The following is a 57,671-nucleotide window of genomic DNA, read 5'->3' as shown; positions in this document are numbered from 1 at the left end:
AGCCTTTGCCACCGACAAGCGGGAGCTTTGTTTTGTCAATTTCCTGGAACTCAAGTACATATGAATTCATACAGGCAGGCCTCCCTATCTCAATCATCATCGGGGTCAGGCTGGCAGGATTTATCACAGTTTAGGCCAATACTGCCAGCCTGGCCCCGATGTTGCTTTGTTGCACTGTTATTCGAGCATGTGCTGCGTGATACAATGGCTGCGCCACCATCAGATTAACCCGAATGTATGGGTCCAAAGCTTTCATAATCTCCATGGCCACAGGATAAATCGGCCGGTCGGTGTTGTATATTTCGGGGGGCCACTGCAGCCAGATGGCCTGCTGCTGATCAAATTCACCAGGAAAGGTGTAAGACTTAGAGGCAGCCTGAGGACTGGGTTGAACGCTTTCAGGTTCTTTATTGGCCCGATGGTTTAAGTTACAGCCGTCAATTATCACCAATAGGCAAGTCAAACTTAGCAGAACAATTACGTAGTGTCTTTTCAGTTAAACCTATCTTTGGTTTTTTAGTTAATATAACCATCGGTAATATAATTATTATTCTTGGAAGGAAGTTCTTTGATTCCGATTATAAAAGGATTTTGATAGGGTTTAATGGACAATGGGTCTGGTTCAATTTTTGTACCATGTTACTTTGATAAATCATTTGAGCCACCATTTTATATTACTTGCCAGTTAACCCCCGCTTCCTCATCAATTCTATATCCAATTTCACTGTTTCTTAAATCATAACTTCTTTTTACCATCTGTTGCCAAGAGATGCTTTCAGAAAACAGTGTCAATTGGTTTCTATTCGGAAAGTATCTCTCTACGAGTCTTTTCTCCATACTTTCTTGAGATTCATAGGAACCATCTGATCGTATATTCTTCACATCATATCCTAATTTATAAAACTCCCTCGCCACCATGATATTTCGATGACAAGTACTTGGATCTTTCTCTGCACACATGAACACAAAAGTGTAATTCGATTTCGTACCTGCTTCAATTTTGCGAATACCCTCTAAAAAGTTATTTGATTGGGTATACAAATTAAAATCTAAATAGCCATTCTTATAATATTTTTTGTCTTCTTGTCGTGCTCCAAATTCCTTCCTATAGTTTCTATAAATCATTCCTGTTGAGCTCAATAATTTTTCTAGGTTTTTTTGATTGTACTCTTCATAGAATTTCGAAATTGGGTTACTTCTTACATCAATCAAGCTGTTTATTTTATATTCTTTAAGAACTCTAATAAATTCATTTATCTTGAAACCCGCATAGCCAATTGTAAAAACCTCTTTCATCTAATCACCACCAGAGACTAATTAGAAATTTTTTTACGATACTATACACTAATAAAAATACTTTTTGTAGGCCGAATATGATTGGCGTCTTCCATATTTGGTATCAGGCCCTTGGACTCCTTTGCTCATTTTTTGCCTAATTTAGAAATACTGGGGCTAATTTTTTAGATTTTTTAATTATCCAATATCTCCACAAACCTTTTTGAAGCTGGAGAAAGGGATATATTCTTTGAGAAACAAAGCCCGATACTCCTTTTGGGTATTTCCTCCACCGTTTTAACCTGGTATAAACCCCCGTTTTTTAAATATTCCTGTGAAAACTCTTTAATTACGCAAGCAATACCTAAGTTTATTTTTGCAAATTCTAATAATAGGTCATGGGAGCCAAGCTCAATTTCTGAGGTGATTTCAATATCCTTTGATAAAATATATTTTTCAACATACTGTCTTGAATTTGACTTAGCATCAAGTAATATTAATGGTAATTTTGATAATTCTTCAAAACTTAAAGGTGTAGAAAGTATATTCTTGTATTTATCACCACAAACAAAAATATCTTGCACATCCATACATCTTTTTATTTCTAAAGAAGAGTCTTCAATGGGAAAATTACAGATGGCAATATCAATTGTCCCTGACTTTAACATCGCACAAAGTTCTAAAATTGTTCTGTTCACAATTCTTAGCTTAATATTGGGGCATTCATTGTGAAATTTATCTAAGTAAGGTAGTAAAAAATATCGAAATATAGCATCCTCTACCCCTATTTTTAAATCTCCCAACATTATGTTTTTAGATTCTAATAATTTTTCTTCGCCTGCATTAATTAAATTCATAGCAGAATTTGCATACTCAAAAAGGAGTTTCCCTTCATTCGTAAGAATTACTCCCTTCGATGTTCTTGTAAAAAGCCTTACCTCAAGCTCCCCTTCCAGCTGCATAATTGCTTGACTTACAGCCGGCTGCGTCATATGTAGTGCTTTTGCCCCTTTAGAAAAGCTTTCACATTTAGCGACTTCACAAAAAACTTTATATAAATCTAATTTACTGATCACATAAGCTCTCCTTATATCACCCATTATATATATTTATTTTACTTATATCATAAAGATATTGTATAGTACAAGTATAAGTGTTAAACACGCACTTATCTAAAATTGAAAAGAAATAAGGAGATATAAAATGGAAAGAATGGTCGGAACTGTCATTAGAGGCCTGCGTGCCCCGATTATCAATAAGGGGGACGATATTACAGAAATAGTTGTCAACACTGTATTAAAGGCTTCAGAAACAGAAGGCTATTCCATTAATGATAAGGATATTGTTACTGTAACAGAATCCGTTGTAGCCCGTGCTCAAGGAAATTATGCAACTATTGATAATATTGCAAAGGATATCCGTTTAAAGTTTGGCAAGGATACGATCGGAGTAATCTTTCCTATTTTAAGCCGTAACCGCTTTTCTATTTGCCTTCGCGGTATTGCAAAAGGGGCTAAGAAAATTGTTTTAATGCTTAGCTATCCCTCGGATGAGGTAGGCAATCACTTGGTAGATATCGATATGCTTGACGAAAAAGGTGTTAACCCTTGGACAGATGTTTTAACTGAGGCAGAATTCCGTGGCTATTTCGGATATGAAAAACATATTTTTACTGGTATTGATTATATTGATTATTATAAATCTATAATTGAAGAGTATGGTATTGAATGTGAGATTATCTTCTCAAACACCGCAAAAACCATTTTAAGTTATACAAAAAATGTTCTGACTTGTGATATTCACTCAAGATTTAGAACTAAAAAAATATTAAAAGCAAGTGGCGGAGATAAAATTTATAGCCTCGATGATATTTTATCAACTTCTATTGATGGCAGTGGTTATAATGAAGCCTATGGCCTTTTAGGTTCAAATAAAGCAACCGAAGAAAGTGTTAAGCTTTTCCCACGTAATTGTCAATCTGTTGTGGATAGTATACAAGCTATGCTTAAAGAAAAGACAGGTAAAGCTGTAGAAGTTATGATTTATGGCGATGGCGCCTTTAAAGATCCTGTGGGCAAGATTTGGGAACTGGCTGATCCTGTGGTGTCGCCCGCTTATACAGCAGGACTTAAAGGTACACCTAACGAAGTTAAATTAAAATATCTTGCCGATAATAATTTTGCTGATTTAAAAGGGGAAGAACTTAAAAAAGCTATTTCAGAATATATTATCAATAAAGAATCAAACCTGGTAGGTGCTATGGAAGCACAAGGCACTACCCCACGACAACTTACGGATCTTATTGGGTCACTTTCCGACTTAACCTCAGGCAGCGGAGATAAAGGTACCCCTATCATCTATATCCAAGGCTATTTTGATAATTATACAAAATAATGAAACCACCCGCGTGGTTTCCTACGGGATCATCCCTCATGGGAAATAATATAGGTAAAGTAACGCCGTAGTATTTGCTGCGGCGTTCTCTGCTCTTTCAGACAAAAAGCGGATTAAACCTGAATCAGCTTATCCGTGGACATGGAATCGATCACCTTGGGGCCGGAGGGTAAGTTGAAAACCGGATGATTGCAGCGATTCATCGTAAAAACGAGTAAAGCCGTCAACGGTAAGTTTGAACAGTTGTTGGGGCTGTACATCGAACAGAGATACCATCCATCCAGCGCCGACAAATCCAGTGGCAACGGCAAAAATTCCTGTTGGGCTCATTAATTTTTCTAGGTTTTTTTGATTGTACTCTTCATAGCTAGTCAAGTCCCTCTTCGTTTCAAGGATGCCATTGATATTTAGCTAAATCGATCGTCCCATTTAAACCGACTTCAATCCCTTCGTTCTTTAGAATCCGCTCTTGCTCATTATAGGACTCTTTATTTTGCAGGGCGATCTTTCCCTTTGCATTAATGACCCGCTGCCAAGGCAGGTTGTGCCTTCTGCTCATAGAATGAAGTATACGGACGACTTGGCGGGCGGACTGGGGGCTTCCTGCAAAGCCTGCAATCTGCCCATAAGTCATGACTCTGCCTCTGGGTATGCTTCGTATAATGTCAATTACTCTCTCGGTAAAAGGTGTCATTCTAAATATCCTTTCTATACATAAGTTTTATTTTAGAATGCTCTATTAACTAAAGTATAAGAGGCTAGCCAAAACACGGCTAGCCTCAAAACTTATCTTTTAATATAAATTTATAGAAGGGCCTATAAATTTCACAATTTTACATATTATTACCATAATTTTTTTAAATTCTAGTTCTACAATGAAAAACATGAGGTGGATTTCTGCCTGGAGTAGGGGTAACCTTTGTGGTTATCCTTTTATTCATTGGACGGAATTTAGATCCAGCCAAAACAATTAAAGGAGCTGTAACTCATGAAAAAAAGATTCCTTACATTCGTACTGACGGTAGCTATGATAACAGTAATCGGCCTAGCGGCGGAAGCAGGAACAACTACAAAGCAAATCACCATTACCGATCAGGATACCCAGATCTACGTAAATAATAATGTCATCCGTTTACAAGAAAATGAAGAACCTATTCTTTACAACGGCAGAACCTTTGTTCCTATTCGGTTGGTTTCGGAGGCCCTCAACCAGACTGTTCAGTGGGACGGAGCAAATAAGGCAGTGAAAATAACAGGCAATACGGGGACATCAACCGACGCATTAACTCAAAAGGATTTAGAAATTCAGAATCTAAAACTGCAAATAGAAAATTTAAATAATACCATAGCAACTCTTGAGTCTTCTGCCGATGATGATGATAAAATAAGTGATTTAGAGGATGATTTAGCGTCCGATTATGATTACCTAGAAGATGTAAGGATTGATGCTATTCGTCTAGCTGGCGATGAAGATGATATCGATGTTACGATTGAAGTTAATCTGGATGACTATGCTGATGATTGGAGCGACCTGGACGACAACGACATTGAGGACTATCTGGAGGATCTGGTTGACAGTATTCAAAATAAATTATCGGGTGATACTGAAGTTGAAGGAGAAATTATCGATAACGACAGCAATGATGTTTTGGTTAAATTCAACAAGTATGGGGACGACAGCCTTGATGTGACGTTTAAAGACGATGATTATCGGGATAGCAGCTCAGATTCAGATATAGAGACGATTGAGGACGATCTCGAGGGAAATAATTTTGATGTAGGTGACCTAACCTTTACAATTACCAATGTTTCCTTTGACGACGATGATGAATCTGTTACCGCAACCCTTGAGGCGGATGATGACGATGCAGCCTCAGAGTGGGATGATTTAAGCAACAGTACCATCGAAAGTGATATAACAGATATTTGCGAGTATCTTGCTGATGCCTTTGAAGACGATGCAGATGTCAGCGTTGATACCGTTACCGTTTACTTCTACGATGAAGACCAAGATTCAATCGATACCTTTACCTATTATGTGGCTGATAATGACTTGGTTTAGAAGGAATGCTCACATGCCATTTTACCGTACACGGTTGATGCAAGTGCCCTTTTGAGGTGGTAAGTAATGACCATCCCTCTTGGGCCGTGCGGGAAAAACTCAAATTTTTGGAGTTGCGTTAGGTTGCTTGGCAATTGCAATCTATCTTGGATGTCGTACGCTTCGTTCTCACATATTAATCAAGCTATAAAATCAGATTACCACCTTTGTCTTGCAGGTGGTAATCTGATTTTTACTTTTATAAAAAATTTCTCCGTCACTTATGATACGGTTCGTTATGTATAATCTTAAACCAACGGTATATCTGTTCCATTAGCAACAGCCTCACCAGTTGATGGGGGAAGGTGAGGTTGGATAAGGAGAGGAGAAGGTTCGCCCTTTGGGTTAAGGAGGGGGCTAGGCCGATGGAGCCGCCGATGATGAAGGTCAGGTCGCTTTTACCGGAAATGGCCAGGGTTTGGATTTTGTTGGCCATTTCTTCGGATGAGAGCATTTTACCTTTTAGATCTAAAACAATTAAAAAGGTATCTGGTCTGAGCTTTTTTAATAGTTTGTCCGCCTCCTTCTGGCGAATCCTTTCTTCCAGAGCTGGAGAGGCGTTTTCTGGGCAGGGTTCGTCTGGTACTTCGGTTAGATCGACTTTGGCGTAGGGGGTCATTCGCTTGGTGTATTCTTTAATCCCTTCCACCAAGTATTTTTCTTTTAGTTTGCCAACACAAAGAATTGTTATTTTCATGCCAATTCCATTTCCCGGTTGTCTTTATCGATAAATCCCACTTCTACCTGGCAGCCAAAGAACCGCTGCAGCAGTTCTGCCAGCTCATCTCTGGCGGCGATTACATTTTGATCGTTTTGACCTTTAAATCCATCAATGGGAAAAAATATGTTTTTACTTTCTTCCGTTACTTTGCCTTGTTCACTCTGCCGCCAAATCCATCTGCGGGTTTTTACTTTGTCACCCACTGAATAAATCAGTTCTCCTTGCTCCAGATACTCCTGCTCTGATTGGCCAAAGGGAATAAATTGATCTCCCTGATGGGAAAACCGTACACAAATATCCCCGGTTGCACTGTCCATGTCATGGGCCCCCAGGGGGACAAGGTATTTCAAGGATATGGCATTGCCAAGATCAACCACGGGATTTATTTCGGGAAAGCCCTTCTTTTTTGCTATGCGAGAAGCCATGGCTTCGATGGAACTCATAAATTTATTGGGATTCATCTCAAGTTTGGTAAAAGCCTCCCTATAGGGTATGATTTCCTTGGCTTCTTTTACTTTAGCAGCCCCAAATTTATCTTCGATAGCTTTAATACTGGCTTCTAACAGGCTGCTAATCTCGGTATTTTCAACCTCGTTATTAATGCCCCTGGCAACGACAACAGCAAAACAAACGCTTTCCATTTTCTCAAAAACATCTTTGGAAACAATGAATTTCATTTTACCCTTCCTTCCGCCCTCAATTTATAGCCTATGTTAATTTAATATTCCTTATTTTGCAAGCTTGTCTGATAACTCGTTCAAATACTAACGGTTCACTTTGGAAAAAATGGATAGGTATTAAAAATAGAGCAACAATATAACGTAATCCTTTGCTTATTAAACATAAAAGGGCTGATATTATTTGGACTTTAATCTGCAAGAAATGATATTTGGTTTTATTGGTGGCCTGGGAATCTTTTTGTTTGGTATAAAATATATGGGGGATGGTCTTCAGGCGGCGGCAGGGGATCGGTTAAGGGACATTTTAGACCGTTTCACAACAAACCCCTTGATGGGTGTATTTGCCGGGATGTTTATTACCATACTGATTCAATCCAGCTCAGGCACCACCGTACTCACAGTGGCATTGGTTAGTGCGGGATTCATGAAGCTTAGGCAAGCCATCGGCGTAATTATGGGAGCCAATATCGGCACCACCGTCACCGCCTTTATTATCGGGATTGATCTTGGTGAATATGCCCTGCCAATTATTGCCTTGGGTGCTTTTTTGTTATTCTTCTTCAAAGGTAAAGCCATTCATTCCTTTGGCCAATTTTTCTTTGGCTTTGGGGCATTATTCTATGGCTTAGAGCTAATGAGTGAAGGAATGAAGCCCCTTCGTTCTTTGGAGCAATTTCAACAACTCATGCTGATGTTAAGTGATAACCCCTTTTTAGGTGTGTTGGTGGGTACTCTTTTTACAGTTATTGTTCAAAGTTCCAGCGCCACCATCGGTATCCTACAGCAGCTTTATTCACAGGGAGCAATAAATTTAAACGCCTCTTTACCCATCCTATTTGGTGATAATATTGGTACGACAATTACCGCTATCCTGGCCTCCCTGGGAGCTTCAGTATCTGCTAGAAGGGTAGCCTTTAGCCATGTACTGTTCAATGTTATTGGTACAGCCATTTTTTTAACTATTTTAGGATTATATACAGGATTGATCGGTTATTTGCAGACCGCACTGGGTTTAAATCCGGAAATGACCATTGCCTTTGCCCACGGCATTTTCAATGTATCGAATACCATTCTCCAGTTTCCCTTTATCGCCGCACTTGCCTGGGCTGTAACAAAAATAATTCCCGGCGAAGACGTTTATGTGGATTCCAGCACCAAATTTTTAAATCCAACCTTTATTGAACATTCCCCTTCAATTGCTTTGGGGCAAGCAAAGAAAGAGATTCAGCGCATGGCTGAATACGCCAAGGATGCCGTCTCTGAGGCCATTCACTTTTTAAATACCAAGGAAAAGAAACATGCAACCCTGGCCCTGGAATATGAAAAAGCCATTAATCACTTTGATAAGGTGATTACGGAATATTTGGTGGAACTTTCAACCAGGCCTTTAAGCCCCCTTGAATCGGAAGAACATAATCGGCTGATGAATACAATTCGAGATATTGAACGTGTGGGAGATCATGCGGAAAATATTATTGAGTTGCTTGAATTCCGGGTGGAAAAGAAAGTTAACCTCTCCGAAGATGCAAAGACTGAACTAAATGAAATGTTTCAATTAACAGTTGAAACCTTCCAAACTGCCCTTGATTCCCTCTTTGGTAACAACAAAGAACTGGCCAGAACGGTGTTAGTAAAGGAAAAGCAAATTGATCAGATGGAGCGCGAGCTGCGCCAGGCACATATTGTTCGCCTGAATGAAAGGGTCTGTACGGGGGATGCAGGGGTCTTCTTTGTTGACATTGCCAGTAATCTCGAACGAATCGGTGATCATGCAGTAAATATAGCCGAAGCGGTTTTGGGTGAGCAAATTTAGTATGGAATAATAAAGACTGCTGGCAATTATCGACAGCAGTCTTTACTGTTTCTGTTTTGCTGTTACAGCCCTTTATTAACCAACATCAAAGCTAAATCTAAGACACGGTTGGAGTAACCCCACTCATTGTCATACCAAGAAACAACTTTCACCATATTTCCCTCGATAACCATCGTTGACAGACCATCAATAATAGAGGAGTTGGGGTTACCGTTAAAATCCTTGGATACCAGAGGCAGGGAACTGAAAGCTAGAATACCCTGCAAAGGTCCCTCCGCGGCTTCCTTAAAGGCGGCGTTAACCTCTTCCGCAGTGGTGGAGACAGCTAATTCAGCCACCAAATCAACCACTGATACGTTTGCGGTGGGCACACGCATAGCAAAACCATTTAACTTTCCCTTCAGATCTGGCAGAACCAGCGCCACCGCTTTAGCTGCTCCGGTGGTTGTGGGAATGATAGACTGGCCGGCTGCCCGGGCACGGCGTAAATCTTTGTGGGGCAGATCTAAAATTCGTTGGTCATTGGTGTAGGAGTGTACCGTGGTCATCAAACCTTTAACAATACCAAACTTCTCGTGCAGTATTTTGGCAAAGGGAGCCAAGCAGTTGGTGGTGCAAGAGGCATTCGAAAGTATATGATGCTGCGCCGGGTCATAGGCCTGATCATTAACCCCCATGACAATGGTGGCATCCACTTCCTTGGCTGGTGCAGAAATAATAACTTTTTTAGCTCCTGCCTGGATATGTTTGGCAGCATCCGGGCCAGTTGTAAAGCGTCCGGTAGACTCAATCACGATCTCTACCCCTAATTCAGCCCAGGGAAGTTTGGCTGGGTCGGTTTCTGCACATACCTTTATTTCCTTGTTATTAACGATGATGCTGTTTTCGGTACAAGCAACCTCTGCCTCAAACTCACCGTGTATAGAATCATATTTTAATAAATGGGCCAGGGTTTGTGGATAAGTAAGGTCGTTGATTGCTACAATTTCAAGGGGCGACCCCTGCTGTAGCAAACCCCTTTTAAACATAGCCCGGAATGCATTTCTACCGATTCTCCCAAACCCGTTAATGGCAATTTTTGTCATTAACAACACCTCCAAATATTATCATTTTAGTCAACTGACTAGTTTGACTCTCCCGCTAATGAACCCATCATGACCCTCGGTAAAAACGATGAAACTAAAACGGGGCCATGAGCTAAAACCCTTTTCATTTATATCTGAGCTGTCAATACCTTAACCCCCATGTTTTCTAGTTCCTGATGTATTTCCTGGGGCAGCCCTGAATCGGTAACAATTGTATCTACCTTATTCCAGTGGGTAAAGGTATGGTGGTACACCTTGCCAAACTTTTCACTGTGAGCCAAAAGTATCACTTCATCTGCTGTGCTTAACATGGCTTTCTTTACGTCTAATTCCAATAGATTGTCCGTGGATAACCCCCGCTCAATACTGACCCCAGTGGCGGCCAGAAATAATTTTTTTGCGTTAAATCCCTCCAGACAAACCCTTGTCATCGGACCCACTAAAGCATTGGTTGAGCCTCGAACTAATCCGCCGGCAACCAATACATTGATTTCTTCATTAAGCGATAAAACATTGGCAATGGGCAGTGAATTTGTAAACACCACACAGGACTTGTTTAATGATTGTGCCATGGCCAAGGTAGTTGTCCCGGCATCAAGAATGATCGCTTCACCCTCAGTAACCATATCCGCCGCTAACCGACCGATGGAGGTTTTTTCACGCTCAGCTTCACCCAACCTGGTTATAAAGCGGGCATCGTGAGAAATTTGGGGATATCGGGCCCTACCGTGTTCACGCTGTACCAGGCCTAAATTGGCAAGGGCTTTTAAATCCCGCCGAATGGTCATTTCCGACACACCGAAATGCTGAGCTAATTCAGTAACTGTAAGGTTTCCATGCTCCTGAAGTAAAAAGCGAATCTTTTCTTGCCGCTCCGTACTCAAGTTTTTTCCCCCTGTTAGCTTTGATTTACCATAACCACCTATCGGGCAACAGTAAATTTTGAATTTAAAGGTTCATTTGAACATTATATTCTGCCCACATTAACATATTCCTGCTGAAAATTATGTTTACATGAACATTTTTAAGGCTTGTTTCTTTTATCATTCTCTTTATTCGGCACTTTTAATTCAAAAAAGCAAATCCGTGTAAGTGGGCAAACGAACACCGATCTGCTTAATCTTTTCGCACTGCTTCTATCCTATGGAGGTGCACATTCTAGTTATGCCTAATTTCTTTTAGAGAACTTGTGTCATACCCCTGTCGATTAAACCTTTTTGACCATCCACAGTTATCCGTTCCCCGGTCTTACATAACGACAATGCCCGGGTCAGCCCTACCATGGTGGGAATATTAAATTTAGTCCCGCTACATTCATGCCTAGATCATCGCTTTAAGGGTCTCTATATTTTCGCTGGCCGGTTCGATCGCACCAATAATCTTCCTTCTACGCATACCATGCCGTCTGGTGTACTTAGTACAAGACTAGCCATTCACTAATTTCTTCACCCATTCCATCAGGATATCGGCGGAAGTAAGGTTGGTAGCCAGTGGAACATTGTGAACATCACAAATCCTTAGTAGTGCCGCAACATCTGGTTCATGGGGTTGAGCCGTTAAGGGGTCTCGCAGAAAAATCACGGCTGTAATCCCCTGGCCAGCTATGCGTGCACCGATCTGCTGATCACCGCCTAGGGGGCCAGATAAATAACAGTAGGGTTTAAGGGGTGTTTCCTTTTTGATCAAATTCCCTGTTGTCGCTGTGGCAATTAATTCGCATTCTTTTAGGACGCTTAGATGTTGTTTAACGAATTGAAGCATTTCTTGTTTTTTCTTATCGTGTGCAATTAGAGCAATGATGGGATTGACATCTGCCATTTTAGTCCTCCAGTTATTAAATTGTTCGTTTGCTTGCTTAATGCATTATATTCTGTTTAAAACAACAAATTCCTGCTGCTAATTTTGTTTATATGAACAAATGCCTTAATTAAAAAATCCAACAAGGGCGTACCTGCGGCACGCCTTTGTTGGATTTTCATTATATTTTCTACGCCCTTTTAATAACTGCACCAAGGGAGGTAAGTTTAGACTCCAGGTTGGCATAACCACGGTCAATAAAGTTCACATCACCAATTTCCGTGTCACCATTGGCCATCAGTGCTGCGATAACCAGGGCTGCACCGGCCCGCAGGTCGGAGGCCTTAACTTTCGTGCCTTGTAAGGAAGAAACACCTTCAATTACTGCCATTCTTCCTTCAACCTTAATGTTTGCCCCCATCCTTTTTATCTCATCCGCCACCCGAAAACGATTTTCGAAGATGTTTTCTACGATAATACTGGTGCCCGGTACGGTGGCTAAGAATGACATCATTTGGGATTGCATATCGGTGGGAAAGCCAGGGTATGGCATGGTTTTAATATCAATATTTTTAGCCTCTATGTTCGTGGCATTAACGCGAATGGTGTCTTCGCTAACTTCAACTTCAACATTTGCTTCTCTTAATTTAGCTGTTAAGGGTTCCAAATGCCTGGGTATTACACTCTCCAGAATAACTTCACCCCTAGTGGCTGCTGCGGCAACCATAAAGGTTCCTGCCTCAATCCTATCCGGAATAATGGTATGACGGCCGCCGATTAGTCGGTGCTGTCCTTCTATTTTAATTAGATCTGTCCCAGCTCCTCGCACCTTAGCCCCCAGGTTGTTGAGAAAGTTTGCCAAATCAACAATTTCCGGTTCCTTGGCTGCATTTTCAATGATCGTTTGACCATTGGCCAAACAGGCAGACATGATAATATTTTCTGTGGCCCCTACACTGGGAAAATCTAAATAGACCCTTGATCCTGTTAATCTGCCGGTTGTCCCCTGGATGATCCCTCTTTCTAAGTTCATCTCAGCGCCAAGGCTAATTAGTCCCTTGAAATGTAAGTCCATCGGGCGAACACCGATATTACAGCCGCCAGGTAAAGATACCGAAGCCTTACCATAACGAGTAAGCATCGGACCCAGTAATAGGTTGGAAGCCCTTAGCTGCTTCACCAATTCATAAGGTGCCTCTTCGGCAATCCTTTCCGGGCTCTTAAGAGATAAAGATTCCTCTCCCAGCCAGCGGATTTTGACACCCATGGTTCCCATTATTTCTAATAAAATCCGAACATCACTGATATCCGGTACATTATCTAATACAACCTCTTCCTCCGCCAATAATGCACCACATAAGATGGCGAGGGAAGAATTTTTAGCACCACTAACTTTTATCTTACCATGGAGCGCTTGTCCCCCTGTAATGATGAGTTTGCTCAAATGTTTAGACCTCCTAAAAGTAAATCGCTCCCAGATCAACTTAAAGTATATTCTATTGATGGTCTGGTAAATCCTGCTTCTTTAACAATTTATGGCCAAAAGTCCTATTGCTAGAGATTATTCTATGGTCTTTGCCCAATTTTGATAGTTTTCTTCAAAGTTCTTCATTTTAACTCCCAGGGACTTTTCTAATGCGATTTCCATTTTGTTTCCGGAGGCTAAATTTTTTAGTACTTCTTTCAGTACATCTTCACCGTGCACCTCGGCTATATAGCGAACAGCCAGGTAAGACTGGCGATAAGCTAAGGGCTGATTTGGCAGGTCGTCAAAATGCAGATTCATTTCAGCCAGTGGGTACAGGGGCTGATCCAGGGTAGCTTGCAACGAATCAAACTCAAAGCCGGTTAATTTATATTCTTCATATTGGGCCATGCCTTCGGTAAACCAGCGCGTATAATTGCCCGCTGTAATATAGTCCACCACCAAATGTGTAAATTCATGGGCCATGGGACCAGATTGAATAAATTCCTCCCGATACATCTCCGGGTCAGCCTCGTCTATCCATACCTGGGGTGAAAGAACCCTAATAACTCCCGCCCAATAAACTCCCATGGCACTCTCATTGGCTTCCCAACCAAAGTTACGGTTTAGATCCGCCCTTGAATTGTATACAATGATTGGTATCCTGCCTTTGCCCGTATAGCCATATTTTTCAGCGATGGGAGAGTAAAATCTTTCGGCGGCAGTTAAAACCAATGTCGCATCCTGTTCATTGCCTGGGGTATAACGAACCTTAAAATAATCTCCGTTGAGGGTGGTCATGGTTTTGGTTGACCACAGGGCCTTCTGCCTCATGCCTTCCCTAAAAAGAGTATAACTGGTGTTCTTAATCGTGTACGGCATTTTCATAAAAAAAGCCGCCAGGATCAGTAAGGCAGCAAGGGTTATTCCTATAAATTTATTTATTTTCGTATTCGTTGTTTCAATTTGAGGCATAAATAACCTCCATTCCTTATAACTAATTAATTATAATTATATTCTTGTTTGATGCTTAGTCCAAGTGGAAATAAAAAGAAGCCGAGCAATTATTGCCCGGCTTCTTTCTGCCATGTTTCGATTGATTTATGAGCTTCTTCTGCCTTTGGTCCTTTACTTTGAACCGTTAGAAATTTCTCCATGTGTGTAATAGCCGTTTTGTAATCTTTCTTTTCTGCCAAAAGCTTTGCATACTGGTAATTTAAGTCTGCATTATCCGGCTCTACTGCCAACGCACTCTTTAATTCCTGCTCGGCCGCCTCCAGTTTGCCCTGGGTATAGTACAGAAGGGCTAGGTTTTGGCGGGCAGAAACATCCTTGGGGTCAAGCTTGACTATTTTTTGATAGGCTTCACTGGCCTTATCGATCTTACCTGCTTGGGTGTAATGGGAGGCAAGGGAGGCCAAAAGGCCTTTATCCTCTGGCGTTTTCTTAGCCTGTTCTTCTAAATTTTTTATTCTTTCTTGCAGAGTAGTGGGTGTACCTGGATCCGTAGATCCACCTAGACCGGTCCAAGCTATTGATGAGGCTAAAAGCCCAAATGATAATACAGCAGCCAGCACACCAAGGACAATCCTTTGCATTTTGCTATTTTTTCTCTTTCTAAAAAACAACGAAATCACCTCAGCTAGATCACCATTAATTGCTATGGACAATCATAACAAATTGTCTATAAAAAGTAAACCACCCGCGTAACAAAGGGGTGGTTTTCATCGTCTTATATATAGCCAACTGGGTTTCTAGGTACTCCGTTGACAATGACTTCAAAGTGCAAATGGGGGCCTGTGGATCTGCCTGTGGAACCGACGTTACCGATACTCTGACCCTTATCCACTGTTTGTCCCACTTTTACATTAATCGTGGAAAGATGTGCATACCTGGTAACTACACCACTGCCATGATCAACATCCACACATTTTCCATATGCGCCATACCAATCAGCTCGTATCACACGACCAGAATTATAAGATCCCACAGGGCTACCATAGGCTTTGGCTAGGTCTACTCCTGTATGCATCCGCCCGCTCCTCTGGCCAAAGGGAGAAATTATTGCCCCAGAGGGCCTAGCACCACGGGAGGCAACCACCGTTTGGGCACTTCGCTCCACGATTTGTGGTTTGGCTTCCTTTATTACATTGACATTAAGGACTTGGCGTTCAATCTCCAGGCCATTTACGGCGACAATTTTATAGGTAACTTCCTTTAAACCATTCTCGGGTTTTTGTACCACCCGACTTTGTCCAAAGGGAAGATTTGCATTCTTCTTGATTTGCTGGGGCAAGGAAGTTTCTTCTTTGACGGTTTTTTCTACCGTTGCCTCTACGTTAAGCAGTGGTTCTGCTGCCCCGACCATTTTTATTTTTTGGCCAATTTGCATTCTTTCTGGCGTAAAATCGGGGTTTTCATCCTGTAGTTCTTCGGGGCTTATATTAAATTTGTTGGCAATCTCCCAAAGGGTTTCCCCTTCTTTAACTGTGTGATACCTGGGGACTCCATTTTCCCCCTTGAGGCGGCTAAGGGCATCTTCCAAAGATAAAATTTTGCTGGTCTCCACTGGCACACTTACAATGTCTACCTTTTCCCGGAAATCTACATTAAATTCCGGACCAACTTTATACTCATTTTTTAGCTCTTCTAAAACTTTCTCCGCAGTGGTTTTATCCTTAACAGCAACCTTTAAGCCGTTGTTCACCTTAATACCACTGGCTGTTGCCTCAAAGGTTAATTGTTCTGCCAATATTTGCTTGAGTTCTTCTTCACTTATTAGGCTATTATCTTTTTGGGTTGTCTGGTATGTAATACTTTGCAGTGGTTTAACATTGCTTCCTTTGGCTTGGTTTTCTTTCATTAACCAATTGACTACTTTTTCTGCCTGTACTTTGTCTTCCACTATCGCTACCACTTGACCATTCACTTCCACAGCACAGGCATTTTGGGCCTTCGCAATTGAAAACCCTCCCACTACAAGGCCTAATACCAGTAAAGCAGAAATTCCTTGCTTAAGCGTTTTGGGTTGTTTCCCTAACCATGTTTTTAGCTGTGTTATTTTTTCCTTTACTACCATGAGTCATCTCCTTTCGGTAACTTACGCTGTTATTATCGATGAATCGTATTTATTTTTCGAAATATGTCGTAGAAAGGCAAGACAAAGCGTGATAATTATACCATAATTTTCTGGCATAGTAAACGGTTAGGAAAACCTGCAGCTATTGCACAATAACCAGGGCGTGTTGCTGGCTGGATCGCTAGCAACACGCCCTGGTTATTAGGCCAATCCTGCTTGTTTTACTTTTAAATAAATAGCACACTCAAAGCGTTTCTTAGCCAGCTGACAACCCAGTTGATATGGTTTTAAAAGGTCATGGTTAAAAGCATGGGCATTGGCATGGCAACCACCGCTGCAGTAAAACTTGACCCAACAATTTATACAGTCTTCCTTATTATAAATATGGGCTTGACGGAAGCCCTCGATAATCTCCTGTCCTTGCACACCATCTTTCACATTGCCCAGTAAAAATTCCGGCTTCCCAACAAATTGGTGGCAGGGGTAAAGATCCCCCTCGGGGGTCACTGCTAAGTACTCGTAGCCCGCACCACAGCCAGATAACCGTTTCGGCAGGCAAGGCCCCCCGTTTAAGTCGATATTAAAGTGGAAAAAATTAAGGGGTTCTCCTGCATTCAGCCGGGGGAGTAGTTCCCTGGTTAGCCTTTCATATTCCGCCATGAGCACCGGAATATCTTCTTCCTTGAAGGCATAGTCCGTATCATTTCCGGCAACAACCGGCTCCACAGAAACGTCTTTAAAGCCTAACTCCGCCATATGCAAAACATCCTGACTAAAGTCCAGGTTGTGTCGCGTGAAGGTGCCTCTGATATAATAACCTCCTGGGGGTTGTTTTTGCACATATTCCTGAAAGGCTTTAGCCACCTTCTCATAGGAGCCTCTGTCACCGGAAAATGGCCTCATGCTATCATGGACCTCCGGCCGGCCATCCAAGCTCAATACCGCCGCCATTTTGTTTTCAATTAGGAACTGCTGCACTTCTTCATTTAATAAAACACCGTTGGTGGTCAGGGTAAACTTAAGCTCTTTGCCTGCTTCTTTGGCCCGCTCTCTGCCATAAGAAACCAGTTTCTTAATTACTTTAAAGTTTAACAAAGGCTCCCCGCCAAAAAAATCTATCTCAATGTGTTTACGATTTGCCGATTGTTGAATAAGAAAATCAATGGCCGCACGACCAGTCTCCTCCGATAACAAGCCAGTTGGACCACCAAATTTGCCTTCACCGGCAAAGCAATATTTACAGCGCAAGTTGCAATCATGGGCGGCATGAAGGCAAAGGGCTTTAACAACACCATCTCTCCTCGGCTGATAACCTTCCTGATGGGGGTCTGTACTAAATAAAAGACCTTCCTCCACCAGCGACTTTATTTCCCCCAGCGCTTGTTCAATTTCGCCAAGTGTATATCTATCTGAAAACCTTTGTTTAATTTCTTCCTCTGAAAGCAGTTGGTAATCCCCGAGGGTATCCCAAACCAGTTGATCTACTACATGCACAGAACCGCTGTGCACATCCAATACGATCTGTACACCATCAAATTCAAACTTATGTATCATAAAAAATCCTCCTTAGAAAAGCTTGGCTTGTTTATGCCCTTAAGGGTGCGCCATACCCTAAAAGTCACAGGCAAGAGCCTATCGCGCGAGTCTCCGCTTTTCTTATACGACCATCCTTAAAATCTTATATTCAGATAGTGAAAAAAATTACCTTATCCCCAGAGGGAAAAGGATCCCAAGGAGACAAGGTTGTTTTTTGCGGTATCCCTCTGAATGTTTAGGCCTGCTTAGCACATACTTGGTTGCCTACCGTGCAAGAGGTTTTGCAAGCAGATTGGCAAGAAGTAGCACATTCTCCGCAACCGCCGGTTTTTAGAGTTGCTTTTAAAGAGTTCTTATTTAAGGTCTTAATGTGTTTCATAAGTCTCTCATCCCCTTTCCGCATTCAATTATAAGGCACCTAGATTGTCCAAGGCAAGAAAAACTTGGTGTTAAGTAGGGAACCCCTAGGCAACGGCCAAAGAAAATTTGACCGTTCTAATTGAAGCCGGACGAGTCATTATATAACGCTTATATCATCACCATTTAATATTTTCTTCATATTTTTCATAGGACACATTTTCCCACACATGGTACAGGTATCCTCACACTCAGGTTTGGATTCTTCCCTGTATTTTCTGGCTTTAGCCGGGTCGATGGCTAAGGAAATCATCCGGGTAAAATCAACGTCAGCTCGAGCCGCACTCATTGCATTGTCCCACTTGCGTGCATTGGGGATTCCTTTGGCAATATCTGCGGCATGTGCCGCAATCCGTGCTGCAACAATACCTTCTTTCATATCGTCCAAATTTGGCAGGCGAAGATGTTCGGCAGGAGTAACAAAGCACAGGAAATCTGCACCATTGGCAGCAGCTATTGCCCCGCCAATGGCACTGGTAATATGGTCATAGCCTGGTGCAATGTCGGTTACAATGGGCCCTAGAACATAGAAGGGTGCACCATGGCACAGTTTTTTCTCTAATAAAACGTTAGCGGCAATTTCGTTTAATGCCATATGTCCCGGACCCTCTATCATAACCTGCACGTTTCTGGCCCAGGCTCGTTTCGTTAACTCACCAAGGGTAATTAATTCTTCGATTTGTGCAGGATCCGTTGAGTCCTTTAGGGATCCAGGGCGGCAGGCATCCCCTAAACTTAAAGTTATGTCGTATTTTTCGCAAATATCAAGTAGTCGGTCATAATATTCGTAGAAAGGGTTCTCTTGATTGTTAAGTTCCATCCAAGCAAAAAGCAGTGATCCACCACGGGAAACAATATTGGTTAGTCTTTTATTTCTTTTCACTCTTTCAGCAGTTGCCTTATTCATTCCGCAATGAATCGTCATGAAATCCACACCATCTTCGGCATGCTTTTCTACAACCGAAAAGAATTCATCTACGGTAATATCCTTTAAGTCCTTATCCAGCATACCCACTGCATCATACATTGGTACTGTACCAATCATAACAGGCGACAACTCAATGAGTTTCTGCCTAAACTCCTGTGTCTTCCCATAACAGCTTAAATCCATAATAGCATTAGCTTTTAACTCTATCGCTCTTCTGGCCTTCTCCAATTCCAGATCAATATCATAACAATCTTTTGAAACACCCAGATTGACATTAATTTTGGTGCTTAGACCCTGGCCAACCCCTTCGCAATCAAGATTTGTGTGATTTTTGTTAGCAGGAATAACGACCTTGCCAGCAGCCACAAGTGAACGTAAGGTTTCCGGCTCCACATTTTCTTTTTGGGCTACGGCCCGCATTTGATTTGTAATTAAACCTTTTTTGGCAGCATCCATTTGGGTAGAATAAATCATTTTCTCATTTCCTTTCTCTCCTTGCATTTTAGGGCTTAACCAAGCTCGTGATGATGCTTCTAGTCAAAAAAAGAAGCTTACCCGAAAGTAAGCTTCTCAAATAAACACCTAAAAGCTTCCCTACGGTGGTATTAGCCACATCAGGTTCGAGGGTTGGAGTGGGTCTCCTCTCAGCCACTTAGGCACCCCTAGCATGTATTTATTGTAATTACCTATTGATTAATTGTAAAGACAATCTTTCAGTCCTTCGAACATTTATATCGATTATCATTTTTAGGTGACTTCTTGCGGTTGCTCTTACTCCCACCCTTCATAGTTGGCGGCCCGATCTCTCTTGAAATTAATTTATCCCGCTTGCTTTTACCCTTGTGAAGAAGGTGGTTATACTGTAGCCCTGACCTACCTGGTTATGTTACTGAAGGAGACACCCTGTCAGAGGCTGTTGATATGGCCATTGATGCAGCTTCCGGCTGGCTGCTATATTCCGTAGAAAACAATCGCCAATTTCGTAAAGCCTCGGATATTAATTTCAGTTGCCGATGAATATGAAAACGGTTTTGTGAGTATTGTTCGTGTTGACTTAGACGAATACCTATAAGCCTTAACGAACCCACCAATTTGCAATATCTCTGGAATATTTTGTGTCAAAATCGGGTTGGTTGAATAAATTGGTAAAAAGGAGTTGATATCATGGCATTGGATTTTAGCGCTCTTGGCGCTGGTGGTTTTTTACCCATCTGCTGTTGTTTCTTCTTCTTCTTCATCTTCTTTATAATCATTATCTGCTGTTGTTGTTTTTTGCGTTAAATCTATTCATTAGGTATACCTTTGCTAGTAGATTGCCGATATTAGGGGAAGACATGAAGGTAATTCAAGAACTTCTAGGTCATGCTAAGTTGGGCACCAATGGTGCACGGAAGGTGGTCGGTCACCAAATGGACACCAAAAAGGCCTCCAAAGGATTAAGTAAATCCTCGGAGGCCTTGATTTTACTGGAGCGGATGACGAGACTCGAACTCGCAACCCTCAGCTTGGGAAGCTGATGCTCTACCATTGAGCTACATCCGCCTATGTTATAAGTATATCCAATTAACAAAAGCCTGTAAACATTAGAAAAACCTGGCTTAGCCAAGTCTTAACTTAAAGGCATCAGCCTTAGATTTTATAAATGTGGTGACCCCTACGGGATTCGAACCCGTGTTACCGCCGTGAAAGGGCGGTGTCTTAGACCACTTGACCAAGGGGCCGTTTGAGATGTGAGAGGTGAGAAGTTGGAGGTGAGAAAATATGCCCGAGAATTGCACCGTTCCGATGCTTTTTTCCCACTTCCAACCTCTCACTTCTCGCTTCTCAGCTGGTGATCCATCCGCGACTCGAACGCGGGACACCCTGATTAAAAGTCAGGTGCTCTACCAACTGAGCTAATGGATCCTATTATTGTGGTGACCCCTACGGGATTCGAACCCGTGTTACCGCCGTGAAAGGGCGGTGTCTTAGACCACTTGACCAAGGGGCCAATTTAGAGGTGAGAGATGAGAGGTTGGAGGTGAAAAACCCTATATCCTTGGAGATTGTAATCCAATATTTTGTTTCCCACTTCCAACCTCTCACTTCTAACTTCTCATTATGGTGATCCATCCGCGACTCGAACGCGGGACACCCTGATTAAAAGTCAGGTGCTCTACCAACTGAGCTAATGGATCCTATATTTTGCTGCGGCAAACCTCACATGTGATATATTACAGCATAAATCCCCCATATGTCAACAATTTTAATTTTAAAACTTGTCCTTAATTTATTAACATAGTTGTTAGGATTTGTTTAAGGTCTGGGAGAGCATGGGCCCCGAAGGGCCCATCGTATTTACTCAAATAAGTCTTCCATGATAATGGTTTGGCTGCGTTTTACGCCAACGCTTATTAGTGAAATCTTAACCTCGGTTAACTCAATGATACGTTCTAAGTAACGTTTAGCATTCTCTGGCAGTTCCTCATAACGGGTTACCTGAGAAATATCCTCCGTCCAACCAGGGAATTCTTCGTATACCGGCTCACACTTTGCTAGTTCCTTGAGGGAGGCTGGGAATTCACGAATGATATCCCCCTTGTAGCGATAACCTGAGCAAAGTTTTATTACTGGCAGGCCAGAAAGGACATCCAGTTTGGTGATAGCCAGACTGTCTAAGCCGCTGATACGGGCGGCGTAACGCACGATGACAGCATCAAACCAACCACAACGACGGGGGCGGCCTGTGGTGGTCCCGTATTCATTGCCGTTTTTCCTAATTTCTTCACCCAATGCATCATTTAGTTCAGTGGGGAAAGGGCCTTCTCCAACACGGGTTGTATAGGCCTTAACAATACCAAGGGCACGATTAATTTTCGAAGGTCCAATTCCACTACCCAAACAAGCAGCGGCGGCTGTGGGGTGAGAGGAGGTTACATAGGGATAGGTACCATGATCCAGGTCTAGCAATGTTCCCTGGGCACCTTCAAACAGTACATTCTTTCCTTCTTTAATCGCATTGTGTACCAGCAATGAAACATCTTCTGCCATTGGTTCAAGCATTTCTGCATAGCCTTGATATTCAGCCAATACCTCTTCATATTGAAAACCTTTGGTATTATGTAGCTTTTCAAAGATATCATTTTTGCAATCAATATTTTTCTTAAGTATCTTGGGGAACTCTTCTTTGTCGATAAGATCCACTACCCTTATGCCAACCCGGGAGGCCTTATCCGTATAGGTAGGTCCAATGCCTCTCTTCGTTGTGCCAATCTTGTCTGCACCCTTTTGTTCTTCCTCCACTGCATCCAGTTGGCGATGATAAGGCATGATTATGTGGGCACGTTGGCTAACACATAATTTAGCAATTGGGACACCCCGTTCTGCCAGGGAATCAAGCTCTTCTTTTAATACTTTAGGGTCAATAACAACCCCATTACCTATAACACATAGTTTTTCTGGATGTAAAATACCGGATGGAATGAGATGAAGTTTAAATTCACCATCGTCCACCACCACAGTGTGTCCGGCATTATTGCCACCTTGGTAGCGCACAACAATATCTGCTTTTTCAGCTAAAAAATCTGTGATTTTTCCTTTCCCTTCGTCACCCCATTGGGCACCGATAATCACTACTGTTGACACAAGCACACCTCCTGAACCCATTGCTTTTTACCAATATAAAACGGAATATTCTATAAGAACTTTTATTCACTAACTATAACAATAGGCTTTTATCTTAATTATTTGGGTTATTTTGCCCGCTGGAATAAAAATAACCCAAATAGAAACTTAAAAAGTTATCCATTTGAGCGTTAAAAAGTTCCTCCAGCGTTAAGTATATATTATAATAAGCAAACATTTCCAAACAGGATTATACTAAATCAGTTTAAGCATCTTGTCAACATCCCAACGGAGGATAATACAATATTCATTAGAAAAATTCTGTAAATAATATCGAACTCCCATTCATTACTCTCTTTTGGCCAAGTTAACAAATTTTACAAACTCCCTAAAAAATCCTAACTCGACACTACCCACCGAACCATTCCGCTGCTTAGCTATAATAATTTCTGCGATTCCTTTCTTTTCCGAGTCAGGGTTGTAATACTCATCCCGATAAATAAACATAATAATGTCTGCATCCTGCTCAATACTGCCACTTTCACGCAAATCGGACATCATGGGCCGCTTATCTGTACGACTTTCCACTGCACGGCTTAACTGCGAGAGTGCCAATACCGGCACATGCAGCTCTTTGGCCAGGCCCTTTAATTTCCTAGATATGTCCGCGATTTCTTGTTGTCTGTTTTCTATACGTTTGCCGCCGGACATTAACTGTAGGTAGTCAATAACAACCAGGCCAAGTCCCTTTTCAACCTTTAATCTCCTGCATTTGGATCTTACTTCCCTTACCGTGGCCGCACCTGTATCATCTAAATAGATGGGTGCCCGGGACAAGTGCCTGGCTGCTTCACTTAATTTACTCCAATCCTCATCGGCGATATTCCCTGTACGAACCTTATGGGCATCTACCATGGCCTCCGAACACAACATCCGTTGTACTAGCTGCTCCTTGGACATTTCTAAGCTAAAGATAGCCACAGGTATTTGATGTTTTAAGGCAGCATATTGACCACAGAGAATGGCAAGGGCAGTTTTACCCATACTTGGGCGGGCAGCCAGGATGGCTAAATCACCCGGCTGAAAACCGTTGGTCATGTTATCCAGTTCAATAAAACCAGTTGGTACACCGGTAATCTTTCCCCTATTATTGTAGACATGTTCAATATCCTCAAAGGTCTTAATTAAAATATCTTTAATCGGGATAAAACTATCTGTACTGCGACGTTGGGCCAGTTCTAAAATAGACCGCTCGGCTTCATCTAACAGTTCATCTGGATTTTCCGAGCCTTCATAACCCCTGGCAGAAATACGGGTGGTAACAGAGATTAAGGCCCGGGAAAGGGCCTTTTCCTCTACAATACGGGCGTAGTATTCTGCATTGGCTGCTGTGGGGACAAGGTTTGCCAGGGTGGCCACATAGGTAACGCCCCCAATTTTTTCTAACTCACCCTTGTCCCTCAACGAATTTGTCACGGTAATGAGGTCTACTGGTTGGCCTGTTTCTGCCAATTCCAGAATAACTTCATAGATGATCCGATGGCTGTCGCGATAAAAGTCCTCGGGTTTGAGGAATTCCATTACACGAAATATGGCTTCCCTCTCCAGGAGCATCGCTCCCAGTACCGATTGTTCTGCTTCTATATTCTGTGGCGGTACTCTTTCTAGCATAGCACACCTCTTGGTCACAGCTGTCAGCCATCAGCCGTCAGCCAAATACCTCGTCAATTAACTAGCTTTCCAAGCTTTATTATCCTCGGTCAAAATATACTCCAATATCTCTTCCACGCTCTGGACACATTTTACTTCAATTCCTTTTAAATCCAAGGGTACATCTTTGCTGTTTTCCTTGGGAATAAAGACCCTCTTAATACCTGCCTGCTTGGCACCATAAATTTTTTCAAAGACACCACCAACTGCGCGAACTTTTCCCTGAATAGACAACTCGCCAGTCACCGCAATATCTTGGAGAATAGGCTTATTTTGAATGGCACTTAACATAGCCAGCATGATGGCCACACCGGCAGAAGGACCGTCAATGCGTCCGCCACCCACGATATTTACATGAATATCATAGTCACCAATATCTTCACCCGTAATTTTACGGATCACAGAGGCGGCATTAAATACGGAATCCTTAGCCATGCTGCCCGCCGTATCATTAAAACGAATATTTCCCTGGGAGGGATTGCGTGCCGGAAAGGCCACAGCCTCAATCTCCAAAACGGAACCAAGGAACCCAGCTACCCCTAAGCCAAATATTTTGCCAACTTCCTTTTCATCCGTGGCTTTTTTCGTCACATAGGGTGTTAATCGACTAACCTGAACCACTTCATAAACATCCTGGGTTGTAATATGAATTGGCTTCTCAGGTTGTTCATGATGTTGGCGGAAACAAGCTAAGCCATAGGCATCGGCCAAAATATTAATGGCCTTTCTACCTTCAATCGTATATTCGGAAATCACTTCGGGTATTTGTTGGTCTATTATTACATTCAATTTCTTCGCCGATTGCTTAATAATATTTTGAATGGCAGAAGGGGTGAGTGGCTCGAAGAAAACTTCTGCGCAACGTGAACGAACAGCGGGATTAATATCCTCTGGGTCCCGGGTGGTTGCCCCGATTAAAGTAAAGTCCGCTGGTGCACCGTCTTCAAATATCTTTTTAATATATTTTGGCACATTGACATCATTGGGATCATAATAGGCAGAATCAAAAAAAACTCTTTTATCTTCTAATACCTTCAACAGCTTATTTTGCAGGCTGTAATCCAATTCACCCACTTCATCAATAAATAATACTCCACCATGGGCATCGGTGACTAAGCCCAGCTTTGGTTCTGGCACACCCGTCTCAGCCAAATCCCGACGGGCACCTTGATAGATAGGGTCATGCACCGATCCCAGTAAAGGATTGGTAACCTCCCGTGGGTCCCAGCGAAGGGTTGTACCATCCACCTCCACAAAGGGTGCATCCTTGGCAAAGGGTGCTCCCTTTATCCCCTTGGCCACTTCCAAGGCTAGGCGAGCAGCCGTTGTTTTGCCCACACCCGGAGGGCCATATAGTATTATATGCTGGGGAAAGGGGGAGGTAAGTTTGGCTAAAAGTGCTTTCACTGCCCGTTCCTGACCCACTATCTCGGAAAAGCTTTCTGGTCTGAGAATCTCCATAGCCGATGTGGCCAGTTTTTTTGAATCAAGCTTTTCCAAGATAGCTAATTTTTTTAAAGTTTGGGCATTTTCCGGTCCTGTATCTTCTTTAATGATCTGCATTTTAATTTCACGAATATAATCCTCGTGACGCTGATTCATCTTTTCACCGATCTTTTTTTCTAGCTCATCCTCTACGGTACGGCGGGCAATGGTATCAGCGATTTCGTCCTGCAATGACTCTAGGATAGCCGGGATCTCTTCAATGGTAGGCAATGTTTCGTATGTTGGATCTTCAAATACTAGCTTTTGTAAAGCAAGTACTCTTTCCTCTATTTTTTCGGAACGCATCAAGGGTAAGGCTTCTAACTTGCCGGCACGGAGTACGAGTTTGTCAGAACCATGTAGTTGGCTTAACAAATTATATATGGCGGTAACCTGCCGTTGTAATTTATCCTCCTGGTCAACAAATTGTTTGGATCCTTGATCATTGGTGCTGCTCTTGAACCTTTCGAGGAAAACTTTCATGATGGTTGCTCCTTTCAAACGCCTGATCCTGTCCCGGTTCTTGAAAAATTATTCCACAGCCACTACTTCAACATGAATGTCAGCATGGGCTACGGGATGGATTTTAATTGTAATGGTATAAGTGCCTAAGCTTTTGATGGGTTCTTTTAACGTGATCTTCTTTTTATCAATTGTATAATTATGTTGTTCCTTTAGACCATCAGCAACATCTTTATTGCTAATTGCTCCAAAAAGGCGACCTGCTTCCCCTACTTTGACTTTTAATACAACGGTTAAACCGCTGATCTGAGTTGCCAAGGCCTTAGCCTCTTCTTCTTCCTTTTGTTTCTTGGCAGCCTGGTTTTGCTTTTGGGTTTTTAATTCTTTTAATTTACTTTCAGTGGCAGGTGCCGCAAAGTTTTTGGGGTATAAAAAGTTTCTGGCATAGCCCTCCGAAACATTAACGATATCACCTTTTTTGCCAAGCTTATTTACATCTTGCAATAAAACTACCTGCATTTGAGAGTCCTCCTTTATTTTACTATCAGAATGTATAAATTCTCATAATCATTCCGTATTTTTTTTGAACATTGGGCGTCGAAGGTTTAAGATTGTATCAAATAAGCCCAGTAAGATAATTGCCATATACATAATACTAATGTACAAGATTAACAACACCAAAAGAATTGTTTTAAAGGGTTTGGAAAAAGTTAATTTTTTAAAATAAAAAGCTACCACTGACACACCAATGATAAAAAAGGCAAATCCAAAGATGGTTAATAAATTTTGGCCTATTATTTTAACCGCTGGCAGATTGAAATTATCGCCGGCCAATAAAAAAATCAATCCGAGGATAACACCCCAAATAGCATACCAGGGCAACCTCCATTGACTAAAGGGCGGCAGCTTATTAACTCGGTAGTTAAGTCTTTTTAAGACCTTAGCACCTACAATGTAGGTAAGGGCAGTGGAAAATACCGCAAAAATAAGGTAGGCAGCCGGCAACAGTAAAATAGAAGTCTTTAAGCTTGTTCTCATAAATTCTTGTTGTTCTGTGGGTACGGGGTAACCAGCTTCTTGGTACATGGTAAAAATTTTATTTAATGATTCATTTATGGCTGCTTGAATAAACTCTAAGTTTAATCCCGTTACCAAAACACTTAGCGAAATAACCAAAATTGATGCTATGACGGAGACCAAAGTTGCCGTTATTAGGGCATGACCAGGGGAAACATAATTTTTATATAAAAAGCCCAGCACCAGGCCCAAAGGTCCAAATTGAATAAACATCACGAGTACTTGCAAAGGGTCTGGGTAAAGCATCATCATTAAAAGACCCGTAACCACCAGTGATAAAACAGCTATCTTTAAGTCCCTTCGTACTACTAGTACTGCCAATGGCAATGGCATTAAAATACCGATGACTAAAAAAAATGGGGGTATAAACATCCCCAATAAACCCAGCATTGCTGTCATACCTGCCATAAGGGCACCATCCACAAGGGCCCGAGTATCTTTAGGGGAAGCCAAAAAATGTTCACCTCTTCTTTCTTAAAACAACTAAAGATTCGCTGGTATAACCCGTATTTCCTGCCTTTACCCCGTGTTATTTGTTGGGGGCAATGGTTAAAAAAGACGTTCCGGGCGAAGGTTAACCGATCCATTGATACCTATCTTACTATATACACAGAAAAACTGCTAATCCAGGGATAAGTTTTTAGCCTTTAAACCTTAGCGATTTGTTAATTTTAAACCATGCCATCGGCTAATGCTAAATTAAAAAGGATGAGGAAAATTCCCCATCCTTTAATATCTTATGCTTCTGTGCTAAAAGGCAATAAAGCAATGTTACGGGACCTTTTAATAGCACTGGTCAACATGCGTTGGTGATGAGCACAGTTACCGGAAATACGACGGGGCAAAATTTTACCACGCTCGGTAACGTACTTTCTTAGCTTGGAAGTTTCTTTATAGTCAATGGCTACCGCTTTGTCTACACAAAAGCTACAAACGCGTTTTCTACCTCTACGTCCACGTTCACGTTTCACAGTTTTCCCTCCTTATACGGGTACTGGCCTTACTCAGTCTAACCCTAGAACGGTATGTCATCTCCGTTAAAGCTAATTTCACTACCAAAACCACTGGTATTACCACTATCATACTGCCCGCCACCCTGATTTTCCCGGTCTTTGGGCCAATCAAGAAAACGAATAGCGTCTGCCACAACTTCAGAAACTTTACGTCTAATACCTTGTTTGTCATCATAGGAACGGATCTGCAAACGACCTTCCACAGCAATCAAACGGCCTTTGCCCAAATTGTTGGCACAGGTTTCAGCCTGTTTTTGCCAGACAACGATATCAATAAAATCCGTTTCTTTTTCCCTATCTCTATTAAATTGCGGGCGATCAACTGCTATTGTCATGTGTGCCACAGCAATACCATTTGTGGTATAGCGTAGTTCTGGATCCCGGGTCAGACGCCCAATCAAGATAATTCTATTGAGCATTATAAACACCGCCTTGGGTTTGTTCTATCCATTTATTATTCGCCTTCGCGAACGATCATGTGACGAACCATATCATCATTAATTTTCATAACCCTGTCAAGTTCAGCAGCAGCTGCAGGCTCTGCTTTAAACTGCATTAAGACATAGATGCCGTCTTTTATCTTGTTGATTTCATAGGCTAAGCGACGCTTACCCCATTTATCAAGTTTAGTAACTTCGGCGCCCTTTTCTTCTACAAGAGTCTTAAATTTTTCTACCAATGCAGTTACTTTTTCCTCTTCAACATCGGGTTTAATGATGTACAATACTTCGTAGTTGCGCACAATAGTTCACCTCCTCCCCACGGACTAACGGCTCTACCCCTTGATAGAGCAGGGTGGAAAACAAGCCTTTAAAAGGCACTGTAAAATTATATCACCATTAAATATAAAGGGCAAGAGGTTGAACGGGGAAATTTTCAGTCACCTGAATCACTAATAACAGCTTTTACACTTTTTTCAAATTTAGGCCTTGGTAACAAGAGAATCCGGCCACATTTCTGACACTTGATACGAAAATCCACACCGGTCCTCATGATCTCCCAGGTATCCCCACCACAGGGATGGGCCTTACGGGTTCGTACCACATCTCCCACCTGATACTTATGCAACAGTATCACCTCCAGCAGTGTTAACTAATACCCGCCGTGGGTAGGGAATTTGAATTCCCTCTTGATCAAATACTTCCTTAATGCTTTTCCTTAACTGGCGTTCAATCTCCCACTGACGCATGGGTTTGGTTTTAGCAGTAATACGAATGACCACATCTGACTCGCCAAACCTGACAACTCCTACAATATCTGGTCCCTCTACTAAATCTTCTGTCCAGGTTTTAGCAAATACCGCACTCATGGCCTTTAATAGGTCAATTACTCTATCGATATTTTCTTCGTAGGGGATACCAATTTCAACCACTGCTAACATGCTGCCACGATTATAATTAGCAACTTGACTAATCATACCATTGGGAATGATGTGGAGTTGGCCACCTGTTTCCCTTACTTTGGTAACCCTCATGCCTATTTCCTCCACAGTACCCGTAACATCGGCTATGGTAACATACTCCCCCACAGAATACTGATCTTCAAATAAAATAAAGAAACCAGTTATAATATCCCGTACCAGGTTTTGGGCCCCAAAACCCACAGCCAGACCCAATATGCCGGCACCTGCCAGTATTGTTTTGGCTGCATTGGGAATAAAGAGCTCAATAATTGACATCGTTGCCACGAAGTATACAACATAACGGAGAACACTTTTGAGCAGTCCGGCTAAAGTCTGGGCCCTGTTATCGCCAATATACTTACCCGACCTATTTGTAAACAGCCTATCCGTGACCTGGCTGCCAAAGGATATCATAATCTTGGCCAGTATTAAGGTGGCAATAATCCTCAAGGTGGTTGTAAATGCCCTTTGTATATCTTCAATTGTAAAAAGATTGATTACCCAGTCCTTTATAATATCAAACTCCATGAAACTTCCCTTCTGTTTAAATGATTTAAAACTAGTCTTTAGACCATAAAGAAATTTTTATAAGTTCTATAGCATTCAAAGACATCGGCTTTGCTGGCAATTTCCAACGGTGAATGCATAGACAACAGAGGTACACCACAGTCAATCACTTCAAAACCCAGTTCGGCTATGATATAAGCAATGGTTCCTCCGCCCCCCTGATCTACTTTACCCAGTTCACCTGTTTGCCATATAATATCATGTTGATTTAACATTTTTCGGATAAAGGCAACATATTCGGCATTGGCATCATTGGTATGATACTTTCCCTTTACTCCGGTATATTTGGTTAAGGCCACCCCGCCGCCTAATCTGGCGGCATTCATTTTTTCCAGTACTCCTTCATAATTTGGATCCATGGCTGCTGTAACATCTGCGGAAAGGGCAATGGATTTTTCAAAAACCCTATATAAAGCAAATTCATTAAAAGCGGGATACAATCTCATACCCATTTCACTGATGGTATTTTGTAAAAAGCGGCCCATCATCCCCGTATTGCCATTACTGCCAACTTCCTCTTTATCAACAAACAATGCTACGGCTGTCCGATTGGGGTTATTTATTTCTAATATTGCCTGTAAGGAGGTATAAACACAAACCCGATCATCCTGTCCATAGGCACCGATCATGCTGCGATCTAAGCCAAGATCACGGGCAGGTCCTGCCGGTACCAATTCCAATTCCGCACTTACAAAATCCTCCTCAGTAATACCATAAGTCTCATATAATAATTTTAGAATATTTAACTTAACGGAGTTGTCCTTTCCTCCCCCAGGAAGTGATACACCACCAATTAATATGTTTAATTGTTCCCCTTCAACGGCCTCCGTTAATTTCTTTACCATTTGATCCTTAGCCAAATGAGGCAGGAGATCTGAGATGGTAAATATCGGGTCGTTCGGTTCTTCACCAATAGAAATATCAACAACCTGGCCATCTGATTTATAGATAACGCCATGTAGTGCTAAAGGAACTGCTAACCACTGATATTTTTTAATACCACCATAGTAATGGGTCTTAAAAAGAGCTAATTCTTGGTCTTGGAATAAAGGATGTGGTTTAAGGTCCAGCCTTGGTGCATCGGTATGGGAACCGATTAGGCTAAGGCCCCGGTCTAAACCCTGCTGACCGATAACAGCCAATGCCACAACCTTTCCTTTACTGCTAATAATCACTTTATCGCCTGGCTTCAACGCCTGGCATTGTTGAATTGGGATAAAACCCCTTATTTGTGCCATATTTATAATTTGACTTACACAGGCTCTTTCAGTCTTGGAATTTGAAATGAATTGTTTATATCCTTCCGAGAAATTAAAAATTTGTTGGGCTGTTTCAGCATTAACCTGTTTCCAGACATTTTTACGATTGTATATAAGATCTTCTGGTTTTATATTCATGTAAAATTCTCCTTTAATTCGTTACCCAGGCCACGGGTGGCAGCAGCAGAGGGTTAAAACCCTTTGCCATCTGAGCGGTAAAAGCCCATGGCCATTTTTCAGGATAGTATTTTTATCAGCTAGGTTATGGCAGTTTAGTTTAGTTTATTTTATCCTGTACTAAAAAAATTATATCTGAGTGCCTGGTCCCTTTGGGATGTACTTAAATAAAAATTGATTACTAATGTCCGGCAGTAGGTTTGGGTACCAATTTAATTTTTTTATCATCGGACCTAGCCTCTGGACGAAAATGGATTGTTCAATTCCCTGGGCCAAGGTGCTCAATAAACCCTCTGATCCGCCAAATAAAAATACGGGGCCTTGCAGGGGGATTAATATACTGATGATAACAACAATTGCAATAGCCCCACAGGTTAAACCCAACAATAAACCACCTAACTTATCCAGGGGTCCCAGTGGGCTAAAGGGCATGATAATTCCCAGCAGCCAAGCGATTATGCCGATAATTGTTTTCACAATAATATATATCCCAATAAAGGCTATTATTTTTAAGATACCCTGGGCTAACATTAAATTCAAAGCATGTCCCACGGTTTCGTTAGGACCAAACTGACCCAGTTGAGCAATTATTTGGCTCCATTGACTGGGTAATTGAATTTCACTGCTTATTTTTTGTAGAATATCAACTGGCATTTTTAATATTTCCGGGCTATTCAAAGCGCCTGGTAATTTTACCAGGGGTTTGATCATTTGAGCCAGGGCATCTGCCAGGCCCCACTGATCAGCTAACCATAAGGCAACACTTTGGTGATAGGTAATGGCCGCATAAAATGCTACCACCAAGGATGCTAATTTTATAAAAGCTTTGAGCATCCCGTTGAATAGACCACTCAGGCCTGAAATAATCAAAAAGATAATAAAAACATAATCAAGCCAATTAATTTTTTACACCTCCAGGTGATTGACTGTTAGAAAACTACCCTTCCATTTTTTCGATGTTGCTTAAGCATAATCCTGCTTAGCTAATTCTCTGCTTTCTGGTCTTTATAATTGGAACAATTAAAAGTGCGGCAAATAAAACAAGTCCGGCATAGCCAAAGATAGGGTACAACACTCGAACGAGAAATGAAAAGTCAAAATAGGTAAGGGGTAATACGATCAAGCAACAGGCCATTCCATAAAAACTATAAAGTTTGCCGCCTTGAGGGGCAAACCGACTGGCAAAGCCATGGGCATTGGCTATGGCTGTGGTTAGCATGGCTACCCAAATTAATAATGCAAAAACCGGCTTTAGGATGTTACCAATACAGGAAGCCATATAAAGCAAAGGAACCTCATAGTTTATTATTTCAGGATAAAAGGCCAACCCGCCCAATGTTACCATGGCCACTGCGAAACCCAGGCCGATACCCCCAATTATCCCTGCCCAAATTCCTGTTTTTGCTGTTATGGATCGTCCCATAGTAGATAAAACAGCCAAAGGCACGATCATATTAAATGATACATAAAGAATACTGGCTAACAACCAGTGACCTCCAACCCCATGATAGTGAACATAAGGCAGTTCCTGAGGTAATCCTTTATGGCCAAGGGCAAGACTTGCTATTAGACATACAGCTGCTAATTTTAACGGCACAAGGATTATATTGATGGAAAGCAGCCCCTTTAAGCCACGTAATATAACTAGAAAGATAACCAAGACGGCTGAACCAATACCCATCCACTCAGGTAATCCAAGGTACTCCTTAACTACGGCACCCGTTCCGGATAACATAATACCTAAGCCAGCCACCAGCATAAAAATACTGATAAGGTCCATAAATTTCCCTGCCCAGGGACCAAGCAAATAGCCCAATAATTCTTGATAGTTACCTGTACGTAATTGGACACTCAAATGTAAAATCAAGGCTCCCAAATATACAAAGAAAACAGTGGCAACCATGACGCCTAGAAGACCTTTATAACCAAACAAAATAAAAAATTGCAATATTTCTTGACCCGAGGCAAACCCCGCCCCAATAATTGACCCCATATAAGTAGCCACTAGCCCTACTATTAAACGAATATTTGATTTGTTTATCATGAATACCCCCCTAATATTACGAATAAGATTTAGAAAACAATCGGCCTAGGAGGCTTCCTAAATATCTATGCTATTTTTTAAGGGGGATGAACTAAAATTTTTATAGCCATCCGCCACGGTGGGGTATTTATTGATGTTCGTCAAGCCGAACATCTAGTACCCCATCTGTAGGTTTAACTGAAAACTAAAGACCTTTACTCTTTAGCTGAAGGCTGATGGTTATTTTTTGTTTATTGAATAAATAAGTGGTTAGCGGGGAATAATTATACTAGGTTTGCTTTTGAAGGGACGTGATTTTTATGTCAGTGAATTTAAATAATATCCAGCCTCAATCAGTTGTACCTCAAAAAACCAGAATAAATGCCGAGGATGCCTTCGCTGTTGATATCTTTAGTATGGATCTAACCAATAGACTTAAGGGCTGTGGCGTAAATAGCGATTGTGAAGTGGTTATCGTTTGTATAGGAACCGACCGTTCCACTGGTGATTGCCTGGGTCCACTGGTTGGTACTAAATTGACCAATATTCCAGGACACGGCTTTACCGTCTACGGAACACTGGATGACCCTGTTCACGCCAGCAATATGGCCGATAAACTTCAACAGATTTCTAATAACCATCCCGATTCAGTCATCATTGCAATTGATGCTTGTTTGGGTCACATGGAAAACGTTGGCTGTGTTAATATCGGTGACGGTGCCTTATTACCAGGTGCCGGTGTAAATAAATCTTTGCCTGCTGTGGGACAACTTCACATTACTGGTGTTGTTAATGTAGGCGGTTTTATGGAATATTTAGTTTTACAAAATACCCGTTTAAACATCGTTATGAGACTGGCAAATTTAATAAGAGATGGTCTAATAAAAACCTCATATCTAATTAACAAAACCCGAACCTCCTGCTAAGTTCGGGTTTTGTTTTTCCATCAGACTTTCACACCGTTAACTGCACCATCAAAGGATGACAAAGGTATTTGGGCTATTTTAGGGATATAAAAGCCACTTATTTTTCTGTGTGATTTTAACCGATAAAACCAATAAAACCCCCTTATTGATAAGGTGGGCTTTAAAATGTTTTTTATGTACTTTTTTCAATGGACCTTTGAATTGCTTTTTTTTCTTCCTCGGTCAAACTATAATCTGAGGTACCCTTACGAATGGGTTTTGCATAAATTCTGGTTTCATCCCTACCATATAAACCAGTTAAAACTACACCATCACCCCTATGGTCCAACATGGCAAGAGAAAAACTTAAATCACTGCCCATATTATCAAAGGCATTAAATCGAATGAGCCCTGGATTATGAATACATTGTGCTACTTCTTCTTTTAATATTTCATGTTCACGCATTAGCTCATCCTTTTTTTCAACCAGCCTTAGTACATCAGCAGCATATTTTTGTAACATTTCTTCCAGGTCTGCACCCGATGCTCCACGAGTTAGCAGTCTATATTTCTTGGAAACCTCACTAAACCTTTTCTGTAGCCTAATTTGTGCTATTAATAAAATAAGCGTTAATAAGGATAAACCTATCATAATATAGGAAGCATTTAATTCAATAATACGAAGGACATCATTCACGTAACTTAACCTACCTTTTTAAAAATAAATTATTATTAATTCTATTATTCTCTTGATATTTATAACTAATAATAAATATCTACCAGTAACATTTTCCTTAATAGGGTAAAATTAAGGCCAGACCAAAATCTAAACGTTCGTTAGATATGGGTTAGCCTTTACCTATAATGCTATTAATATTGAATACTGGTAATACATATCCCTATTAATCCGGGACCCGTATGAACTCCGATCACAGGACCTACTTGACCCGTATAGGTTTTTACGATCTGGGTTAAATCTTTTATTTTTTCTAGTAGTTCCCTTGATTCCTCTGGGGCACCGCCATGCATTACGGCAATTGTATTTTTGTTTTTTGCTTTAATGATCTCTTTATTAATTTCAAAAAGTCTTTGTAAAGATTTTTTTCTACCTCTTATTTTGTCATAGGTATAATACTTTCCTTCTTCATTTATTGATATTATGGGCTTTATTTGCATAATTTCACCAATTGTTCCAGCTACATAACCAATACGCCCACCCTTTTTTAAATAATCAAGAGTACCAACAACAAAATAAATTTCAGTATTACTAATAATATCCTTTGCTTTCTTTAAAGCAGCTTCAAAACTCATTGTACTTTCATAGGTCTTGGCCGCCTCCACCACAGGGATTCCCAAACCCAGCGATAAGGCCTTAGAATCTATAACTTCAATAACCATATTTTTAAAATCACGGGCTACGGTCCTTACAGCGTTATAAGTGCCACTTAACCCACTGGATATATGAATGGAAATGATATGAGTAAAACCTTCCTCTTCTAATTTTTTAAATAAACTAATGATACTGGCAGGGGAAGGGAGAGATGTAGAGGGAACCTCGCCTGGCATACGATCGTAAATTTCCTGTGGTTCTATGTTAACCCGATCAAGGTATTCCTCTTGTTCAGAATATATTACTTTTAAGGGTAAGACATTTATATTGTATTTTTCAACTACTTCCTTATCTAAATCACTGGTACTATCCGTAATGATGGCAACCTTTTGTCTCATTTAAACCCACCCTTATTTTTCACTTAACTTATTCACCTGTTTATTCGACTTTGAATAATTAAATCCTTTTTAATATTGGGTCTAAAAAATTATACGATCGATAAGTAAGTCTGACCTAACCAGCCTTAGAATTATATATTAAACATTGGCCATAGCCAAGAAAATAACAGCGCCATTAGAATTGCGGGTAATAAGTTACCCACTTTTATTGGTTTAATACCCAGTATGTTGCTAGCAATACCGACTATTAATAAACCGCCGGTTGCAGTCATTTCATTTATCATGGAAGGTGTCAGAAGGGCCTTTAAGCCACCGGCAGCCAGTGTTATGCTACCCTGATAAATTAGCACCGGAATAGATGAAAATACCACACCAAAACCCATGGTGGTGGTAAATACGATGGCAGAGATACCATCCAATAATGATTTAGCATAGAGGGTTGCGGCATTACCAGTCAGTCCATCCTCTAGGGCACCCATAATACCCATGGCCCCTACACAATAAATCAGACTTGTGGTTACAAAGGCCTTGGCAATTTCCCCTTCACCAGAGCCGCCACCAACCTTTGATTCCAAAAAGGTACCTAGCTTGGCTAAGCCACCCTCAATATTTAATAGTTCCCCCAGAACGCCTCCAGCAACCAGGCTTAATATAACAATTAACTCATTTTCTGTTTTAAAGGCCATTTTAAAACCAATTAAGGCAACTGCCAATCCAATCCCTGTCATTACTGTATCCTTGACAGATTCACTGATACCTTTTCTGAGTAACAAACCCACCGCTGTTCCCGCCACAATTGCTGCAGCATTCACAATTGTACCTGTCATTTTTATCCCCCTAAGATGTTTCACGTGAAACAATTACTGACGAATTACAATGATTGGTCATAAAAGATAAACGAAAACACATACTCCGCCTGTCACTATCCTGATACTCCTCCCCTAAGTGAAAGATTCTTAAAAACCTCCCGCTTAGAGAAGATTCGCCACCCAGGCTTAAGCACCTATTTTTCAAAATAGTTCCCCATGCCACCGGCAACACTGGCAGAGAATGAAAACCCTTTGTCATCCTGGGCGAGAAGAATCTTAAAGATAGCCTTTCAATGTTAGAAATACCCTTCGCTGCCGCTTAGGATACCATAGAGGATGGTTTAAAACCTAAGGTCCACAACTCATGGCCCAGGGCCATTTCTAGGATAACTAATCGATCACTAATTAATGATGGCTTAATGTTTCACGTGAAACATTAAGCCATTAACTCCTCTTGACTGAGAAGTAAATCCAATAACCTGGTAAGATCTGCCTCATCATAATAGTCTATCTCTATTTTGCCACCATGCCTATTGGTTTTAATCTGTACCTTTGTTCCAAGGGTGTTTCTTAGTTGATCTTCCAGATCCACTATTTGGGGATCTCTATTCTTTTCTTTTTTAGGTTTTTCCTTATTATTTTCTCCCTCTAGTAAATTTTTTACTATCTCTTCAATCTGACGCACGGATAATTGTTTCTTTATTATAAGCTCACATAGTTCTATTTGTTTATTCTTGGATTCTATACTTAGTAAAGGTCTAGCATGGCCCATGGTTATTTCACCGGTACTTAATTTAACCTTTATCTCATTAGGAAGTGCTAATAGTCTTATCATATTGGTGATTTGCGGTCTGCTTTTACCCACTCTTTGTGATACTTGTTCCTGAGTAAGCTGAAATTCATCCATTAACCGTTTATAGGCTGTTGCTTCTTCCAAGGGGTTTAAATTTTCCCTTTGTAAATTTTCTATCAAGGCAATGGCAGCGGACTGTAATTCACCATATTCACGAATTACCGCCGGAATATATTCTAAATCTAGTTGTTGACAAGCTCGCCATCTTCGTTCGCCAGCTATTAATTCGTAACCACCACCTGGTTGTGCTCGGACAACCACTGGTTGTACAACACCATATTCTTTTATAGAGTTTGCTAATTCTTGTAACCGCTCCGGATCAATGCGCAGCCTTGGTTGTTTTGGATTTGGTTTGATATCGGATACCCTAATTTCTTTAAGCACCCTTTGGGAGTCTGTACTTTCAGTTGAATTTGAAATGGGTGCCACTGGCATGAGTGCCTGTAGACCTTTTCCTAAACCTCTTTTTTTACTCAATACCCATCACTTCCTTGGCTAATTCTTGGTAAGCTTCTGAACCTTTGGATTTAGGGTCATATATCACTACAGGTATACCATGGCTAGGAGCTTCGCTTAAACGTACATTCCTAGGGATAATATTTCTAAATACTTTCGTGCCAAATACCTTTTTCACTTCATCGACAACTTGAATTGATAAATTTAGTCTTGCATCAAACATCGTTAATAAAACACCCTCAATTTCTAAATCAGGGTTGAGATGTTTTTTTACCAATTGTACCGTATTCATTAATTGGCCTACCCCTTCTAAGGCATAAAATTCACATTGGATAGGAATTAATAAAGAATCTGCCGCTGCTAAGGCATTTAAAGTTAAAAGTCCTAAGGAAGGTGGGCAGTCGATAAGAATATAGTTGTATTTATATTTTAATGGAGTCAATGCTCTTTTTAAAATTTGTTCCCTGGCTATCAAAGATACCATTTCCACCTCGGCACCAGCCAATTGAATTGTGGAGGGTAGAACGTCTAAATATTTAATACCCGTATGAACGATGGCTTTCTCTGGTGGCAAATCATCTATTATAACATCATAGACACATCTTTCAAGGCTTGTTTTATCTATACCTAAACCACTACTGGCATTTCCCTGGGGGTCAATATCTACTAGTAGAACAGTTTCTCCCATCATGGAAAGGCTAGCCCCCACATTTACTGCTGTTGTGGTTTTTGCCACCCCACCCTTTTGATTAGCAATAGCAATAATCTTTCCCAACCGAACACCCCCAAAGTCTTAATCTATATTCTTATTCAACAAGGGATCGTTTTCTTCCTTCTAAAGCAAAACAACAAAGTCTGTCTAAGTTATAATGCATGATATGTTTCACGTGAAACATGTTAGTGTATAATAAAACTTCAGGCGAAATTACAGTAGTCTTTCACTACAATTTATTTAGCAATATAATTGTTTTTAGTACGTCTTTTAATTTAGAAACGAATATAAAGGTAGGTAAATTAAATGATAAGGGAGTACAGAAAAAGTGATGATCAAGCGATCATACAAATATGGTTTGATGCATCCATTATTAGCCATAATTTTATTTCCAAAGATTTTTGGGCAGTAGAAAAAAAGAATGTAGAACAAAAATATCTGCCCATAGCAGAAACCTTTGTTAAAGAGGTTAATGGTAAAATAGTAGGATTTATCTCTTTGATTGATAACTATATTGGGGCACTATTTATTTCCCCGAAGCATCAGGGAAAAGGAATTGGTACGGAACTAATAAATAAAGCAAAATCAATAAGAAAGGAATTAGGGGTGGAAGTTTATAAGGATAATCAAAAAGCATATGGGTTTTATGAAAAATGTGGTTTTTTTATTCCTTGATGAAAAAATACAGCCAGAAACAGGATGTCTAGCCGTGTCTATGAAATTGTGTAAGGAATGATTCTGATTCTTCCGTTATTGCTCGTGTTGCACTGAACGGAACGGTAAAATCGTTCCCTATTATATAGAGTTTTCAATGTTTCACGTGAAACATTGAAACCCCGGGTTTCCCGGGGTTCGTTTAGGTAACAGGCTTTTTTGCTGGTGTCCCTGCTTTTCTTGGATAGTGGGTGGGAGTTGGTTTAATTTTTTTAATAATTACAAGGGATCTTCCATCTTCAATTAGAGGTAATTGTAATTTATGGATATCCGCCGGTGCACCACCCAAAACCTCTATGGCCTTACTGGCCTCCTTAAGCTCCTCATCAATATCGGGGCCCTTTTGAGAGATAAAATAACCATTGACCCTCGTACAGGGAAGGCAATATTCTGAGAGTACTGCCAGTCTTGCCACTGCTCTTGAAATAACATAATCATATTTTTCCCGATGCTCTTTTTTTTGTCCAAAATCTTCAGCCCTATCATGCACTGCCCTTACGTCTGTAAGGCCTAATCTAGCAATTACTTCATTTAAAAAGGTTACCCTCTTATTTAAGGAATCCATTAAGGTTATATTTAAATCGGATCGGAAAATTTTCAAGGGAATGCCAGGAAAGCCTGCCCCGGTACCTATATCCACTATTTTTGCCCCCGGGGGAATTTCCACAGTTTTTAAGCAGGTTAAAGAATCAATGAAGTGCTTTACTGCCACCTCCGTAGGCTCAGTGATGGCAGTAAGGTTTATTTTTTCATTCCACTCTATTAGTAGAAGATAAAAATTTTTAAAACTAGTAATCTGTTCTTCTGTTAAAGTAAAACCAATCTCTGCGGCGGCCTTTTTTAATGCTTCTGTTAATTCATTCAAATTAATCCGCACCCCCGGCAGCTTTTCTTTTTTCCTGCTCTAACCAAATGAATAATACGGATATATCCGCTGGGCTAACACCTGATATACGGGAAGCCTGCCCAATTGAGGCAGGTTTAAACTTCTGTAACTTTTGTCTAGCCTCCAGGGAAAGTCCTTTAATACTTTCATAGTCATAGTCACTGCCTAAGGAACGGTTTTCTAGTTTTTCAAATCTTTCAACCTGGGCCAATTGCTTTTTTATATATCCTTCATATTTAACCTCTATTTCTACCTCTTCGATTACTTCTACTGGCAGATCAGGAAAATCGTTCGATAGTGTGGCCAAGGAATTATATTTGAGTTCTGGTCTCTTTAAAAGATTAATGGCTGGCGTGTTTTGGTTAATTTCGCTGGACCCTAAATCCCTTAGTATTTCATTCGTCCGCTCATTGGCTGAAATCGTAACCGATTTAAGTCTTTTAATTTCATTGTTAATTAATTGCCACTTATTCATATAGCGTTCATAACGATCTTCCTTAACCAACCCTATTTCATAACCCTTTTGGGTTAGTCTTTGGTCTGCATTATCCTGGCGCAGTAATAAACGATACTCAGCTCGGGCGGTCATGAGTCGGTAAGGTTCGTTGGTTCCTTTAACCACGAGATCATCAATTAACACCCCAATGTAAGCTTCCGATCTTGAGAGATAGAAGGGGGCTTGCTCTTTAATTTGCAAGGCAGCATTAATGCCAGCCATCATTCCCTGGGCCGCTGCTTCTTCATAACCGGAAGTGCCGTTAATTTGTCCTGCTGAATATAACCCCTTTATTTCTTTTGTTTCCAAGGTTACTTTAAGTTGTGTTGGGATCACATGGTCATATTCAATGGCGTAGCCAGGTCGCATGATTTCCACCTGTTCCATACCAGGAATCGATCTTAACATGGCAAGTTGTACATCCGGGGGCAGACTGGTTGACATTCCCTGAACATACATTTCATATGTATTGAGGCCCTCTGGCTCGATGAAAATTTGATGTTGATTTTTATCAGCAAAACGAACAACTTTATCCTCAATAGAAGGACAATATCGCGGCCCAATTCCTTCAATAATTCCAGCATAAAGGGGAGACCGATGTAAATTTTGTCTAATAATCTCATGGGTCTTTTCAGTGGTATAGGTTAGCCAGCAGGGAACTTGCTCCCTTTGCTGCACGGGAGAAATAAAAGAAAAATTATGTACTGTTTCATCCCCTGGTTGAATGGTCATTTTATTAAAGTCAACCGTTCTGCGGTCTACTCTGGCAGGTGTTCCTGTTTTAAACCGACCCAATTGCAAACCTAGGTTTTTTAAGCTTTCACTTAGATTGACCGAAGGAAATTGACTATTGGGGCCACCAGGAAAATGAACGTCTCCAATAATAATTCTTCCTTTTAAATAGGTCCCGGTAGTAATGATCACTGCCTGGGCAGAAAATTCCGCCCCTATATGTGTTACTACACCTGTGATAGCACCATTTTTAACGAATATTTCCTCCACCAGTAATTGCTTCACATCTAAATTTTCCTGGGTCTCCAAAGTTTTTTTCATTAATTGCTGGTATTTTATCTTATCGGCCTGGGCCCTTAAAGCATGTACTGCGGGCCCTTTTCCGGTATTTAACATTCTCATTTGAATCGCTGCTAAATCTGTATTTAAACCCATTTGCCCACCCAGGGCGTCAATTTCCTTTACCAAATGCGATTTAGCTGGTCCACCTACAGCAGGATTACATGGCATTAAGGCAATATTATCTAAATTGAGTGATAATATTAATGTTCTGCAGCCCATTCTTGCAGCAGCAAGGGCAGCTTCACAACCGGCATGGCCGGCTCCAACTACTATTACATCATAATTACCAGCATGATAGCGCAATATTTCCACCTCACTTACCAATACAAAAGTCTGAAAAGATTCGATCTATTAAGTCTTCAGTTACACTGTTCCCGGTTATCTCACCTAGAATTTCCCAGGCAGATTTTAAATCAATAGAAACTAAATCCGCAGGAATATATTCCACCAATGCCTTATTGGCTTCAAAAAGGTGGTATTTAGCTCTTTCCAGGGCATGCTTATGTCTGGTATTCGAAACAACAATGCTTTCTGCAGCAGATATCTTACCTTCCACCACTAGATTAAAGATTGCTTCTTCCAGGTTATCTAAGCCTATTTCTTTTTGGGCCGATATTTCTATGATTTCACTAAAATTAATGGCCTCTTTGACATCCTTCGCATCAATTCTGTTTTCTGCTATATCAATTTTATTGATCAGAATAAGGGCTTTTTTATCCTTAATCAAATCCATAACCTTTACGTCTTCACTGGAAAGACCAGTGGAAGCATCTAAAACCAATAGTACCAAATCAGCCTGATTTAATAGCTCTCTGGATTTTTCTACACCAATTTTTTCAACCAAATCCTGAGTTTCCCGCAAACCAGCCGTATCAATAAGCTTTAGGGGAATACCCTTGACACTAAAAACCTCTTCTATAACATCCCTTGTTGTACCAGGTATGTCTGTAACGATTGCTCTCTGTTCCTGAAGCAGCGCATTTAGCAGAGATGACTTTCCTACATTCGGTTTACCTACAATAACAGTTTTAAGGCCTTCCCGATATATTTTACCGGATGCTGCATGATCCAATAACTTATCTATTTCTTTTATCAACCCATTGCATTCTAAGCTCATTTGTTCAAGGTTCTCTTCTGGAATATCATCCTCAGGAAAATCAATCATTGCCTCTATTTTTGCCAGCAGTCCCAAAACATGATTTTGTAAATCCATTACGATTTGAGAGAGCTTGCCATCAAGCTGATTGATTGCAATTTTTGCTCCGGCATCTGTCTTAGCTCTGATTATATCAATAATTGATTCGGCCTGGGCTAAATCCAGGCGACCGTTTAGAAAGGCTCGTTTACTAAACTCACCTGGCTCTGCTAAACGTGCTCCATTTTTAAGAATTACTTCCAGCACCCTCCGAATAGGAACAATTCCACCATGACAACTTATCTCTACAACATCCTCAGCAGTAAAACTTTTGGGTCCCCTCATGACAGAAAGTAAAACTTCATCAATAATTTCACCTGTATTAGGTTCAACTATATGCCCATAGATCAGCTTATAATTATCCCTTTTATACCAATCTTGATTAACTTTTGGTTTAAATACTTTGTTTCCTAGGGATAATGCATCCGGCCCACTCATCCGGATAACACCAATACTTCCTTCTCCTAAGGCAGTGGCTATAGCTACAATGGTATCGTCAAACAATTTTTTTGCCTCCAAAATCCATTTACAAAAACCCAGCAACCTGATGGTGCTGGGTTTTTAATACTATCATAAAGTATCATATTTTAAGGACGATAGTATAAGAATGTTTTATTTTTTAGGAGATATAATGATTTTTCTAAAGGGTTCTTCACCTTCACTAAAGGTATAAATATCATCCCTACCTTGCAGTGCAGTATGAATTATTCTTCTTTCCTGTGAATTCATAGGCTCCAGTACAACACTTCTGCCCCTTTGTTTGGCTTTATCTGCCAACCTGGTGGCAAGTTTCTGAAGTGTTTCTTCCCGGCGATGACGGTATCCCTCAACATCAAGAATTACCTTGCGCCGCTGTTCTTGATTTTTATTGGTTGCCAAATTCATTAAGTACTGTAATGCATCCAGAGTTTCACCTCTGCGACCTATCAATACCCCTAAATCCGGTCCTTCTATGCTAATGTTTAAAACCTGATCTTGTTCTTTAATATTTACTTCCACAGGTATTTCCATCGCTTTAAAAATACTTTGTAATAAACGATCAGCGCGTCTTACCGGATTATCCTTCAAGGTTAATTTAATTTTTGCCCGACGAGAACCAATCAAACCAAATAAACCCTTGGAAGGTTCTTCTAATACCTCAATAATAACCTCGTCCCTTAAAACACCAAATTCTTGAAGACCTAATTCTATGGCTTCATCAATTGTTTTACCGACCTTTTCTACTACCTTCAACTCCGGTTACCCCCTCTTTAAGTCGCAGGGTCTCTTTATTTATATACCACTGTTGAATTGCTCCTACAGTATTAAATACAACCCAGTACAGTGCCAAACCAGCAGGAACTGTATATGCGATCCAGCCAATAAATAAGGGCATAGTATACAACATTGTTTTCTGGGTTTGATCCTGGGTATTGGTAGTTAATTTAGATTGCAAAAATGTTGTAACTGCTGCTAATAATGGTAAAAGAATATCGCCTCTCTCACTTAGAGAGTTAACCCATAAAAAAGATGCATGGTCTGGATTTACAAATGGAAATTCATATAAGGCCCGATAGAGAGCAATCAAAATGGGCATTTGTACCAGCAATGGCAAACAACCTGCCATCGGGTTTACGTTGTGCTCCTTATACAACTCCATAATTTTTTGCTGCATCTTTTGGGGATCTTTACCTTTGTATTTATCCTGAATGGCTTTTACTTCAGGAGCAATCTTTTGCATCATTGTCATCGAATGCATTTGTTTTTTGGAAAGGGGATATAAAACCATTTTAATGATAACAGTCAAGAAAATAATGGCTAAGCCATAACTAGGCAACCCCACTGTAGCAGTAAACCCATAAAGCCAATTCATTAAAGCTGTCATTCCATTTACTATGGAATCAAACCATCCAAACAAAACTTGTACCCCCTTAAAAGCCTACCGTTATTTTACCGGATCATATCCACCTGTATGAAAGGGATGGCATTTTGCTAATCTTTTAAGTGTTAACCATAGACCCTTAATTACACCATACTTTTCGATTGCTTGTTTTGAATATTGAGAACACGTCGGGTAAAACCGGCAAGTAGGTGGCTTTAAAGGAGAAATGAATTTTTGGTAAAAAATTAGGCCAAGTATCATAACCTGCCGCATTAATCCCTCTCCTGTTTATTTAGTTTACCCAATACATGCCAAATGTGTTTTTCCATCTGATGATAGTCTTGATCAGAAGAGGCTTGGCGCACGATAAAAATAAAATCATGATCATTAGGAAAACGTTCAGAAAACAAACGGCATATTTCTTTCAATATACGACGTATGCGATTTCGACAAACTGCCTTGCCAACCTTTTTACTAATAGAAAAACCAAACCTGCGACCAAGTCCTTTATTAGGAAATTTATACAACACCAAATAACGGTTTGCCGCAGAATTACCAAAACGGTACACATTACGAAAATCAGAATTTTTCTTTAAAGAAACAAATTTTTCCATATAGTCTTCCTAATAAAGGTTTTTATTAATATCTTAACCACTGGACTAAAATCATATACAAATTAGGAAAAGGCCACCCTAAGCGGCCTTATGCTGATAAACGTTTTCTACCTTTTAAGCGTCTTCTCTTAAGTACATTTTGGCCAGACTTGCTAGACATCCTTTTTAGAAAACCATGAACCTTTTTATGTCTACGTTTCTTAGGTTGGTATGTGCGCTTCATGTATCAACACCTCCTTTAACCGAATTGGTATGTCAATAAAAATTTATACTAGACAGTCACTGAAAATTATATAAAATTTCTCTCTCCCCGTCAAGATAAAGGACTTTTGATTTTTGTTTACACAGATATTCATACTTCCTGTGAATATTTTTTATCTGTTGATAACCTTTATTAGTTTTGGTATTATTGATTTACACTTGTGGATAAAATTATTTATCCAGTTTTTACACAGGGTGTGGATAAAACTGTGTACAACCTTGTTGATTTTTAAAAGATTATATGCTTTTTTAACAGAACAGCGCGACCTAATATTCCCTTATTATTAAGGGGATTTTTTCACTATCGGAAAACCTAAGATTTTAAGGATGATCGTATAAGAAAAGCTAAGGCTCACGCTATAGGCTCTCGCCTGTGACCTTTAGGGTATGGCGTGAGCCAAGCTTTTCTAATCCGGTATTTATTATGTAGTATGGAGGTTTACTTAAGTAACATGCAAAACGATGTCCTTGACAGATGGGAACAGGTGCTCATTCGCTTGGAAAAACAAGTTAATAAGCACTCATTTGAAACCTGGCTTACCAAATGTAAACCGGTGGCCTTCTATGACAATACAATTATAATAGAAGTTCCGGATCAATTTTCTAAAAGTTGGTTAGCAGATCGGTATTCACCCATCATAAAACAAACTTACGAAGCTATTATGCATCAAGAAATTTCTCTGCAATTTATTTTAGCGGGTCAGGAGGTGGGTCAGCCTAAACCAAAGGAAAGGTCTATGGATGAAACCCACGTGAATATCCTCAACCCAAGAAACACCTTCGATACCTTTGTTATCGGTAACAGTAATCGTTTTGCTCATGCCGCTTCACTTGCTGTGGCGGAATCTCCAGCGAAGGCTTATAACCCATTGTTTATTTACGGTGGTGTAGGTCTGGGTAAAACTCATTTGATGCATGCAATTGGTCATTATGTTCTTGAAAACAACCCCTCTCTTAAGGTTGCCTATGTAACATCTGAAAAATTTACCAATGAATTAATTAACTCCATTAGAGATGATCAAACCGTGGAATTTCGTAATAAATACCGCAGTATGGATATTCTGCTGATTGATGATATTCAATTTCTAGAAAAGAAAGAAGCCACCCAGGAGGAATTTTTCCATACATTTAATACCTTATATGAAGCTAATAAACAGATTGTAATTTCCAGTGACCGACCCCCTAAAGAAATTGCTACCCTGGAAGATAGACTAAGATCCCGTTTCGAATGGGGCTTAATAACGGATATGCAATCCCCGGATTATGAAACAAGGGTTGCTATTTTAAGGAAGAAAGCTCAATTAGAAGGAATAACAAATATACCCGATGATACCATTGCATTTATTGCCGACAAAATTCAATCCAACATTAGAGAGCTAGAAGGTGCACTTACAAGGGTAAGCGCCTTCTCTTCTTTAGAAAAAAAAGAGGCGACACCGCATTTAGCCGCTGAGGTATTAAAGGATGTTATTGCTCCCAGTAAACCTAAAATTATTACCGCACCACTAATTATGAATACAGTTGCTGACTTTTATGGATTAAAAATCGAAGATTTAAAGGCAAAAAAGAGAACACGCTCTGTTGCTTTCCCTAGACAGGTTGCCATGTACTTAGCCAGAGAACTAACAGACCTATCTCTTCCTAAACTAGGTGATGAATTTGGTGGTAGAGATCATACCACAGTTTTACATGCCTGCGATAAAATAATTACCGATCTTAAAAATGACCCTGTACTTCAGGAGACCATCAAGGAATTAAAAAAACGGATCAGTGAATAATGTGAATAGATTTGGATAACTCTTGTTAACAATGTTGATTTGTTTAAAAAGTGGTTAATTGTTGTTGATAAGTTTACGGTTTTTTTTCCACAGCTTTTTGACACCCAAAAATGATTAACCATAAGGCCCCAGGTGGCATATAAACAAACTCACAGCCCCTACTACTACTACGAGGATAAAAATATATAAAAAATAAAAATAAAGAACAACGGGGGAAGGCTATGAAAATAATCTGTACCCGTCAAAATCTAATTCAAGGTGTAACAACTGCTCAAAGGGCAGTATCCACCAAAAATCCCATGCCCATTTTATCTGGTATCTTATTAATAGCCAAAGATAATCGATTAGAATTACAAGCAACTGACCTTGAAATGGGTATTCAGTGCTTTGTTCCCTGTACAACCCAGGAAGAGGGTTCAATTGTATTGCCTGCTAAATACCTAAGTGAAATCGTAAAAAGATTACCGGACTCTCCAATACAAATTGAAACAATTCAAGGTACCAATGTAATTATTCGCTATGGGCAATCAGAGATTACAATTAACGGTTTTGACGCTGAAGAATTTCCCATTTTTCCAAAAACCCAAAGCAAGAATTCTTTGACCATTTCTGAAGAAAGTCTAAAAGAATATCTGCGACAAATTCTCTTTGCTACATCTCCGGATGAAAACAGACCCGTATTTACGGGTGTATTGATGGAGTTTTTGAACGGCAATTTAAGATTAGTGGCCACAGATACCCATCGTTTAGCAATGAGGGGAATGGAATCTTCGTCTATAGAAGATGATATAAATATTATTATCCCTGGCAAAACTTTAAATGAGTTGACCAGGGTTATTGGTGCTGCAGATCGTCAAGTTACGATAGCCCTTGGGGAAAATCAAGTAATTTTTAGTATGGAAGATACCACCTTAATTTCTCGCTTAATTGAAGGGCAATTTCCTAATTACCGGCAGGTTATTCCTCAGGGCTATAAAACTAGAATTAGAGTAAAAACAAAGGATTTAATCGAAGCTGCAGAACGGGCATCTCTCTTAGCTCGGGTTGGCACACAAATAATTCGATTAAATATTGAAGAGGAAAAAATTGTAATTACAGCGAATACGGAAGTTGGCAGGATACATGAGGAAGTACCCATATATTTACAGGGAGAGCCTGTCCAAATTGCATTTAATGCGATATATTTGATTGATGCGTTACGGGCAATTAGCAGTGATCATATTTATTTTGATATGTCAGGTTCCCTCAGTCCCGGTATATTAACACCGGTTGGTGGTGAAGAATACCTCTCTCTGGTGTTACCAGTGAGAACTGCCTAAGGAGAGATGATTTTGACCCAAAAAATCAAAGTGAATGGCGACATTCAGTTAGATCAATTTTTAAAGTGGGCGAATATAACTGGTTCTGGCGGAGAAAGTAAAATACTGATTCAAACGGGACATGTCAAACTCAATGGCACGATTGAAACCAGACGAGGCGTAAAATTAAAAAACAATGACGTTGTAATGGTGGATGGTGCCGGAAGTTTTTTAGTTGTGATGTGAAGGTGAGATTTTGCGGGTACAAAAGTTATCACTGAAAAATTTCCGCAACTACGATGAAGCTATTTTTCTACCTCATCCGTCCATAAATATTATTACAGGATCAAATGCCCAGGGAAAAACGAACTTGTTGGAGAGTATTTTTTATAGTCTAAGGGGTCGTTCCTTTAGGGCAGAAAAGGATAAGGATATTACGAAATGGCAAAGCAACCGAACCATAATCAATACAGAAGTTCATCTAGCTTCCCGAAATTTTAATATTCAGTGGCAAATTAGTGAACGAGTTAAAAAGTTTTTTCTAAATGGGGTAGAGACAGCACGTTCGGAATTGGATCATTTTGGGGTAGTAATGTTTTCCCCAGAGGATTTATACTTAATAAAGGGTTCACCTCAGGAAAGAAGACATTTTTTAGATTTCGAGGTAGGCTCATTAAGCCCAGGTTACAGCAAAATATGGCGCCAGTATACGAGGGTGCTTAGTCAAAGAAATACTCTTTTGAAAGAAATAAGGGATAGGCGTTCTACCAGGGATATGTTGGATGTTTGGGATGATCAACTCTTTAGACATGGGGCCAAGGTCATTTACCTTCGCTTACAGGTTCTAAAAAAATTAATTCCCATCGCGAGGAAGATTCATTTCAGTCTGACTGGTGGGGCGGAGGAATTACAGGTAAAATATTTATCATCTTTGGTGTTGGAACCAGGCCTAACAGAAGGAAATATTTACCAGGTATTTTTAAATTCCTCCAAAAAAATTCGACAAATGGAACTGCAAAGATGTCAAACCCTACTGGGTCCCCATCGTGATGATTTGTCCTTAGCTATTAACGGTATTGAGGCCAAAACCTTTGGTTCCCAGGGTCAACAAAGAACAGTAACACTATCACTAAAATTATCTCAACTAGATTTATGGCACCATGAATTTGGCTTTTATCCGGTATTACTTTTGGATGATGTGTTATTTGAATTGGATCAAGCTAGGCAAGCAATGTTGGTCAACAAAGTAATGAATAAAGTACAGACCTTTATAACCACCAGTGTTACAGGTGGGATAGAAGAAAACATTAGAGGTGCCGGGGTGCTTTGGCAAGTTCATGCTGGTAATTTAACCCAAAAGGAGGAATTTTGATGTTTCTGCATTTAGGTGGAGACATAGTGGTCTTAAAAAAAGACATTATAGCCATACTTGATGCCCGTACAAAAAATTCGGCAATAACTCGGGAATTTATTGAAATCTCTAAGGATGAAGGTTTTATTCAACCAATTTCCAATCAGGATAAAGAGAAATCCTTTGTTATAACTAGTAAAGAGATTTATGTTTCTCCCATCTCATGCACAACACTAAAGAAAAGATCCGATAATATTTTAGAAAACACAGATGAAGAATAAAAACCGTGTGCAACGGTTTTTTATTTTGACAGATCAGGAATAGCCTTGTTTTAAAACTCAATTCATAATAATCATGTAAAATATTGTCCTTGAGTGGTAATACTACTTATGGTATAATATGGTTTCAATGTGAATAGATGGAGGTCACTCATATGGACCAACAGCAGCAGAGTAATAAATACAGTGCCGACCAAATACAGGTGCTTGAAGGTTTAGAGGCTGTTAGACGCCGACCCGGTATGTACATAGGTAGTACCAGTGCCCGGGGACTGCATCATTTGGTGTACGAGGTTGTAGACAATAGTATTGACGAAGCTCTGGCAGGATATTGTGATAAGATCATTGTGACCATTGAAGATGACAATTCCGTTTCTGTTGAAGATAATGGCCGTGGTATCCCCGTAGATATACAACCACAGGTAGGAAGACCAGCAGTTGAGGTAGTATTAACAATGCTGCATGCTGGTGGAAAATTTGGTGGTGGTGGTTACAAGGTTTCCGGTGGATTACACGGGGTAGGTGTATCTGTGGTCAATGCCCTATCCGAAAAATTATTCGTAGAAATCAAACTAAACGGAAAAATATACCAACAGGAATATTCCCGGGGTGTTCCAATCTCCGAATTAAAGGTTGCAGGTAATAGCAAATCCACTGGAACGAAGATAACCTTTAAACCAGACAGTGAAATATTCGAAGAATTGGTTTTTAGTACGGAAACCTTAACCCAAAGGCTAAGGGAATTGGCCTACTTAAATAAAGGGATTAAAATTGTTTTACTGGATAATAGAAAAGACCCTGTTGTAGAGCAAATATTTCAATTTGATGGTGGGATTAAAGATTTTGTCAAACACCTAAATAGAAATAAACAAACGATACACCCAAAACCTATTTATGTATTTGGAGAAAAAGAACAGGTTCAAGTGGAAGTTGCTCTCCAATACAATGACGGTTATAACGAAACACTACTGTCCTATGCCAACAACATTCACACTATTGATGGCGGAACCCATGAAGTGGGCTTAAAAACTGCACTGACTAGGGTCGTTAACGATTATGGCAGACAGAATGGAATTATTAAGAATAACGATGCAAATTTATCCGGAGAGGATATTCGTGAAGGTGCCATCATCGTTGTTAGTGTAAAGGTGCCGGAACCACAGTTTGAAGGTCAAACCAAGACAAAATTGGGCAACAGTGAAGTAAGGGGAATTGTCGATTCTATTTTTGCTGAGAAATTAGCCACCTATTTGATTGAAAACCCTGCTGTGGCTAAAAAAGTTATTGAAAAAGGAATTACTGCGGCTAGGGCTAGGGAAGCAGCCCGTAAAGCACGGGAACTTACAAGAAGAAAAAGTGCCCTGGAAACCATGGCTTTACCCGGAAAACTAGCAGATTGTTCAGAAAAGGATCCCAGTGTATCTGAAATATATTTGGTTGAGGGTGATTCTGCGGGTGGCTCTGCAAAACAAGGGCGGGATCGGCGTTTTCAGGCTATTTTGCCCCTAAAGGGTAAAATTCTTAATGTAGAAAAGGCGCGTATTGATAAAATTCTGGCCAATGATGAAATTAGAGCGATGATTACTGCCATGGGTACGGGTGTAGGTGACGATTTTGATCTGTCTAAGGCTCGTTATCACAAAATAGTCATTATGACGGATGCCGACGTGGACGGTGCCCACATCAGAACCCTGCTTTTGACCTTTTTCTATCGTTACATGAGACAACTTATAGAGGCAGGCTATATTTATGCGGCCCAACCACCTCTATACCGTGTTCGTAAGGGAAAACATGACAGCTACTGTTATAGTGACGAGGAATTAGAGCAATTATTAAAGGTAATTGGACATGATCGGGTAAACATTCAAAGATACAAAGGTTTAGGTGAAATGAACCCAGATCAGCTTTGGGATACCACAATGGATCCCGATACCAGGACAATGTTGCAGGTTACCCTGGCTGATGCCATTGAAGCGGATGCCACTTTCTCTATGCTAATGGGTGATAGGGTGGAACCCAGGAGGGAATTTATTCAAGAAAACGCTAGATCAGTAAGGAACTTAGATATATAGTCTTGCAAAACCGGAGAAAAACCAACTCCGGTTTTTATAAATACAGCAGAAAATACAGTACCAAAATTAAATAAATGGGGGAATTAAAATGCCTGATTTAAAAAATGCTATGGTGCCACAGGAGTTATTGGTAGTAGGTGCTGCTTTGAAGACAGGTGTTTTTGATCTGCTGAATAGTAAACCTCAGTCCATTGAAAAAATCTGCAGTAAACTCTCGATGGATCAAAGATCCCTCTGGATTGTTTTGGAAGCTTTAATTTCATTGGGTTATTTAGAAAAAAAAGAAGACCTTTATGATCTTACCAAAGATGCAAGGGATATCTTTTATAACGAGAATAGCGAAAAGTACGTGGGTTATTCCATTATTCATACCTTTAACGTTATAAAATCCTGGAGCCAATTACCAGAGGTTTTGAAGACAGGAAAACCGGCTAAACGTACCAAAGATCAAATGGATATCAAGGGTTTTATGTATGCAATGAAAAGGAGTGCTCAGCAAGTAGCGGAAGAATTGGTTCATGTCTGTTTGAAAGACCTACCCTTAGGCACCCGTGTCATTGATTTAGGCGGGGGACCCCTCAATTATGCTCGTCCCTTTGCGAGGGCAGGTGCTAAGGTAACCGTACAGGATATACCGGAAGTATGTAAAGTTATGTGTTCCGAAATATTGCCAGAGGAGAACATTACCTTTATCCCCGGGGATTTTACCGAAGCAGTAGCAGAGGGTCCCTTTGATTTAGCCTTCTTAGGTAACATTACTCATATATACGGTGAAAAAGAAAACATAAAGTTATTTGAGCGAACGCATCAATCTTTGGCCACTGGGGGACGTATAGCCATACTGGATATGGTCCGTGGTATTAGTCCCAGGGCAGACCTTTTTGGCGTTAATATGCTTGTCAATACGGAAACAGGTGGCACTTGGACCCTTGAACAATATACCAAGTGGTTAACACAGGCTGGTTTTACAGACGTGCAGATCCATATCCTACAGGATAGGCAAATTATTATGGCCACTAAGGTCTAAAAAGTAATAAATTGCACTAAATTTTTGATTTTGTTATAATTTATTTGGCAAAACTTGTAATAAAGACCAAAAATGAGCTATCTTTAAGCATAAAAGCTATTAGTATGGGGCTTGTTTAGTGACATAAAGGAAAGCAAGCCTGTTTTTATTGGAGGTATGTAAATGGCTTCCCCAAATGGTAAAGTCATCCCTTTGGATATTAACAACGAAATGAAAAACTCCTACTTAGATTATGCCATGAGTGTAATAGTGGGTAGAGCTTTACCGGATGTTCGAGATGGCCTAAAACCAGTTCATCGAAGAATTCTCTATTCTCTGCATGAATTAGGGTTAACTCCTGATAAACCTTATCGGAAAAGTGCAGGTATCGTGGGTAAAGTTATGCAAGATTTTCACCCCCATGGAGATTCATCGATTTACGATGCAATGGTTCGTCTAGCTCAGAATTTTGCTTGCCGTTATCCCTTGATTCAGGGTCATGGTAACTTTGGTTCCGTAGATGGTGATCCAGCAGCGGCAATGCGCTATACTGAAGCAAGAATGGCTAAAATTACGTTAGAAATGTTGGCGGACATTGATAAGGAAACGGTTGATTTTGTTCCTAACTATGACAATAGAACAGAAGAACCTACTATTTTGCCATCTAAGATACCAAACTTACTGGTAAATGGTTCTTCCGGTATTGCGGTTGGTATGGCGACGAATATACCACCCCATAATCTTGGTGAGGTTATTGATGGAGTCTTAATGATGATTGAAGATTCCGAAGTAACATCGGATGATTTGATGAAGGTAATCAAAGGTCCTGACTTCCCGACCGGGGCTACTATTATGGGCAGGGACGGTATACGTCAAGCCTATCGGACTGGTAGAGGGACCATTAAAATTCGGGCTCAGGCTACCATTGAGAATAAAGCAAACGGCAAACCAGTCATTATAGTTAACGAAATTCCCTATCAGGTTAATAAAGCAAGGCTAATTGAAAAAATTGCTGAGTTAGTCAAAGAGAAGAAAATAGAGGGTATTTCCGACCTACGAGATGAGTCTGATCGTCGGGGCATGCGAATTGTTATTGAACTTAAGAAAGATGCTAATCCCAATGTAATATTAAACCTTTTATACAAGCATACACAAATGCAGGAGAGTTTTGGTGTCATTATGCTTGCCCTGGTAAACAATGAACCCAAAGTTTTAAATCTTGCCCAAGTAATTTTTCATTATCTTGAACACCAAAAGGATGTCATAACTCGCAGGACAAGGTATGAACTTAAAAAAGCTGAAGCAAGAGCCCATATTGTCGAGGGTTTACGCATTGCGCTGGCTAACCTCGATGAAGTTATTAAGACAATCAGAGAATCCAAAAATACCGAAGCTGCTAAGCAAGGGTTAGTCGAAAAGTTTAATCTCACGGAAGTCCAAGCAGAAGCCATTGTGGAAATGCGCTTAAGAAGCTTGACAGCCTTGGAAGTAGAAAAATTAGAAAAAGAGTACAAGGAATTATTGGAGAAGATTGATTACCTGCGTGGTATTTTAGCAGATGAGAAAAAAGTTTTAGGTATTATCCGCGATGAATTAGTTGTTATTAAAGAAAAATTTTCAGACGTAAGACGTTCTATCATTAGTAATGACGCTGCGGGAGATTTTGATATGGAAGACCTGATTGATGAAGAAGAAATGGTTGTTACTATTACCAATCAGGGATACATTAAGAGAATTTCAATGGATACCTATAAAAGCCAAAAAAGAGGCGGTAAAGGGATTACCGCCATGGGTACCAAAGAAGAGGATTTTGTTAGAGATCTCTTTATAGCATCTACACACCATTACCTATTATTCTTTACCAATAAAGGTAAGGTTTATCGGCTGAAAGTCTATGAAGTACCAGAGGCATCAAGAACTGCCAAAGGTACGCCAATCATAAATTTATTAAATTATGATAGCGATGAGTATGGAACTACTGTAATCCCAATTAAGGAATTTACAGAAGAAGCTTACTTATTCATGGCCACTAAACATGGCATTGTGAAGAAGACAGCTTTAACAGAGTTTAATTCCTCACGCCGAGATGGGTTAATTGCTATCAACCTTGATGAAAATGATAAATTAGTTGCTGTTGAATTAACGCACGGCAAAGAGGAAATCATTATGTGTACCCAAGATGGCATAGCCATACGTTTTTCTGAGGAAGATGTAAGACCCATGGGACGTGTAACCCGGGGGGTAAAAGGAATAACGTTATCCCAAGAAGACTATGTAGTAAATATGGGAGTTATTAAAGAGGGAGCATATTTATTTACTGTTACTGTCAATGGCTATGGCAAAAGGACACCTCTGATTGAATACCGCAGCCAAACACGTGGTGGTAAGGGGATTATCAATATCAAAACCACCAAAAGAAATGGCCTAGTGGCGGGTGTTTTGGTAGTGAAAGATGATGATGAAGTGATGATGATTAGTGCCGAGGGAATTATCATCAGACTCCCTGTTAAAGACGTTTCGTCAATGAGTAGGAATACCCAGGGAGTGACTTTAATGAGAACTGGGGAAAAGGATCATATTGCTTCCATTGCTAGGGTTGTCAGTGAAGAAGATGAAGAATAGTTTTTCTAACACGATCAGAAAAGTATAAGATTTTAAGGCTGATATATTAAGAAAAGCTAAGGCTCGCTATAGGTTGGCGCGAGCCTTAGCTTTATAATTTTAAAAAGCATATTGACACAAAATATTCATTTGTGATATATTAATTTTCGCCGACAAGAACTGAGTTACACCTGAAAATCAACATATAAAATGTTGAAAAATAGATTGACTCAATATAATATCGGTGTTATTATAAAAAAGCGTTTTGAGAAAAAACAAACTACCAAAAACTTGCACTTGAAACACAGTGAAAGCCATGGTAAGATAAGCTTCCGGTCGCGAGATCGGGACAAGCAAACGGTCTTTGAAAACTAAACAGCAGATGATGGATGAAAAACAGGTCAAGTCAAAAGTCATCGTTAAGATGAAACTAAGACGACCACAAAAAACATCCTCGTCAAGCGTTATGAAAAGACGCTAGCGAGTAAATCAAGGATAAAAAAGAGCCAAAACTCTTTAAAATATTTGATATTTTACGGAGAGTTTGATCCTGGCTCAGGACGAACGCTGGCGGCGTGCCTAACACATGCAAGTCGAACGGAGTATAAAAGGAAGCTTGCGAATTTTATACTTAGTGGCGGACGGGTGAGTAAC

Annotated in this window: 58 protein-coding genes, 5 tRNA genes, 1 rRNA gene and 1 riboswitch (1 of these 65 running past the window's edge); of the genes, 15 read left to right on the top strand and 49 right to left on the bottom strand. The window is 40.4% G+C overall.

Features of this window, described 5'->3' with window-relative positions; genetic code table 11:
* The 4 genes from ppsA to V6C11_RS12435 all read right to left on the bottom strand — a co-directional run.
* Positions 1-70: the beginning of a phosphoenolpyruvate synthase gene (gene ppsA / locus V6C11_RS12450; protein WP_333531492.1), read on the bottom strand. Its footprint begins 2,555 nt before the window's first position; the window shows 70 of its 2,625 coding nt (coding positions 1-70); it begins with the start codon at positions 68-70; the stop codon falls past the left edge of the window.
* A 60-nt stretch (positions 71-130) separates the two neighbouring features.
* Positions 131-451, bottom strand: coding sequence for a hypothetical protein (locus V6C11_RS12445; RefSeq protein WP_333531491.1), 321 nt, complete (start codon positions 449-451; stop codon positions 131-133).
* A gap of 218 nt (positions 452-669) precedes the next feature.
* Positions 670-1,296: a DUF488 domain-containing protein gene (locus V6C11_RS12440; RefSeq protein WP_333531490.1), complete on the bottom strand. Its 627-nt coding sequence runs from the start codon at positions 1,294-1,296 to the stop codon at positions 670-672.
* 173 nt (positions 1,297-1,469) lie between these two features.
* Complete coding sequence (locus V6C11_RS12435; protein WP_333531489.1) at positions 1,470-2,351, bottom strand: LysR family transcriptional regulator; 882 nt, start codon at positions 2,349-2,351, stop codon at positions 1,470-1,472.
* A gap of 127 nt (positions 2,352-2,478) precedes the next feature.
* Between V6C11_RS12435 and V6C11_RS12430 the strand changes: the two genes are divergently transcribed.
* Positions 2,479-3,669: a coenzyme F420-0:L-glutamate ligase gene (locus tag V6C11_RS12430; protein WP_333531488.1), complete on the top strand. Its 1,191-nt coding sequence runs from the start codon at positions 2,479-2,481 to the stop codon at positions 3,667-3,669.
* Positions 3,670-3,798: 129 nt separating this feature from the next.
* On the opposite strand, the gene V6C11_RS12425 is transcribed toward V6C11_RS12430, so the two are convergent.
* Both V6C11_RS12425 and V6C11_RS12420 read right to left on the bottom strand, forming a co-directional pair.
* Complete coding sequence (locus V6C11_RS12425) at positions 3,799-4,044, bottom strand: hypothetical protein (protein ID WP_333531486.1); 246 nt, start codon at positions 4,042-4,044, stop codon at positions 3,799-3,801.
* Positions 4,045-4,057: 13 nt separating this feature from the next.
* Positions 4,058-4,363 carry an MGMT family protein gene (locus tag V6C11_RS12420; RefSeq protein WP_333531485.1) on the bottom strand — a complete coding sequence of 102 codons (306 nt, stop codon included), beginning with the start codon at positions 4,361-4,363 and terminating at the stop codon, positions 4,058-4,060.
* Positions 4,364-4,657: 294 nt separating this feature from the next.
* Here V6C11_RS12420 and V6C11_RS12415 point away from each other — a divergent pair, with 294 nt between their 5' ends.
* Positions 4,658-5,731, top strand: a complete 1,074-nt coding sequence (locus tag V6C11_RS12415) for a copper amine oxidase N-terminal domain-containing protein (RefSeq protein ID WP_333531484.1) — start codon at positions 4,658-4,660, stop codon at positions 5,729-5,731.
* Between the two features lie 256 nt (positions 5,732-5,987).
* On the opposite strand, the gene rlmH is transcribed toward V6C11_RS12415, so the two are convergent.
* Both rlmH and V6C11_RS12405 read right to left on the bottom strand, forming a co-directional pair.
* On the bottom strand, positions 5,988-6,467 hold the full coding sequence (gene rlmH, locus V6C11_RS12410; protein WP_333531483.1) for a 23S rRNA (pseudouridine(1915)-N(3))-methyltransferase RlmH: 480 nt from the start codon (positions 6,465-6,467) through the stop codon (positions 5,988-5,990).
* The gene (locus tag V6C11_RS12405; RefSeq protein WP_333531482.1) at positions 6,464-7,168 is read right to left on the bottom strand and encodes a B3/B4 domain-containing protein; all 705 of its coding nucleotides are present in this window, start codon (positions 7,166-7,168) and stop codon (positions 6,464-6,466) included. Before V6C11_RS12405 ends, rlmH begins: the two co-directional genes overlap by 4 nt.
* 184 nt (positions 7,169-7,352) lie before the next feature.
* On the opposite strand from V6C11_RS12405, the gene V6C11_RS12400 reads away from it, so the two are divergent.
* Positions 7,353-8,984 (top strand): Na/Pi cotransporter family protein, encoded by a 1,632-nt coding sequence (locus V6C11_RS12400; protein WP_333531481.1) that lies wholly within the window; start codon positions 7,353-7,355, stop codon positions 8,982-8,984.
* 62 nt (positions 8,985-9,046) lie between these two features.
* On the opposite strand, the gene gap is transcribed toward V6C11_RS12400, so the two are convergent.
* From gap to thiC, 10 genes are all read right to left on the bottom strand, one after another.
* Complete coding sequence (gap, locus tag V6C11_RS12395) at positions 9,047-10,069, bottom strand: type I glyceraldehyde-3-phosphate dehydrogenase (protein WP_333531480.1); 1,023 nt, start codon at positions 10,067-10,069, stop codon at positions 9,047-9,049.
* A 128-nt stretch (positions 10,070-10,197) separates the two neighbouring features.
* On the bottom strand, positions 10,198-10,953 hold the full coding sequence (locus V6C11_RS12390; RefSeq protein ID WP_333531479.1) for a DeoR/GlpR family DNA-binding transcription regulator: 756 nt from the start codon (positions 10,951-10,953) through the stop codon (positions 10,198-10,200).
* A gap of 541 nt (positions 10,954-11,494) precedes the next feature.
* Positions 11,495-11,887 (bottom strand): methylglyoxal synthase, encoded by a 393-nt coding sequence (mgsA, locus tag V6C11_RS12385; protein WP_333531478.1) that lies wholly within the window; start codon positions 11,885-11,887, stop codon positions 11,495-11,497.
* A gap of 169 nt (positions 11,888-12,056) precedes the next feature.
* Positions 12,057-13,310, bottom strand: coding sequence for a UDP-N-acetylglucosamine 1-carboxyvinyltransferase (gene murA, locus V6C11_RS12380; RefSeq protein WP_333531477.1), 1,254 nt, complete (start codon positions 13,308-13,310; stop codon positions 12,057-12,059).
* Positions 13,311-13,427: 117 nt separating this feature from the next.
* Positions 13,428-14,306 carry a peptidase MA family metallohydrolase gene (locus V6C11_RS12375; protein WP_333531476.1) on the bottom strand — a complete coding sequence of 293 codons (879 nt, stop codon included), beginning with the start codon at positions 14,304-14,306 and terminating at the stop codon, positions 13,428-13,430.
* A gap of 89 nt (positions 14,307-14,395) precedes the next feature.
* A complete protein-coding gene (locus V6C11_RS12370) occupies positions 14,396-14,968 on the bottom strand; it encodes a tetratricopeptide repeat protein (RefSeq protein ID WP_333531475.1) in 573 nt (190 codons plus the stop codon).
* Between the two features lie 95 nt (positions 14,969-15,063).
* Positions 15,064-16,410, bottom strand: coding sequence for a M23 family metallopeptidase (locus V6C11_RS12365; protein WP_333531474.1), 1,347 nt, complete (start codon positions 16,408-16,410; stop codon positions 15,064-15,066).
* 201 nt (positions 16,411-16,611) lie between these two features.
* Positions 16,612-17,964 (bottom strand): thioether cross-link-forming SCIFF peptide maturase, encoded by a 1,353-nt coding sequence (gene scfB / locus V6C11_RS12360; protein ID WP_333531473.1) that lies wholly within the window; start codon positions 17,962-17,964, stop codon positions 16,612-16,614.
* Positions 17,965-18,181: 217 nt separating this feature from the next.
* The gene (scfA, locus tag V6C11_RS12355) at positions 18,182-18,325 is read right to left on the bottom strand and encodes a six-cysteine ranthipeptide SCIFF (RefSeq protein ID WP_083755196.1); all 144 of its coding nucleotides are present in this window, start codon (positions 18,323-18,325) and stop codon (positions 18,182-18,184) included.
* A gap of 138 nt (positions 18,326-18,463) precedes the next feature.
* Complete coding sequence (thiC, locus tag V6C11_RS12350) at positions 18,464-19,765, bottom strand: phosphomethylpyrimidine synthase ThiC (protein ID WP_333531472.1); 1,302 nt, start codon at positions 19,763-19,765, stop codon at positions 18,464-18,466.
* A gap of 100 nt (positions 19,766-19,865) precedes the next feature.
* Positions 19,866-19,965, bottom strand: a riboswitch (TPP riboswitch).
* 247 nt (positions 19,966-20,212) lie between these two features.
* Between thiC and V6C11_RS12345 the strand changes: the two genes are divergently transcribed.
* Positions 20,213-20,308 (top strand): hypothetical protein, encoded by a 96-nt coding sequence (locus V6C11_RS12345; protein WP_333531471.1) that lies wholly within the window; start codon positions 20,213-20,215, stop codon positions 20,306-20,308.
* Positions 20,309-20,758: 450 nt separating this feature from the next.
* Here V6C11_RS12345 and V6C11_RS12340 read toward each other — a convergent pair.
* The 18 genes from V6C11_RS12340 to V6C11_RS12255 all read right to left on the bottom strand — a co-directional run bounded on the left by V6C11_RS12340 (position 20,759) and on the right by V6C11_RS12255 (position 34,090).
* Positions 20,759-20,833, bottom strand: a tRNA-Gly gene (locus V6C11_RS12340).
* A gap of 103 nt (positions 20,834-20,936) precedes the next feature.
* Positions 20,937-21,012, bottom strand: a tRNA-Glu gene (locus V6C11_RS12335).
* A 108-nt stretch (positions 21,013-21,120) separates the two neighbouring features.
* Positions 21,121-21,196, bottom strand: a tRNA-Lys gene (locus tag V6C11_RS12330).
* Positions 21,197-21,205: 9 nt separating this feature from the next.
* Positions 21,206-21,281 (bottom strand) — tRNA-Glu (locus V6C11_RS12325).
* 111 nt (positions 21,282-21,392) lie between these two features.
* A tRNA-Lys gene (locus V6C11_RS12320) sits at positions 21,393-21,468 on the bottom strand.
* A 160-nt stretch (positions 21,469-21,628) separates the two neighbouring features.
* Positions 21,629-22,915, bottom strand: a complete 1,287-nt coding sequence (locus V6C11_RS12315) for an adenylosuccinate synthase (protein ID WP_333531470.1) — start codon at positions 22,913-22,915, stop codon at positions 21,629-21,631.
* A 327-nt stretch (positions 22,916-23,242) separates the two neighbouring features.
* Positions 23,243-24,565, bottom strand: coding sequence for a replicative DNA helicase (gene dnaB / locus V6C11_RS12310; RefSeq protein WP_333531469.1), 1,323 nt, complete (start codon positions 24,563-24,565; stop codon positions 23,243-23,245).
* Between the two features lie 57 nt (positions 24,566-24,622).
* The gene (gene lonC / locus V6C11_RS12305; RefSeq protein ID WP_333531468.1) at positions 24,623-26,572 is read right to left on the bottom strand and encodes a Lon family ATP-dependent protease; all 1,950 of its coding nucleotides are present in this window, start codon (positions 26,570-26,572) and stop codon (positions 24,623-24,625) included.
* Positions 26,573-26,620: 48 nt separating this feature from the next.
* A complete protein-coding gene (gene rplI / locus V6C11_RS12300; protein ID WP_333531467.1) occupies positions 26,621-27,070 on the bottom strand; it encodes a 50S ribosomal protein L9 in 450 nt (149 codons plus the stop codon).
* A gap of 48 nt (positions 27,071-27,118) precedes the next feature.
* Positions 27,119-28,081 (bottom strand): YybS family protein, encoded by a 963-nt coding sequence (locus V6C11_RS12295; protein WP_333531465.1) that lies wholly within the window; start codon positions 28,079-28,081, stop codon positions 27,119-27,121.
* Positions 28,082-28,365: 284 nt separating this feature from the next.
* Positions 28,366-28,599: a 30S ribosomal protein S18 gene (rpsR, locus tag V6C11_RS12290; protein WP_333531464.1), complete on the bottom strand. Its 234-nt coding sequence runs from the start codon at positions 28,597-28,599 to the stop codon at positions 28,366-28,368.
* Between the two features lie 44 nt (positions 28,600-28,643).
* Positions 28,644-29,060, bottom strand: coding sequence for a single-stranded DNA-binding protein (locus V6C11_RS12285; RefSeq protein ID WP_333531463.1), 417 nt, complete (start codon positions 29,058-29,060; stop codon positions 28,644-28,646).
* Positions 29,061-29,095: 35 nt separating this feature from the next.
* Positions 29,096-29,383 (bottom strand): 30S ribosomal protein S6, encoded by a 288-nt coding sequence (gene rpsF, locus V6C11_RS12280; RefSeq protein WP_333531462.1) that lies wholly within the window; start codon positions 29,381-29,383, stop codon positions 29,096-29,098.
* A 134-nt stretch (positions 29,384-29,517) separates the two neighbouring features.
* Positions 29,518-29,709: a DUF951 domain-containing protein gene (locus V6C11_RS12275; RefSeq protein ID WP_333531461.1), complete on the bottom strand. Its 192-nt coding sequence runs from the start codon at positions 29,707-29,709 to the stop codon at positions 29,518-29,520.
* A complete protein-coding gene (locus V6C11_RS12270; protein ID WP_333531460.1) occupies positions 29,702-30,571 on the bottom strand; it encodes a mechanosensitive ion channel family protein in 870 nt (289 codons plus the stop codon). Before V6C11_RS12270 ends, V6C11_RS12275 begins: the two co-directional genes overlap by 8 nt.
* Positions 30,572-30,609: 38 nt before the next feature.
* The gene (locus V6C11_RS12265; RefSeq protein WP_333531459.1) at positions 30,610-32,007 is read right to left on the bottom strand and encodes an aminopeptidase; all 1,398 of its coding nucleotides are present in this window, start codon (positions 32,005-32,007) and stop codon (positions 30,610-30,612) included.
* A 168-nt stretch (positions 32,008-32,175) separates the two neighbouring features.
* On the bottom strand, positions 32,176-32,949 hold the full coding sequence (locus V6C11_RS12260; protein ID WP_333531638.1) for a CvpA family protein: 774 nt from the start codon (positions 32,947-32,949) through the stop codon (positions 32,176-32,178).
* 76 nt (positions 32,950-33,025) lie between these two features.
* Positions 33,026-34,090 (bottom strand): YkvI family membrane protein, encoded by a 1,065-nt coding sequence (locus tag V6C11_RS12255; RefSeq protein ID WP_333531458.1) that lies wholly within the window; start codon positions 34,088-34,090, stop codon positions 33,026-33,028.
* 299 nt (positions 34,091-34,389) lie between these two features.
* On the opposite strand from V6C11_RS12255, the gene yyaC reads away from it, so the two are divergent.
* Positions 34,390-34,995: a spore protease YyaC gene (gene yyaC / locus V6C11_RS12250; RefSeq protein WP_333531457.1), complete on the top strand. Its 606-nt coding sequence runs from the start codon at positions 34,390-34,392 to the stop codon at positions 34,993-34,995.
* Positions 34,996-35,167: 172 nt separating this feature from the next.
* On the opposite strand, the gene V6C11_RS12245 is transcribed toward yyaC, so the two are convergent.
* The 5 genes from V6C11_RS12245 to V6C11_RS12225 form a co-directional block, all read right to left on the bottom strand.
* Positions 35,168-35,671, bottom strand: coding sequence for a DUF4446 family protein (locus V6C11_RS12245; RefSeq protein ID WP_333531456.1), 504 nt, complete (start codon positions 35,669-35,671; stop codon positions 35,168-35,170).
* A 173-nt stretch (positions 35,672-35,844) separates the two neighbouring features.
* Positions 35,845-36,702 (bottom strand): DegV family protein, encoded by an 858-nt coding sequence (locus V6C11_RS12240; protein ID WP_333531455.1) that lies wholly within the window; start codon positions 36,700-36,702, stop codon positions 35,845-35,847.
* A 131-nt stretch (positions 36,703-36,833) separates the two neighbouring features.
* The gene (locus V6C11_RS12235; protein WP_333531454.1) at positions 36,834-37,529 is read right to left on the bottom strand and encodes a DUF554 domain-containing protein; all 696 of its coding nucleotides are present in this window, start codon (positions 37,527-37,529) and stop codon (positions 36,834-36,836) included.
* Positions 37,530-37,947: 418 nt separating this feature from the next.
* Positions 37,948-38,841: a ParB/RepB/Spo0J family partition protein gene (locus tag V6C11_RS12230; RefSeq protein WP_333531453.1), complete on the bottom strand. Its 894-nt coding sequence runs from the start codon at positions 38,839-38,841 to the stop codon at positions 37,948-37,950.
* Entirely contained in the window at positions 38,834-39,595 is a 762-nt protein-coding gene (locus tag V6C11_RS12225) for a ParA family protein (protein WP_333531452.1), read from the bottom strand. The genes V6C11_RS12230 and V6C11_RS12225 overlap by 8 nt, the downstream gene beginning before the upstream one ends.
* Before the next feature lie 243 nt (positions 39,596-39,838).
* On the opposite strand from V6C11_RS12225, the gene V6C11_RS12220 reads away from it, so the two are divergent.
* Positions 39,839-40,207, top strand: a complete 369-nt coding sequence (locus V6C11_RS12220) for a GNAT family N-acetyltransferase (RefSeq protein ID WP_333531451.1) — start codon at positions 39,839-39,841, stop codon at positions 40,205-40,207.
* 181 nt (positions 40,208-40,388) lie between these two features.
* Here the strand turns inward: V6C11_RS12220 and rsmG are convergent, their stop codons facing one another.
* From rsmG to rpmH, 8 genes are all read right to left on the bottom strand, one after another.
* Positions 40,389-41,111 (bottom strand): 16S rRNA (guanine(527)-N(7))-methyltransferase RsmG, encoded by a 723-nt coding sequence (gene rsmG, locus V6C11_RS12215; protein WP_333531450.1) that lies wholly within the window; start codon positions 41,109-41,111, stop codon positions 40,389-40,391.
* Position 41,112: 1 nt separating this feature from the next.
* On the bottom strand, positions 41,113-43,005 hold the full coding sequence (gene mnmG / locus V6C11_RS12210; protein ID WP_333531449.1) for a tRNA uridine-5-carboxymethylaminomethyl(34) synthesis enzyme MnmG: 1,893 nt from the start codon (positions 43,003-43,005) through the stop codon (positions 41,113-41,115).
* Positions 43,006-43,015: 10 nt separating this feature from the next.
* On the bottom strand, positions 43,016-44,401 hold the full coding sequence (mnmE, locus tag V6C11_RS12205) for a tRNA uridine-5-carboxymethylaminomethyl(34) synthesis GTPase MnmE (protein WP_333531448.1): 1,386 nt from the start codon (positions 44,399-44,401) through the stop codon (positions 43,016-43,018).
* Between the two features lie 108 nt (positions 44,402-44,509).
* The gene (jag, locus tag V6C11_RS12200; RefSeq protein WP_333531447.1) at positions 44,510-45,130 is read right to left on the bottom strand and encodes an RNA-binding cell elongation regulator Jag/EloR; all 621 of its coding nucleotides are present in this window, start codon (positions 45,128-45,130) and stop codon (positions 44,510-44,512) included.
* Positions 45,105-45,794, bottom strand: a complete 690-nt coding sequence (locus V6C11_RS12195) for a YidC/Oxa1 family membrane protein insertase (RefSeq protein WP_333531446.1) — start codon at positions 45,792-45,794, stop codon at positions 45,105-45,107. The genes jag and V6C11_RS12195 overlap by 26 nt, the downstream gene beginning before the upstream one ends.
* A 27-nt stretch (positions 45,795-45,821) precedes the next feature.
* Positions 45,822-46,031, bottom strand: coding sequence for a membrane protein insertion efficiency factor YidD (gene yidD / locus V6C11_RS12190; RefSeq protein WP_333531445.1), 210 nt, complete (start codon positions 46,029-46,031; stop codon positions 45,822-45,824).
* Positions 46,031-46,372 (bottom strand): ribonuclease P protein component, encoded by a 342-nt coding sequence (gene rnpA / locus V6C11_RS12185; protein WP_333531444.1) that lies wholly within the window; start codon positions 46,370-46,372, stop codon positions 46,031-46,033. Before rnpA ends, yidD begins: the two co-directional genes overlap by 1 nt.
* An 88-nt stretch (positions 46,373-46,460) precedes the next feature.
* A complete protein-coding gene (gene rpmH / locus V6C11_RS12180) occupies positions 46,461-46,595 on the bottom strand; it encodes a 50S ribosomal protein L34 (protein WP_333531443.1) in 135 nt (44 codons plus the stop codon).
* Between the two features lie 490 nt (positions 46,596-47,085).
* Here rpmH and dnaA point away from each other — a divergent pair, with 490 nt between their 5' ends.
* From dnaA to V6C11_RS12135, 9 genes are all read left to right on the top strand, one after another.
* A complete protein-coding gene (gene dnaA / locus V6C11_RS12175; protein WP_333531442.1) occupies positions 47,086-48,411 on the top strand; it encodes a chromosomal replication initiator protein DnaA in 1,326 nt (441 codons plus the stop codon).
* Between the two features lie 221 nt (positions 48,412-48,632).
* Entirely contained in the window at positions 48,633-49,730 is a 1,098-nt protein-coding gene (dnaN, locus tag V6C11_RS12170) for a DNA polymerase III subunit beta (RefSeq protein ID WP_333531441.1), read from the top strand.
* Between the two features lie 12 nt (positions 49,731-49,742).
* Positions 49,743-49,955: an RNA-binding S4 domain-containing protein gene (locus tag V6C11_RS12165; protein WP_333531440.1), complete on the top strand. Its 213-nt coding sequence runs from the start codon at positions 49,743-49,745 to the stop codon at positions 49,953-49,955.
* 10 nt (positions 49,956-49,965) lie between these two features.
* On the top strand, positions 49,966-51,081 hold the full coding sequence (recF, locus tag V6C11_RS12160; RefSeq protein WP_333531439.1) for a DNA replication/repair protein RecF: 1,116 nt from the start codon (positions 49,966-49,968) through the stop codon (positions 51,079-51,081).
* Positions 51,081-51,341, top strand: a complete 261-nt coding sequence (remB, locus tag V6C11_RS12155) for an extracellular matrix regulator RemB (RefSeq protein WP_333531438.1) — start codon at positions 51,081-51,083, stop codon at positions 51,339-51,341. Before recF ends, remB begins: the two co-directional genes overlap by 1 nt.
* Before the next feature lie 152 nt (positions 51,342-51,493).
* Positions 51,494-53,410: a DNA topoisomerase (ATP-hydrolyzing) subunit B gene (gene gyrB, locus V6C11_RS12150; RefSeq protein WP_333531437.1), complete on the top strand. Its 1,917-nt coding sequence runs from the start codon at positions 51,494-51,496 to the stop codon at positions 53,408-53,410.
* Between the two features lie 88 nt (positions 53,411-53,498).
* Positions 53,499-54,437 carry a methyltransferase gene (locus V6C11_RS12145; protein ID WP_333531436.1) on the top strand — a complete coding sequence of 313 codons (939 nt, stop codon included), beginning with the start codon at positions 53,499-53,501 and terminating at the stop codon, positions 54,435-54,437.
* Positions 54,438-54,599: 162 nt separating this feature from the next.
* Positions 54,600-57,038, top strand: a complete 2,439-nt coding sequence (gyrA, locus tag V6C11_RS12140) for a DNA gyrase subunit A (protein WP_333531435.1) — start codon at positions 54,600-54,602, stop codon at positions 57,036-57,038.
* Positions 57,039-57,549: 511 nt separating this feature from the next.
* Positions 57,550-57,671, top strand: a 16S ribosomal RNA gene (locus tag V6C11_RS12135); the annotation flags it as partial.

Origin of the sequence: Desulfotomaculum sp. 1211_IL3151 (assembly GCF_036763075.1) — a bacterium.
Taxonomy (GTDB): Bacteria; Bacillota; Desulfotomaculia; order Desulfotomaculales; family Desulfotomaculaceae; genus Desulfotomaculum.
Note: the sequence above shows the minus strand (reverse complement) of the source record. Positions and strands in the feature narration are given on the sequence as shown.

Excerpts from the sequence above, each read along its gene's own strand:
- V6C11_RS12440 (WP_333531490.1), bottom strand. The coding sequence starts at position 1,296 with ATGAAAGAGGTTTTTACAATTGGCTATGCGGGTTTCAAGATAAATGAA.
- V6C11_RS12430 (WP_333531488.1), top strand. The coding sequence starts at position 2,479 with ATGGAAAGAATGGTCGGAACTGTCATTAGAGGCCTGCGTGCCCCGATT.
- V6C11_RS12420 (WP_333531485.1), bottom strand. The coding sequence starts at position 4,363 with ATGACACCTTTTACCGAGAGAGTAATTGACATTATACGAAGCATACCC.
- V6C11_RS12415 (WP_333531484.1), top strand. The coding sequence starts at position 4,658 with ATGAAAAAAAGATTCCTTACATTCGTACTGACGGTAGCTATGATAACA.
- rlmH (WP_333531483.1), bottom strand. The coding sequence starts at position 6,467 with ATGAAAATAACAATTCTTTGTGTTGGCAAACTAAAAGAAAAATACTTG.
- V6C11_RS12405 (WP_333531482.1), bottom strand. The coding sequence starts at position 7,168 with ATGAAATTCATTGTTTCCAAAGATGTTTTTGAGAAAATGGAAAGCGTT.
- gap (WP_333531480.1), bottom strand. The coding sequence starts at position 10,069 with ATGACAAAAATTGCCATTAACGGGTTTGGGAGAATCGGTAGAAATGCA.
- mgsA (WP_333531478.1), bottom strand. The coding sequence starts at position 11,887 with ATGGCAGATGTCAATCCCATCATTGCTCTAATTGCACACGATAAGAAA.
- V6C11_RS12375 (WP_333531476.1), bottom strand. The coding sequence starts at position 14,306 with ATGCCTCAAATTGAAACAACGAATACGAAAATAAATAAATTTATAGGA.
- V6C11_RS12365 (WP_333531474.1), bottom strand. The coding sequence starts at position 16,410 with ATGGTAGTAAAGGAAAAAATAACACAGCTAAAAACATGGTTAGGGAAA.
- scfB (WP_333531473.1), bottom strand. The coding sequence starts at position 17,964 with ATGATACATAAGTTTGAATTTGATGGTGTACAGATCGTATTGGATGTG.
- scfA (WP_083755196.1), bottom strand. The coding sequence starts at position 18,325 with ATGAAACACATTAAGACCTTAAATAAGAACTCTTTAAAAGCAACTCTA.
- thiC (WP_333531472.1), bottom strand. The coding sequence starts at position 19,765 with ATGATTTATTCTACCCAAATGGATGCTGCCAAAAAAGGTTTAATTACA.
- V6C11_RS12345 (WP_333531471.1), top strand. The coding sequence starts at position 20,213 with ATGGCCATTGATGCAGCTTCCGGCTGGCTGCTATATTCCGTAGAAAAC.
- dnaB (WP_333531469.1), bottom strand. The coding sequence starts at position 24,565 with ATGCTAGAAAGAGTACCGCCACAGAATATAGAAGCAGAACAATCGGTA.
- lonC (WP_333531468.1), bottom strand. The coding sequence starts at position 26,572 with ATGAAAGTTTTCCTCGAAAGGTTCAAGAGCAGCACCAATGATCAAGGA.
- rplI (WP_333531467.1), bottom strand. The coding sequence starts at position 27,070 with ATGCAGGTAGTTTTATTGCAAGATGTAAATAAGCTTGGCAAAAAAGGT.
- V6C11_RS12285 (WP_333531463.1), bottom strand. The coding sequence starts at position 29,060 with ATGCTCAATAGAATTATCTTGATTGGGCGTCTGACCCGGGATCCAGAA.
- V6C11_RS12270 (WP_333531460.1), bottom strand. The coding sequence starts at position 30,571 with ATGGAGTTTGATATTATAAAGGACTGGGTAATCAATCTTTTTACAATT.
- V6C11_RS12265 (WP_333531459.1), bottom strand. The coding sequence starts at position 32,007 with ATGAATATAAAACCAGAAGATCTTATATACAATCGTAAAAATGTCTGG.
- V6C11_RS12255 (WP_333531458.1), bottom strand. The coding sequence starts at position 34,090 with ATGATAAACAAATCAAATATTCGTTTAATAGTAGGGCTAGTGGCTACT.
- yyaC (WP_333531457.1), top strand. The coding sequence starts at position 34,390 with ATGTCAGTGAATTTAAATAATATCCAGCCTCAATCAGTTGTACCTCAA.
- V6C11_RS12240 (WP_333531455.1), bottom strand. The coding sequence starts at position 36,702 with ATGAGACAAAAGGTTGCCATCATTACGGATAGTACCAGTGATTTAGAT.
- V6C11_RS12235 (WP_333531454.1), bottom strand. The coding sequence starts at position 37,529 with ATGACAGGTACAATTGTGAATGCTGCAGCAATTGTGGCGGGAACAGCG.
- V6C11_RS12220 (WP_333531451.1), top strand. The coding sequence starts at position 39,839 with ATGATAAGGGAGTACAGAAAAAGTGATGATCAAGCGATCATACAAATA.
- yidD (WP_333531445.1), bottom strand. The coding sequence starts at position 46,031 with ATGCGGCAGGTTATGATACTTGGCCTAATTTTTTACCAAAAATTCATT.
- rnpA (WP_333531444.1), bottom strand. The coding sequence starts at position 46,372 with ATGGAAAAATTTGTTTCTTTAAAGAAAAATTCTGATTTTCGTAATGTG.
- rpmH (WP_333531443.1), bottom strand. The coding sequence starts at position 46,595 with ATGAAGCGCACATACCAACCTAAGAAACGTAGACATAAAAAGGTTCAT.
- dnaA (WP_333531442.1), top strand. The coding sequence starts at position 47,086 with ATGCAAAACGATGTCCTTGACAGATGGGAACAGGTGCTCATTCGCTTG.
- dnaN (WP_333531441.1), top strand. The coding sequence starts at position 48,633 with ATGAAAATAATCTGTACCCGTCAAAATCTAATTCAAGGTGTAACAACT.
- remB (WP_333531438.1), top strand. The coding sequence starts at position 51,081 with ATGTTTCTGCATTTAGGTGGAGACATAGTGGTCTTAAAAAAAGACATT.
- gyrB (WP_333531437.1), top strand. The coding sequence starts at position 51,494 with ATGGACCAACAGCAGCAGAGTAATAAATACAGTGCCGACCAAATACAG.
- V6C11_RS12145 (WP_333531436.1), top strand. The coding sequence starts at position 53,499 with ATGCCTGATTTAAAAAATGCTATGGTGCCACAGGAGTTATTGGTAGTA.
- gyrA (WP_333531435.1), top strand. The coding sequence starts at position 54,600 with ATGGCTTCCCCAAATGGTAAAGTCATCCCTTTGGATATTAACAACGAA.